49 protein-coding genes and 1 pseudogene are annotated in these 52,592 nt (G+C 62.4%); 30 read left to right on the top strand and 20 right to left on the bottom strand.

Annotated elements, in window-relative coordinates; genetic code table 11:
- A partial coding sequence (locus AC1DYK_RS28485; protein WP_478169354.1) for a response regulator transcription factor occupies positions 1–384 on the top strand: 384 nt, incomplete at its 5' end.
- 60 nt (positions 385–444) lie between these two features.
- Here the strand turns inward: AC1DYK_RS28485 and AC1DYK_RS28480 are convergent.
- Together AC1DYK_RS28480 and AC1DYK_RS28475 are read right to left on the bottom strand one after the other, a co-directional pair.
- Positions 445–1,848 (bottom strand): patatin-like phospholipase family protein, encoded by a 1,404-nt coding sequence (locus AC1DYK_RS28480; RefSeq protein ID WP_478169353.1) that lies wholly within the window; start codon positions 1,846–1,848, stop codon positions 445–447.
- Positions 1,849–1,884: 36 nt separating this feature from the next.
- The gene (locus AC1DYK_RS28475; protein WP_478169352.1) at positions 1,885–2,472 is read right to left on the bottom strand and encodes a hypothetical protein; all 588 of its coding nucleotides are present in this window, start codon (positions 2,470–2,472) and stop codon (positions 1,885–1,887) included.
- Between the two features lie 261 nt (positions 2,473–2,733).
- On the opposite strand from AC1DYK_RS28475, the gene AC1DYK_RS28470 reads away from it, so the two are divergent.
- The 6 genes from AC1DYK_RS28470 to AC1DYK_RS28445 are packed head-to-tail and all read left to right on the top strand — an operon-like array spanning position 2,734 to position 8,662.
- A complete protein-coding gene (locus AC1DYK_RS28470) occupies positions 2,734–4,533 on the top strand; it encodes a di-heme-cytochrome C peroxidase (RefSeq protein WP_478169351.1) in 1,800 nt (599 codons plus the stop codon).
- A gap of 14 nt (positions 4,534–4,547) precedes the next feature.
- A complete protein-coding gene (locus AC1DYK_RS28465) occupies positions 4,548–6,053 on the top strand; it encodes a DUF4331 family protein (protein WP_478169350.1) in 1,506 nt (501 codons plus the stop codon).
- Positions 6,050–7,210 carry a tetratricopeptide repeat protein gene (locus AC1DYK_RS28460; RefSeq protein WP_478169349.1) on the top strand — a complete coding sequence of 387 codons (1,161 nt, stop codon included), beginning with the start codon at positions 6,050–6,052 and terminating at the stop codon, positions 7,208–7,210. Before AC1DYK_RS28465 ends, AC1DYK_RS28460 begins: the two co-directional genes overlap by 4 nt.
- Positions 7,200–7,481, top strand: coding sequence for a hypothetical protein (locus AC1DYK_RS28455; protein WP_478169348.1), 282 nt, complete (start codon positions 7,200–7,202; stop codon positions 7,479–7,481). Before AC1DYK_RS28460 ends, AC1DYK_RS28455 begins: the two co-directional genes overlap by 11 nt.
- Before the next feature lie 54 nt (positions 7,482–7,535).
- Positions 7,536–8,138, top strand: coding sequence for a HupE/UreJ family protein (locus AC1DYK_RS28450; RefSeq protein WP_478169347.1), 603 nt, complete (start codon positions 7,536–7,538; stop codon positions 8,136–8,138).
- Positions 8,139–8,179: 41 nt separating this feature from the next.
- Positions 8,180–8,662, top strand: coding sequence for an SRPBCC family protein (locus AC1DYK_RS28445; RefSeq protein ID WP_478169346.1), 483 nt, complete (start codon positions 8,180–8,182; stop codon positions 8,660–8,662).
- A 180-nt stretch (positions 8,663–8,842) separates the two neighbouring features.
- Here AC1DYK_RS28445 and AC1DYK_RS28440 read toward each other — a convergent pair whose 3' ends face one another.
- The gene (locus tag AC1DYK_RS28440; protein WP_478169345.1) at positions 8,843–9,580 is read right to left on the bottom strand and encodes a transporter; all 738 of its coding nucleotides are present in this window, start codon (positions 9,578–9,580) and stop codon (positions 8,843–8,845) included.
- A 449-nt stretch (positions 9,581–10,029) separates the two neighbouring features.
- On the opposite strand from AC1DYK_RS28440, the gene AC1DYK_RS28435 reads away from it, so the two are divergent.
- Positions 10,030–11,859 (top strand): sensor histidine kinase, encoded by a 1,830-nt coding sequence (locus AC1DYK_RS28435; protein ID WP_478169344.1) that lies wholly within the window; start codon positions 10,030–10,032, stop codon positions 11,857–11,859.
- 112 nt (positions 11,860–11,971) lie between these two features.
- Here AC1DYK_RS28435 and AC1DYK_RS28430 read toward each other — a convergent pair.
- Positions 11,972–12,049, bottom strand: a pseudogene (locus AC1DYK_RS28430) (XRE family transcriptional regulator); the annotation flags it as partial.
- Positions 12,050–12,337: 288 nt separating this feature from the next.
- On the bottom strand, positions 12,338–12,535 hold the full coding sequence (locus tag AC1DYK_RS28425) for a hypothetical protein (protein ID WP_478169343.1): 198 nt from the start codon (positions 12,533–12,535) through the stop codon (positions 12,338–12,340).
- Between the two features lie 206 nt (positions 12,536–12,741).
- On the opposite strand from AC1DYK_RS28425, the gene AC1DYK_RS28420 reads away from it, so the two are divergent.
- The 8 genes from AC1DYK_RS28420 to AC1DYK_RS28385 all read left to right on the top strand — a co-directional run bounded on the left by AC1DYK_RS28420 (position 12,742) and on the right by AC1DYK_RS28385 (position 22,406).
- On the top strand, positions 12,742–12,999 hold the full coding sequence (locus tag AC1DYK_RS28420) for a hypothetical protein (RefSeq protein ID WP_478169342.1): 258 nt from the start codon (positions 12,742–12,744) through the stop codon (positions 12,997–12,999).
- A gap of 117 nt (positions 13,000–13,116) precedes the next feature.
- Positions 13,117–14,055 carry a cupin domain-containing protein gene (locus AC1DYK_RS28415; RefSeq protein WP_478169341.1) on the top strand — a complete coding sequence of 313 codons (939 nt, stop codon included), beginning with the start codon at positions 13,117–13,119 and terminating at the stop codon, positions 14,053–14,055.
- A gap of 57 nt (positions 14,056–14,112) precedes the next feature.
- Positions 14,113–15,234 (top strand): monodechloroaminopyrrolnitrin synthase PrnB family protein, encoded by a 1,122-nt coding sequence (locus AC1DYK_RS28410; RefSeq protein WP_478169340.1) that lies wholly within the window; start codon positions 14,113–14,115, stop codon positions 15,232–15,234.
- Entirely contained in the window at positions 15,231–16,487 is a 1,257-nt protein-coding gene (locus tag AC1DYK_RS28405) for an FAD-dependent monooxygenase (RefSeq protein ID WP_478169339.1), read from the top strand. Before AC1DYK_RS28410 ends, AC1DYK_RS28405 begins: the two co-directional genes overlap by 4 nt.
- Positions 16,484–17,953 carry a 4-hydroxyphenylacetate 3-hydroxylase N-terminal domain-containing protein gene (locus tag AC1DYK_RS28400; protein ID WP_478169338.1) on the top strand — a complete coding sequence of 490 codons (1,470 nt, stop codon included), beginning with the start codon at positions 16,484–16,486 and terminating at the stop codon, positions 17,951–17,953. Before AC1DYK_RS28405 ends, AC1DYK_RS28400 begins: the two co-directional genes overlap by 4 nt.
- Positions 17,950–19,380 (top strand): MFS transporter, encoded by a 1,431-nt coding sequence (locus tag AC1DYK_RS28395; RefSeq protein WP_478169337.1) that lies wholly within the window; start codon positions 17,950–17,952, stop codon positions 19,378–19,380. The genes AC1DYK_RS28400 and AC1DYK_RS28395 overlap by 4 nt, the downstream gene beginning before the upstream one ends.
- Positions 19,381–19,456: 76 nt before the next feature.
- Positions 19,457–21,544 carry an aminodeoxychorismate synthase component I gene (pabB, locus tag AC1DYK_RS28390; RefSeq protein WP_478169336.1) on the top strand — a complete coding sequence of 696 codons (2,088 nt, stop codon included), beginning with the start codon at positions 19,457–19,459 and terminating at the stop codon, positions 21,542–21,544.
- Entirely contained in the window at positions 21,537–22,406 is an 870-nt protein-coding gene (locus tag AC1DYK_RS28385) for a DMT family transporter (protein WP_478169335.1), read from the top strand. Before pabB ends, AC1DYK_RS28385 begins: the two co-directional genes overlap by 8 nt.
- Here AC1DYK_RS28385 and AC1DYK_RS28380 read toward each other — a convergent pair.
- From AC1DYK_RS28380 to AC1DYK_RS28370, 3 genes are read right to left on the bottom strand one after another with little or no spacing between them, the layout of a single operon-like run.
- Positions 22,403–22,999: a hypothetical protein gene (locus tag AC1DYK_RS28380; protein WP_478169334.1), complete on the bottom strand. Its 597-nt coding sequence runs from the start codon at positions 22,997–22,999 to the stop codon at positions 22,403–22,405. The genes AC1DYK_RS28385 and AC1DYK_RS28380 overlap by 4 nt on opposite strands.
- 6 nt (positions 23,000–23,005) lie before the next feature.
- On the bottom strand, positions 23,006–23,320 hold the full coding sequence (locus AC1DYK_RS28375) for a chorismate mutase family protein (protein ID WP_478169333.1): 315 nt from the start codon (positions 23,318–23,320) through the stop codon (positions 23,006–23,008).
- Positions 23,317–24,324 (bottom strand): Bug family tripartite tricarboxylate transporter substrate binding protein, encoded by a 1,008-nt coding sequence (locus AC1DYK_RS28370; RefSeq protein WP_478169332.1) that lies wholly within the window; start codon positions 24,322–24,324, stop codon positions 23,317–23,319. The genes AC1DYK_RS28375 and AC1DYK_RS28370 overlap by 4 nt, the downstream gene beginning before the upstream one ends.
- A gap of 350 nt (positions 24,325–24,674) precedes the next feature.
- On the opposite strand from AC1DYK_RS28370, the gene AC1DYK_RS28365 reads away from it, so the two are divergent.
- Complete coding sequence (locus tag AC1DYK_RS28365; RefSeq protein WP_478169331.1) at positions 24,675–25,037, top strand: helix-turn-helix domain-containing protein; 363 nt, start codon at positions 24,675–24,677, stop codon at positions 25,035–25,037.
- Between the two features lie 47 nt (positions 25,038–25,084).
- Here AC1DYK_RS28365 and AC1DYK_RS28360 read toward each other — a convergent pair whose 3' ends face one another.
- The 4 genes from AC1DYK_RS28360 to AC1DYK_RS28345 all read right to left on the bottom strand — a co-directional run bounded on the left by AC1DYK_RS28360 (position 25,085) and on the right by AC1DYK_RS28345 (position 29,350).
- On the bottom strand, positions 25,085–25,633 hold the full coding sequence (locus tag AC1DYK_RS28360) for a helix-turn-helix domain-containing protein (RefSeq protein ID WP_478169355.1): 549 nt from the start codon (positions 25,631–25,633) through the stop codon (positions 25,085–25,087).
- A gap of 163 nt (positions 25,634–25,796) precedes the next feature.
- A complete protein-coding gene (locus AC1DYK_RS28355) occupies positions 25,797–27,251 on the bottom strand; it encodes an MFS transporter (RefSeq protein WP_478169330.1) in 1,455 nt (484 codons plus the stop codon).
- A gap of 79 nt (positions 27,252–27,330) precedes the next feature.
- The gene (locus AC1DYK_RS28350; protein WP_478169329.1) at positions 27,331–28,215 is read right to left on the bottom strand and encodes a polysaccharide deacetylase family protein; all 885 of its coding nucleotides are present in this window, start codon (positions 28,213–28,215) and stop codon (positions 27,331–27,333) included.
- Positions 28,216–28,363: 148 nt separating this feature from the next.
- Positions 28,364–29,350: a Bug family tripartite tricarboxylate transporter substrate binding protein gene (locus AC1DYK_RS28345; RefSeq protein WP_478169328.1), complete on the bottom strand. Its 987-nt coding sequence runs from the start codon at positions 29,348–29,350 to the stop codon at positions 28,364–28,366.
- 112 nt (positions 29,351–29,462) lie between these two features.
- Here AC1DYK_RS28345 and AC1DYK_RS28340 point away from each other — a divergent pair, with 112 nt between their 5' ends.
- The 4 genes from AC1DYK_RS28340 (at position 29,463) to AC1DYK_RS28325 (ending at position 32,241) form a co-directional block, all read left to right on the top strand.
- Positions 29,463–29,741, top strand: a complete 279-nt coding sequence (locus tag AC1DYK_RS28340) for a helix-turn-helix domain-containing protein (RefSeq protein ID WP_478169327.1) — start codon at positions 29,463–29,465, stop codon at positions 29,739–29,741.
- A 301-nt stretch (positions 29,742–30,042) separates the two neighbouring features.
- On the top strand, positions 30,043–30,777 hold the full coding sequence (locus tag AC1DYK_RS28335) for a LysM peptidoglycan-binding domain-containing protein (protein WP_478169326.1): 735 nt from the start codon (positions 30,043–30,045) through the stop codon (positions 30,775–30,777).
- Positions 30,774–31,208, top strand: a complete 435-nt coding sequence (locus tag AC1DYK_RS28330) for a hypothetical protein (RefSeq protein WP_478169325.1) — start codon at positions 30,774–30,776, stop codon at positions 31,206–31,208. Before AC1DYK_RS28335 ends, AC1DYK_RS28330 begins: the two co-directional genes overlap by 4 nt.
- 157 nt (positions 31,209–31,365) lie before the next feature.
- Positions 31,366–32,241: a restriction endonuclease gene (locus AC1DYK_RS28325; protein ID WP_478169324.1), complete on the top strand. Its 876-nt coding sequence runs from the start codon at positions 31,366–31,368 to the stop codon at positions 32,239–32,241.
- 289 nt (positions 32,242–32,530) lie between these two features.
- Here AC1DYK_RS28325 and AC1DYK_RS28320 read toward each other — a convergent pair whose 3' ends face one another.
- Genes AC1DYK_RS28320 through AC1DYK_RS28310 form a run of 3 tightly spaced genes read right to left on the bottom strand, consistent with a single transcriptional unit; the run spans position 32,531 to position 35,264 of the window.
- Complete coding sequence (locus AC1DYK_RS28320; RefSeq protein ID WP_478169323.1) at positions 32,531–34,372, bottom strand: KGGVGR-motif variant AAA ATPase; 1,842 nt, start codon at positions 34,370–34,372, stop codon at positions 32,531–32,533.
- 1 nt (position 34,373) lies between these two features.
- The gene (locus AC1DYK_RS28315) at positions 34,374–34,922 is read right to left on the bottom strand and encodes a type II TA system antitoxin MqsA family protein (protein WP_478169322.1); all 549 of its coding nucleotides are present in this window, start codon (positions 34,920–34,922) and stop codon (positions 34,374–34,376) included.
- Positions 34,923–34,928: 6 nt separating this feature from the next.
- Complete coding sequence (locus AC1DYK_RS28310; RefSeq protein WP_478169321.1) at positions 34,929–35,264, bottom strand: hypothetical protein; 336 nt, start codon at positions 35,262–35,264, stop codon at positions 34,929–34,931.
- A 345-nt stretch (positions 35,265–35,609) separates the two neighbouring features.
- Here AC1DYK_RS28310 and AC1DYK_RS28305 point away from each other — a divergent pair, with 345 nt between their 5' ends.
- From AC1DYK_RS28305 to AC1DYK_RS28280, 6 genes are all read left to right on the top strand, one after another.
- Positions 35,610–38,069 carry a type I restriction-modification system subunit M gene (locus AC1DYK_RS28305; RefSeq protein WP_478169320.1) on the top strand — a complete coding sequence of 820 codons (2,460 nt, stop codon included), beginning with the start codon at positions 35,610–35,612 and terminating at the stop codon, positions 38,067–38,069.
- A complete protein-coding gene (locus AC1DYK_RS28300) occupies positions 38,062–39,222 on the top strand; it encodes a restriction endonuclease subunit S (RefSeq protein WP_478169319.1) in 1,161 nt (386 codons plus the stop codon). Before AC1DYK_RS28305 ends, AC1DYK_RS28300 begins: the two co-directional genes overlap by 8 nt.
- Before the next feature lie 17 nt (positions 39,223–39,239).
- Positions 39,240–42,533, top strand: a complete 3,294-nt coding sequence (locus tag AC1DYK_RS28295) for a type I restriction endonuclease subunit R (RefSeq protein ID WP_478169318.1) — start codon at positions 39,240–39,242, stop codon at positions 42,531–42,533.
- A complete protein-coding gene (locus AC1DYK_RS28290) occupies positions 42,530–43,225 on the top strand; it encodes a M48 family metallopeptidase (RefSeq protein ID WP_478169317.1) in 696 nt (231 codons plus the stop codon). The genes AC1DYK_RS28295 and AC1DYK_RS28290 overlap by 4 nt, the downstream gene beginning before the upstream one ends.
- Before the next feature lie 8 nt (positions 43,226–43,233).
- On the top strand, positions 43,234–44,226 hold the full coding sequence (locus AC1DYK_RS28285; protein ID WP_478169316.1) for a DUF5655 domain-containing protein: 993 nt from the start codon (positions 43,234–43,236) through the stop codon (positions 44,224–44,226).
- A gap of 372 nt (positions 44,227–44,598) precedes the next feature.
- The gene (locus tag AC1DYK_RS28280) at positions 44,599–45,876 is read left to right on the top strand and encodes a hypothetical protein (protein ID WP_478169315.1); all 1,278 of its coding nucleotides are present in this window, start codon (positions 44,599–44,601) and stop codon (positions 45,874–45,876) included.
- Positions 45,877–45,891: 15 nt separating this feature from the next.
- Here the strand turns inward: AC1DYK_RS28280 and AC1DYK_RS28275 are convergent, their stop codons facing one another.
- From AC1DYK_RS28275 to AC1DYK_RS28265, 3 genes are all read right to left on the bottom strand, one after another.
- The gene (locus AC1DYK_RS28275; protein WP_478169314.1) at positions 45,892–47,097 is read right to left on the bottom strand and encodes a PDDEXK family nuclease; all 1,206 of its coding nucleotides are present in this window, start codon (positions 47,095–47,097) and stop codon (positions 45,892–45,894) included.
- Positions 47,097–48,014, bottom strand: a complete 918-nt coding sequence (locus AC1DYK_RS28270) for a DNA-methyltransferase (RefSeq protein WP_478169313.1) — start codon at positions 48,012–48,014, stop codon at positions 47,097–47,099. The genes AC1DYK_RS28275 and AC1DYK_RS28270 overlap by 1 nt, the downstream gene beginning before the upstream one ends.
- Positions 48,015–48,441: 427 nt before the next feature.
- Positions 48,442–49,320, bottom strand: a complete 879-nt coding sequence (locus tag AC1DYK_RS28265; protein WP_478169312.1) for a class I SAM-dependent methyltransferase — start codon at positions 49,318–49,320, stop codon at positions 48,442–48,444.
- 79 nt (positions 49,321–49,399) lie between these two features.
- Here AC1DYK_RS28265 and AC1DYK_RS28260 point away from each other — a divergent pair, with 79 nt between their 5' ends.
- From AC1DYK_RS28260 to AC1DYK_RS28250, 3 genes are all read left to right on the top strand, one after another.
- On the top strand, positions 49,400–49,837 hold the full coding sequence (locus tag AC1DYK_RS28260) for a helix-turn-helix domain-containing protein (protein WP_478169311.1): 438 nt from the start codon (positions 49,400–49,402) through the stop codon (positions 49,835–49,837).
- 18 nt (positions 49,838–49,855) lie between these two features.
- A complete protein-coding gene (locus tag AC1DYK_RS28255; protein WP_478169310.1) occupies positions 49,856–50,650 on the top strand; it encodes a PH domain-containing protein in 795 nt (264 codons plus the stop codon).
- Between the two features lie 304 nt (positions 50,651–50,954).
- On the top strand, positions 50,955–51,395 hold the full coding sequence (locus AC1DYK_RS28250; RefSeq protein ID WP_478169309.1) for a hypothetical protein: 441 nt from the start codon (positions 50,955–50,957) through the stop codon (positions 51,393–51,395).
- A 238-nt stretch (positions 51,396–51,633) separates the two neighbouring features.
- Here the strand turns inward: AC1DYK_RS28250 and AC1DYK_RS28245 are convergent, their stop codons facing one another.
- Both AC1DYK_RS28245 and AC1DYK_RS28240 read right to left on the bottom strand, forming a co-directional pair.
- Complete coding sequence (locus AC1DYK_RS28245; RefSeq protein ID WP_478169308.1) at positions 51,634–51,903, bottom strand: cytochrome c; 270 nt, start codon at positions 51,901–51,903, stop codon at positions 51,634–51,636.
- Positions 51,904–51,924: 21 nt separating this feature from the next.
- Complete coding sequence (locus tag AC1DYK_RS28240; RefSeq protein WP_478169307.1) at positions 51,925–52,503, bottom strand: dihydrofolate reductase family protein; 579 nt, start codon at positions 52,501–52,503, stop codon at positions 51,925–51,927.
- Between the last annotated feature and the right edge of the window lie 89 nt (positions 52,504–52,592).

Below are 52,592 nucleotides of genomic sequence, written 5' to 3'. Positions count from 1 at the left end.
ATCGTCTTCATCAGCGGCCATGGCGACATCACGATGGCGGTCAAGGCGGTCAAGGACGGGGCCGTCGACTTCGTACAGAAGCCCTACCGCGAGCAGCAGTTGCTGGACGCGATCGACGAGGCCTTGCGCCGTGATGCCGGCATGCGGGCGGCGCCAGCCGCCGATGTGCATCAGGGCCTGGCCAAGCGCATCGCCGCCCTGACCGATCGCGAACGCGAGGTGATGTCGCTGGCGCTCAAGGGCTTGCCGAGCAAGGTCATTGCCAAGGAGCTCGCGATCAGTCACCGCACGGTCGAGCAGCATCGCAGCCGGCTGCTTGAGAAGCTCATGGTCAACTCGATTACCGATCTGCTGCGATTGAATCTCGAACTTTCGACCCAATAGCCACCGACAGTCGGCGGGTCGCGCCCGTCATCGATTCGCCGCCATCGCGTTTGCAGTGCTTCAGGGCGCAGCGGTCGCCGGCCCGGCTGCATCGGCCTGCGCTCGCAGCCCGGTCAGCAGGCGCTGATAGTCCGGGTTGTTGCGCAGCAGCTCCCGGCCGGTGGCAATCAACCGCGCCACCTGCTCCTTGTCAAGAACGAAGCTGGTCGGGATCTCGTTCAGAAAGCGGCGCAGCGGCGGATCGGGCACGTCCTCGAAGCTGAGCTGGATGAAGTACGAGCTCACCGGCCTTTCGGGCGTCGAGAGCTCGCGGGTCCAGCGCTCGAGGCTCTGCTGGGTCTGCCGAAGCGTCGCCACGTTGTAGCGATGCAATTGCACGTTGGTGACCGCGTTCATCGTCTGCCCGAAGGTCGGCGCCCGATTGCTCTCGCCGATGCCCGCCGGTGCATCGGCGGCAGCGTTGACCGAGATGATGGCGATGCGACGCGGCGTGGCGATGCTGAGCGTGCTGACGTATTTTTCGGCGCCGCCGGCCAGTTCGACGGCATCCAGCAGTGCGCGAAGGCCCAGGTTGTCGGTGATCCCGCCGTCGACGAACTGGGCGTACCTGTGCGTCACCTTGTTCTGGTAGGCGAGGTCGTCCTGCACCACCATGCGCAGGTAGACGTTGTCGCTGTTGCTGTTGCGCTTCTTCGCGGCGGCCAGCCAAGGCGGCATGCTGCTCGCGCAGCCACTGTAGTTCTCCGCCACCACCGGCCCGAAAATCACCGGCACGGCGCTCGAGGCCGTGACGGCGCGCGCGAGCGGGAAACTGCTCAAGTCCGAGCACAACAGGTCGAAGTATTCCTGGACAAAGGAGAATCGCCCGCCCGTGCTCAGGTCGGAACTGTTGATCAGGATCAGCGGCGCGCCGCGCCTGGCCAGGTCGCCGAAGGTCGCATCGCCGAACAACGATTGCTGGTAGTAGGCCACCGCCATCTCGGTGCGGCCATCGCTGCTGAACCAGCGCGTGGGGTTCAACAGACCACGCAGCAGGACGCCCTGGACGTCGCTGCGCAGAAACCGCTCCTCGTAGTCGACGAAGATGCGATTGCCGTAGAGGCCGTAGTAGGCCGATGTGAAACTGCCTCCGGACACTGAGCTGATGACGTTGATCGCCTCCAGCAGGCTCTGTTCCTTGCCGTCGATGCGCACGCGGGTGTCGCGCAGTTCCTGCATGACCCCGTAGGACAGGGCAGCGGCGCGCGTGCCGCCGCCCGAGAAGGCGACGGCCAGCGTCAAGTCGCCGGAATGTCGGGCTGGATTCCGGGCGAATTCGCCCAGTGAATAGACAGGGTCCCGGCGACCCTGCGCCAGTGGCGCGTTGTCGACCACGCCGTAGGTCGTGCAAGCGCCGAGGGCCAAGGTCATGACCAGCAGCAGCAGCGAACGCCGGCGCAGGAAGACCGCCGCCGCAGCCGTCATCTCGCTTGCCGATGAAGCTGGCTGTCTGGGATGCAGCTACCCCTTCCTCACCACCGAAGTGGCGATGGCCTGCGTGATGGTCATCTTCATCTGGTCGCCGACCTTGACGCCATTGAGCATGGCCGGGTCCTTCAGCTTCACCTCGGTGAAGTGACCGAACGGACCCCGGACCATCACGGTGCCCTTGGCCTGGTCGATCGCCCAGATGTTCGACACCATCGTCGTCTGCTTCATCGCCGCGCCGCCGGGCAACTGTCCGACCTGGGCGCGGTCGACGGCCGTCGTCGACGTGGCCATGCGGATGCCGTTGCCCGTCTGGAAGTCGAGCGCCACCGACTGAATGTAGGTCGCATCGACCATGTCGCCGACCTTCACCTGCGCCAGGTTCTTGACCCGCGGGTCGACCATCACTGCGAACTCATTGCCCTCCGGACCCTTGAGGGTCACGATGCGGTTCTTCTGGTCAATCGCCGTCACCTGCGCGGAGATCGAAATCTCTTTCAACATGTCCCGGACATCCAGCACCTTGGGGGTGGTCGAAGGCGTGCTCGGCTGCGCCAAGGCCGGCGCACCGAATGCCAGCGCCGAAGCCAGAGCGAGAACTGTGTAGTGGGCTGCTTTCATTTTTCAGGTTTTCCTTTCATGTCCGGGTAGCACGGACCGCTCGCGGGACCCATGCCAGATCAGACGACCTGATATCGCAGCGATCGCTCGCACCCCGCCCTGTGGATTTTCACGATTGCGACAAGGCGCGCCATCCGGACGGCCACGCAGAAACACGTACGTGGCTTAGGTGGGCACCGGGATAGGCCACCAGGTTTGCATGACGTAAAAACGGTCGACCCATCGAACCACACGATGACTTCTTCGTTCCCAGGAACTTCCATGCAGCTTGCCATTCGGCCCCGCGGGGCCAGGACCTTCGCCCTCTCATCCATCGCCGTCCTGCTGCTCGGCGTGGCACTCATGGAGCAGTCCGCAGCGCAGCCTACAGAGAGTGCGCCGGGGCCCGTGGTCTTCCTCGACCAGGGCTGGACGCCCGCCGAACGGGCCTGGTACTACCAGGTCTCTCAGGGCTCGGCCGTGATGTCCTACGACCTGTTCCTGAACCTCGAGGTGGCCGGCGGCCGGGAACTGTTCCGCTCCGACGCCAACAGCGACCGCTTCGGCCTGATCACCCAGCCTGCCGATCCGCAGAACAATCCCGATGCGCTGCCGATCGGGCTGAGCAAGACGATCGTCAAGAGGAAGGGCAGCAACGTGGAGGATGTGCAGGTCGGACTGACCTGCGCCGCCTGCCACAACGCGCAGCTGAACTACCAGGGCAAGCGCATCCGCATCGACGGCGGCGTTGCCAACGCTTTCGACATGATGGGCTACGTCAACGCGCTCGATGACGCAGTGCAGGCTACGTTGGCGGACAAGCAGAAATTCGATCGCCTGGCGACCCGGCTTGGCGCCATGAGTGCGGAGGCCAAGGCAGAGCTTGGCAAGCGCTTCGAGCGCGAGGCCGGCCCCATCCATTATTTTCGGTCGCGCACGATCGCGACCCCGACCATCTGGGGGCCATCGCGGATCGACGCGATCAGCGCCATCGTCAACCGGCTCGTGTCCACGGAGACCGAGATTCCGCAGAACCTGTCAACGCCCCTCGCGCCGACCAAGCCACCCTTCCTGTGGAATAGCCCGCAAGGCACGTGGACCCAGTGGCGGGCAGTGCAGAAGGATCCGATCGAGCGCAATCTCGTTGAAGCCATGGGCGTCTTCATGCCGATGAACCTGCATTCGAAGACGCCGGAGGAAGGGCTCTTCGATTCGAATGCGCTATTGCTCAATCTGCAACAGATCGAGAATCAGTTGACGCGGCTCGCACCGCCCAAGTGGCCCGAAGAGGTTTTCGGCCGCATCGACCGCCAGAAGGCCGCGGCCGGCAAGGCTCTGTTCTCGACCCATTGCGCGAGTTGCCACAACGCCTGGCCCTACACGTGGACTGCACCGAACAAATTCGGCAAGCGCTTCCTGGAAGTGGGCGTGGTCCCGCAGAAGTATGTCGGCACCGACCCGGGCCAGTTCGACAATACGCGTCCCTACTCCTTCACCGGCGCCATTGCCCCCTATCTGCCGGGACCCTTCAAGGACAAGGCCATGATTCCGACCGGCGCCCAGTACGCGCTCACCGTGAAGTTGGTGCTGGACAAGGCCTTGTCGCAGTTGAAGCTCAACGAAGAGCAGACCGCCAATCTGCATGGCTATCGCGACCTTCCTGTCGCTCGCCAGACCGAGGACGCGTACAAGGCCGCGCCGCGCGACGGCGTCTGGGCCACGCCGCCGTTCCTGCACAACGGCTCAGTGCCCAATCTCTACGAAATGCTGGTCCCGGCCAAGGAGCGGACCAAGAAGTTCTATGTCGGTCGCGAGTTCGACCCCGTCAAGGTGGGCCTGGACACCAGCGGCAAGAGCGGCAGCTTCCTGCTCGACACCGAGCTGCGAGGCAACTCCAATGCCGGGCACTCGTTCGAGAACGGGCCACGCGGCAATGGCACCATCGGACCGCTGCTGACGGAGTCGCAGCGCTGGGCGCTGGTCGAATACCTGAAGTCGATTCCCGAGGAACCGGGCCGGGTCACGCCCTTCGGCGGCCCGCCGAATGCGGTCACGGGGACCAGCAAGTGGTCTCGCCACTGAACGGAGGCTGAGGCATGTCCGACCACGTCGATGGCCCGCGCCAGATCGGTGACCCCTCGGCCGACCTGACCGATCTTTTTGCCTTCACCAGCCCGGCGGACCCGAACCGCACCGTGCTGGCGGCGAACGTGTTTCCGTCCGCCGGCACGCTGGCAATGTTTTCGAACGCGATCGACCACGCCATCGTGGTGCGCCGCCTGACGATCGCCGGCATGGGTGAGCAGACCAAGTTCAGATCGAGCGATCCGGAGCTTCGTTTCACTTTTCGCTTCGATGTGCTGGAGCGCGCCGCGGAAGGCAAGAGGCCGGTGCAGCGCGGCACTTGCACGCTGCCCGGCGGCCAAACGATCCGCTTCGTCGTCGACGACGAGAAGGGAGCGACCTCGGCCGACGGCACCTACCGCGTGTTCGCGGGGCTGCGCTCCGACCCCTTCTACCTGGCCTGGATCGTGGCCGAAATGAAGAAGTTTCCCAACTTGCTTCAACACGACAACGTGCTGAGCTTCCTGATCGAGTTCGACACGGCGCGCGTGCTCGATCCGGCGAAGGGTTCCCTCTTCGGCGTCGTCGCCGAGACCCTCCCGATACCGAAGCCCGGCGGCTTCATCGGCCACGAGCCGCCGCGCATCGACTGGGTCGGCCGCCCCGAGCAGACCAACATGCGGCTGAACAACAACGGGATGGCCGGCACCGACGACCTGCGCGACCTGTGGAACCAGCAGACGCCCTTCGCGATCTCGGAGGAGTTCATGCCCCTGTTCCGCAAGCGCATGGTCGACAGCCTGAAGAACTGGGACCTGCGCGACGGCAAGGCCGACTGGACGCCGGCGGCGCTGGCCGCCAACGCCAACATGTTCCTCGACGATTTCATGGTCATCGATGTCGCGAAACCGACCTCGGACACCAGCCACCTGGAGATCGAGAAAAGCACGCTCGCGGGCCGTCCGCACCAGACCGGCGGCGGCCGAACGGTGAATTCCGACGTCATCGACATCCTGCTCACGTGGATGGTGAACCACGACAGGGAGTTCCTGCAGGGCGGCTCGACCGGTGCGACCAAGCCGGGCACGTCGAGCTTTCCCTATCTGGCCTCCCCGAACGCGGAACTCCAGAACGTGGCCTTCTCCGTGGATCTCGCCGCACCGCCTGACCAGGTCTGGGCCCTCATCGGCGGCTTCGGCGGGCACTGGCATCCGCTGATCGCGAGCATCCGGTTGACCGGCACCGGGGTCGGTCAACTGCGCACGATCGAGACCATCGACGGCAAGCAGATCATCGAACGGCTCGACGCGGTCGACAACGCGCAGCGAAGCTACCGCTACACCTCGATCGCCGGCATCCCGGCCACGGACTACACCGGCATGCTGGACGTCAAGCCCAAGGGTAGCGGCAGCTCGGTCGAATGGCGCGTGCAGTACATGCCCGGCGGCCAGCCCGACCTCATCGTGAAGACCATCAGTTCGACGCTCCTGAAGGCCGGCCTCGAAAGCCTGAAGCCGCGCTTCGGGGTCCCCAAATGATCGCCGAACCCGATCTCGAGACCGGTCCTGTGCAGGCCACCGACGGCGCCATCGCCGCCATCAACCTGAGAAGCACGCTCGCGCAATCATGGAACCGCTTCTGGCAGGCGCCGCTGCGGTCGGGCATCGCCGAGGGCCTCATCGAGCAGGAACATCTCAACGCGCAGTTCCTGGGTGATCTGGAAGCCTACGACCGGCTGGAGCAACTGGCGGGTCACCTGCTGCGGCGGGATCCGGACTCCGCCCGCACGGCGCTCATCGAGGCCCAGGTCGCAGCATCGACCCATCGCTTCGCCCATGCGAGGGAATGCCTCGCACGAGCCACGCAGCGAGGCTGTCCCGCGCTCGACGCGGAGCGGCTCGCGATGAGCATCGACCAGGCCTGCGGCACATCGCTGGAAGCGCTGCTGCAACAGAGGCTGCGCCTCGCCGAGCGCCCGGGACGACTGGAGGACTGGGTGCCGCTGGGCTCCCTGCTGGCCGACCTGGGCGAATTCGACGCCGCGGAGCGCGCCTACTGCCGCGCGCTGGGCGCCTACCGCGATGTCTCGCCATTTGCGGTCGCATGGGTCTGCTTCCAGTTGGGTGTGCTGTGGGGTGAACGCGCGCCACAGGCCCAGACGGAGCGCGCGGCCCGTTGGTACGCCAAAGCAATCGACTACCTGCCCGGCTACGTCAAGGCACGCGTGCACCTTTCCGAGATCCACCTGGCCGAAAACCGCGGCGCTCAGGCTCGCGCGTTGCTGGTTCCGGCGCTCGAGAGCGGCGACCCGGAAGTCAGCTGGCGTCTTTCCGACGTGGCGCTCGCGCTGGGCCGGCCGGCCGAAGCGCAGGCGCTGACGGAGGCCGCGCGCAGCGGCTTCGAGCGCCTGCTGGCCAGGCATCCGCTCGCCTTCGCGGACCACGCGGCGGAGTTCTATGCCGGCAGCGGCGACGATGCGCGCCGGGCGTTCGAACTGACCCGCGTCGACCTCGCGAACCGTCCGACGCTGCGGGCCTTCGAGTCGGCCCATGAGGCGGCGATCCGGGCCGGCGAGGCACTGGAAGCCGCGGACATCCTGGCTGCGGCCCGCCAGCGCTGGGGAGCGACGCCCGCCTTCAGGCAGTCGCCGCTGGCCGCCCCGCCGCTACACCCGGAGACCGGCCATGCCGATTGACCGCAGGACCTTCGTGCTCGGCMGCGGCGCCGCKGCCGTCGGGGGCGCGCTCGCATCTCTGGGTGCGGTCGCTGCCGTCGATCGGATGGCCGGGCGGCTGCCGGCCGCTGCGGCAACTCCGATGCGCGACGTCGCCGCCGGTCCTTCGTTCGAGCTGCGGATCCTGGGATGGGATGCCAGCGGCGACCGCATGGCCCTGGCGTCGCCGCCGGCCGGCGACGCCGCCGGCTGGATCGCGATCGATTCGCAATGGCGGGGCGCGTGGCGCTGAGCCAAACCGACAAACCCGCTGCCTCGACGTACCCGTTCACTCCAGGGACCTGACATGAAACTTGTTCGCCATCCGACCCGGACCGCTCTCCTGCTCTTCGCCGCCCTGCCCCTCTCGGCACTCGCCCACACCGGCGTCGACCATGGTCTTCACCATGGCTTCATGGCGGGATTCCTGCATCCACTGACGGGCGCGGATCACCTGGTCGCGATGGTGGCGGTCGGGCTCTGGAGCGCCCTCGCGGCACGCCGCTGGCCGGATCTGCTGGCGGCCCCTGCGGCCTTTGCGCTGATGCTGCTTGCCGGAGCGCTCCTCGGCATGGCCGGCGTGCGCCTTCCCGCCGTGGAGTCGTCGATCGCGGTCTCGCTGCTGGTACTCGGCCTGCTGGTGATGACGCAACACCGGCTGCCCGCGCCGATGGCGGGCTTGCTGGTGGGCTTGTTCGCGCTCTTCCACGGCCACGCACACGGCCAGGAACTGGCGGGCGAGTCCGAAGCGACACTGGCTCTCGCGGGCATGCTGGCGGCATCGCTCCTGCTGCATACCTCGGGCATCGCCTTGGGCGCCACGCTGCGCCGTGCGCAGCCCTGGTGGCCCCGGCTGGCCGGCCTCTTCGTCGTCGCCTTCGGTGCCACGATGCTCGGCGCCTGGGCCTGACCTCTCGCACGCTGCCCCCCGAACACTGACAAAGGATCGCCATGCACTTTCAATGTCGCCCGGTCGATGCGACGTTCTTCGACACGGCGCCCATGCAATTCAAGCACGTCGTCGATCTCGAAGCACCGGCATCCAAGGTCTTCGCCATCTTCGAAGACGGCGAGTCCTGGCCTCATTGGTTCCATGCCATCCACAAAGTGGTCTGGACCAGCGACAAGCCATATGGCGTCGGCACCACCCGCACTGTCTCGCTGGCCGCCGCCACGCTCGACGAACACTTCTTCATCTGGGAGAAGGATCGCCGCATGGCGTTTTACGTGACCGGTTCCTCCATGCCGCTCACCCACGCGATGGCGGAGGACTACCAGCTCGAAGAGACCGAGCCCGGCAAGACCCGGTTCACCTACCGCGTTGCGATGGACCCGCATCTCACGATCAGCATGGGCGGGCCACTGTCGAAGATGTATTTCGAATCGATGTTCGAGAGCGCCTGCAAGAACTTGAAGACCTATGTCCAGCCGTGAGCGGGGGAACCCCGAAACGCACCATGCCTGGACTTCTCGACGGTCGCGGTGCCAGGGTTCAGGCCGACGGCGATGATCGCCGCCTCCGATCGCCAACCCTTGGCCGCCAGCAGCTTCGCGCGATCTTTTCGCCCCATGCCCGGGTGCGGAGCCGGACGTCGGCCGCCACAACCTGCGTGACTATTTCGGGAACATGAACTGCGCCTGCACCCGTATCTGCCAGTTGGCGGCGTTGTCCGGCTTGACCACGTTGTAGTACGCGGAGAGCTGCGTGTTCACCGGCAGCTTGCCCAGGTGGAAGATCTTGCCGACGCCGCCGCCGAGGGGCACCGTCCATCGCTGGCTGCTGTCGGCCTTCCAGTCGGCCGTGATGATCGGGGCGGTGGTGAGATAGAAGCCGCCGCTGAAGTTGTAGTTGATGAAGGGCTGGAGCAGGAAGTTGTTGTATGAGCCGCCCTGCCCGCTGCTACTCACCGACCAGATGTTGTTGAACAGCGCGCCGTAAACCCACGGGTTGCCGTGGTCGAGATGCAGCACCACGGCCGACGGACCCAGGCCCCAATTCTTGTTGCCCAGCTCCGAACTGCTGTTGGTGGGCATCTGCACCACCGGGCCGGCGCCCCAGATCCATTTGCCGGGGTTGGCCGGCGAGAGAAAGGCGGTCATCACCACATCACCGACGCCGCTGGTGCTGTCGATGCCCGGGCCCAGCGAAGGCATCGAGATGACCGGCAGGATCGTGCGCGTGATGATGTTCCAGTCCTTGTTGACCGAGATCGGGATCACCGGCTGGATGTTGAGGATGTTCTGCGTCCCCTTCTCCGGCCCGTAATTCAGGTTCGTGTTGTTCTGGAACGGAACGCTGATCAGGTTGCCGACCGGATTCTGGGCCAGCTTCGCGAGCTCTTCCGCGCTCATCTCAGCCTGTGCCTGCAGAGTCGCGCACGCCACGACGGTCACGGCGACGCGTGATACCCACGCTGAAGAGCTGAACGACATCGAGGGCACCCTTAGTTTCGAGCAGGCCATTATCGACACCCGCTCTCGAGGTCGCCATCCCGGCGCCCACTCATGGGCACGTACGTGCCCCCACCCCACCCCATCAGCCTCGACGCTCCCGGACATACGCCGGGGTCTGGCCGGACCACTTCCGAAACGCCTCATCGGGGACGGCCGCCAGATGCCACGCTGCTGCGCCGAACGCATTCGGGTGGCTGCCACAATCGACGGTCGGCAAAATCCTGAGATGCGAGTTGCGGCATGTGGCCGTGAAGCCGGAGCACGCCTCTGCCCAAACCTGATGGCGCCGCATCGGTGGCTACACAAGCCCGGCGCCTGGACGACGGGATACTCTCTTCATACGCACCATGGAACATGAACCCGACCCGCACGCCGAGCTGACGGCGGACCGGCTGCGCTTCGAGCGCCTGTTGTCGGAACTGTCGGCGAGCTTCATCAACCTGGAGCCGCAGTACATCGACCGCGCCATCCAGGACAGCCTCCAGCACATCGTCGGAACGCTGGCGATCGATCGCTGCACCCTTCACCGCCTCGACCCCTTGACCGGATGGATCGAGATGACGCATTCGTTCGCGGTCGAGGGCGTCGAGCCGGCCCCGAAAGCGTTGCCGTCGCTCTTCCTGTTTCCCTGGATCATGTCGAGGTCGCTGCGAAACCTGCCAACGGTGATCGAGCGGCTCGACGACCTGCCACCCGAGGCGGACAGCGACAAGGAAGGTTTGATCGGCGTCGGGCTCAAGTCTCACGTGACGATACCGATCGTCGTCGCCGGGCATCTGCACGGCTCGCTGAGCTTCAGTTGCGTGCGGGCCGAACGCTCATGGCCCGACAGCCTGCTGGCACAGTTGAGGCTGCTGACCCAGGTATTCGGCAGCGCGTTGGCCCGCAAACAGGCCCAGGAGCCGCTTGACATCGCGATCGGATTTGAACGTTTGGCATGCAGCATCCTGGCTTCCCTGGTGCTGGTCCAGCCAGGCATGGAAGGCAGCGCCATCGGATCCAGCCTGCAGCAGTTCGGTGAGTTCGTGGGGGCAGAGCAGGTCGCCCTCTGGGAGCATGTCGGCGTCGAAGCGCACTTCAGCGCCACCCGGCGCTGGGTTGCGCAGGGGTTCGATGCTCCGGCCCCCGCGGAAATGTCCGGCCTGCTGCCTTGGGTCAGTGCCCAGGTGGCGGCCGGCCAGGTCGTTCGCTTGCCGCGCCTTGCCGATCTGCCGCCCGTGGCATCGCAGGACCGGCTTGCGCTGGAGGCCGGAGGCGTTCGTTCGTTGATGGTCGTGCCGATCTCGGTGGCCGGGCGGATCGAGGGCGCGCTGTCGATCGCCAGCGTGACACGCGAGCACCCGTGGCCCGAAGCGCTGACGCCCGGCATCTCCCTGCTGGCCGGCGTCTTCGCCAGCCTGCACGCGCACGAGACCGCCGAGCGGCGCAAGCTGGCGGCGGAGGTCGAGGCAGCGCATTGGCGTGAGCGGCTGGCCCATCTGGTTCGCGTCCATACGGCTGGCGAGATGTCGGTCGCCTTGGCCCACGAGATCACCCAGCCGCTGGGCGCAATCGAAAACTATGCGATGGCAGCGCGCCGACGCGCCGAAACGGCGATGCCCGACTTGCCGAGGGTGGTCGAACTCCTGGACAAGGTCATCGGCCAGGCGACCCGGGCCGGCGATGTCGTGACACGCATGCGAGGGATGGCGCAGCGCCATGACCTGGACCCGAAGCCGATCGACATCATGCGGGCAGTCGACGAATGCATCGGCATGGTCAAAATGGACTGCGGCCTGCGCGACATCCACATTCGCTCGGCCTCAAAGGGACGGCTGCCGGTCGTGACGGTCGACGAGATCCACCTGCAGCAGGTCATCCTCAACCTGCTGCGCAACGCGATGGAAGCGATCGACCTCGCCGGCCCGGGAGCGCGAAGGGACATCGCCGTTGGAGTGACGGTCAACGACCATGAGGAGATCGAAGTGGCGGTGCACGACAGCGGTGCCGGCATCCCCGAGGGCGACCTGGAGCGCATCTTCGAATCCTTCTATTCCACCAAGTCCAGCGGCCTGGGCGTCGGCCTGGCGATCTGTCGCAAGCTCATCGAGGCCCACGGCGGCAAGCTCTGGGCCTCGCGCAATCTCGAAGGCGGCGCCCTGTTCCGCTTCACCCTTCCCGTCGCCGCACCTGATTGACGCCTGATCGCCCGTTCGCGAGCTGTTTAGCCAAAGCGGTACCCGGGATTGTTTCAGTGACGCCGCACGAGATCTCATCATGCCTAGCCACGCAAAGTAAAGACGACGGAGAGGAGAGATACGACACCGGCAGCGTGCCGATGTCCTCGATGCCGTGCAGTGCGGTGGCATCGAAGAGCAGCGAATCACTTATCCCGCAGAGACCGCGAGAGCGGCCTTGGCGCGCGTGCCCTTGGCCAGGATGTCGGATGCGCGCGGTCCGGATGAAGGGCTTGGGATCGATGGTGTGAGGGGCGACGTACAGGTCGATGGCCAGTGCCAGTTCTGCCGCGCTGGTGAAGCTGTCACGCCGGATGCGCCTGTCGCTGATGTCGCGGAAGAAGCGCTCGGCCGAATCAGGCCGCAGGCCGCACGTGGGAGCCTGCCGACCAGGGCGCGGCCTCGCGCGCCTCCCTGGCCGGTGCCGTGCCGGCCGTTCCTACTGAGCGGCGGACGCGGCGGAGGCGACCGCAATCTTGCCCCCGGTCACCCAGGCGAACGCCTCGGCACTCGCGGTGACGGACGTAGCCGCCTCGACGAAGCGCAGCTCGCCCTTTGCGGTCTCACCGGTAACGATTCCCGCCGCGGACGCCAGGATCACCGCGGCGGCCAAGATGAAATTCCATGTCGTGTTCATAGCAGCCTCTGTAGACGAGAGTTTGAGGCCAACGAACCGGGCGTAAACGGCGGAAAAGGAACTGCAGTGTTCGTTCCGCAGAAACAATGGCACGGTCGCGCCCGCCCACCACAACACACACCGCCCCCACCTACCTGATCTGAGAGTTGTGACAAATCGCTTCCAGGCGAACCATGGCCCCTCCCCCAAACCGAAAGGAGCCAGGCATGCGGACCCTCTTGATCGAGCTTTGGTCCGTTCTGCTGGGGTATCTGGGCTGGGGCGAAGCACCCGATGCCGTGTCGTTCCTGGGTATGGAGCTGTACAAGCGCGTGGCTTCCGTCGACATCACGCACGTGCCCTACAAGGGTGGCGCGCCCGCGCTTCAAGACCGACGGTGCGTTAGGGGCTCGGCGGGAGCCCGCGCCGAGACCATGCCTCGGGGCGCAGGCCCGGTGAAGGCGCGGAGACTATTCGACCGATGAAAGGCGAAACCTCTCACCCGCGTCGCGGACCAAGCTCCACGAATTCCCCTCTAGTGTGTGCCACGGGTCGCTACCGCTACCGCGACCGGGGCCAGGAACCAGAGGAGATTTACGCAAATGACCGAGGAGCTTTTCTCGATGATCGTCGACCCGCTACGCCTGGAGGGCGCTTTCGTCAGCGCATGGCGAATCGGGGGCGACTGGTCCTTCGCGGGACCGCGCGAATCCTGTGCGCTCTTCCACTATGTCGAAGAGGGACCGATGGCGATCGACATCGGACACCCGAACGCCATTCCTCTGAACCAGGGCGATCTGGCCATCTTCCCGCATGGCGGCGCCCATCGAATCGGCAACTCTACATCGGCGGTTTCCGTACCGCTCGAACAGATACTTCCGAGCCGGAGCAAAGGAAGATTTGTCAGAGTAGAAATGCCAGGGGCAGATGGATCTGCGTTGTTTCTGTGTGCCGGCCTGCATTGCGACGATCATTCCTCGACCCCTCTGTACAAACTGCTTCCAGAAATCATCGTGGTCCGGAAGCATCAGATCGAGCATGAGCCGCTCCTTCAAAGCACGATCCAAGGACTGCTGCGCGAAGTGGAGCGCTTCCAAGAGGGGAGCAGCTTTGCCCTCCTGCGCGGCCTGGAGCTGATCTACGTGCTCGGCCTTCGGGTTGCGCTCGATGTCGGAACGGCAACGACGTCCGTGGGCCGCGCCCTGCGAGACCCTCGTATCGCGAATGCATTGCTGTACATGCACACGGAATACAAGGAGCGCTCGACGATCGCACGCATCGCGTCCTCCGCCGGCATGTCGAGGTCGGCCTTCAGCCTAGCGTTCCGTCAGGCGACCGGATGCGCCCCCGCTCGGTATCTCTCAAAGGTGAGAGTCTCGAACGCACAAACGCTCCTGAGAACGACGCGGCTCAGCAGAGAGGAAATTGCGCACCGGGTCGGATATGAAAGCACGGTGGGGTTGTATCTCGCCCTTCGTTCAACCCGATCGTCACACGGCCTTCACCTGGACGATCCCTATCAAGTTCAAGACACTGGTTAATTGAGCATTTCAGGGGAGGTCTTTAGCCTTGGCTCCAGTTTCTCTCTGGAGTTCACCGTGGCGCAGATCCTGGAGTTCAATCCAAGTTCCTTCTACGAGACAGCCGCGATCCAAGCATTGGATCCCCTCTTGCTCGACGGCTCCGTTGCCAGTATCCAGCAAGCCAACGCGCACGGCGACAAGCGCTTCCTGACGCAGTTGCTTGTCAAGCTTTCCAGTTCGCTCGCCAACCTGGAAATCGGTTCGGAGGCGATGGCATTGGCAGCCATGAGGGACGTCGGCATCTTGCTTGGCTCGTTGAAAAGACACGGTCTCGAACCGATCTCGGCGGTGCCTCAGATCGAGCCGCTACTGGCGCAACTCGGCGAGTTCTGCGCAATGGTCCCGCGAGACACGGTCCTTCACTACACCTCGTGGAACCCGGACGGCCCTCGCCGCCGAGCCTACACCGACGACCCGCAGGAACGATTGCTGCAGGCCGCGGTCGTCAAGGTATTTCCAAGCCTGAGCGCATCGCTCTGTGTCAGCGAGTGGCTCCGAGACATCGGTCCCCAGGACGCGCGCTGCGCCCCGCTTGTCGACAGTCTGCACGACCTGGCCACCGTCATGGTGGAATCGATCGACGGCGTGGTGCGGGATGTGTCCCCTGTCTTCTTCGCGCGGACATTGCGCCCGTACTACGAAGACATCAGCATCGGTGGTCGCGCCTATCTGGGACCAGCTGCCGCGCAGGTCCCGCTCTGGCTGATAGACCTCTGCATCTGGGCCTCGGACCGGTCCAGCGAAAGCTACCGGCGGTTCCTGGACGCGTCGGTTCCCTACTGCCTCCCATCCTGGCGCTCGTATTATGAGCAACTGGGAACGACAGAGTCCCTGGTCTCAAGGCTTCGCCATTGCCTGGAGAACCCCACAACCGCACAGGACCACAATGTCTTGCGCAGCGCCGACAGCATCGCTCGCCTCTTGAGGATGCTCAAGACTTTCAGGGGCCGTCACCTTGGCCTCGCTCGCAAGGCCTATGCGCCTGAAGTCCGGCTGTACGAAGAAGGAAGCGGCGGTGCCCCCATCGCGCTTCTCAAGGAGATCCTCGACCTGACCTTGCAGATCGAGCGGTTCGTCCTCGGCAAACCATCAAACGCCCACCCGCCAGTGAATGGCGAAGAAGAGGCCTCGCAATGAACGACCGCATCCTCATCGTCGGAGGAGGGATCGCCGGGCTCACACTCGCGTTGGCGCTCAACGCGCGGGGCTTCAGGTCCGTCAGGATTCTCGAACGCTCAAACTCGCTGGAGCAGGCGGGGTCGGGCATCAACATACTGCCCCTGGCAAGCCGAGAGTTGGCGGATCTTGGACTGCTCGAGGCGCTGGAACCCCTCAGCGTCCAGCTGAACCAACTCAACTACACGACGTGGGATGGGCACCTCATCTGGAGCGAGCCGAAAGGTAGAAGTGCGGGCTTCGCATGGCCCCAGCTGTCCATCTCTCGGTCTCGACTTCACGCCACGCTGCTGCGCACCGCCATAGAGCGCTGTGGTCAGTCGTCGCTCGTGGGCGGGACTTCCGTTGCCGCCGTCAGGCGACTGCCGCAGGATCTGCTGGCCATAGACACGAACAACCGGGAGTTCGCGGCCGATCTCATCGTCGGAGCCGACGGAATCCGATCCGCGGTGCGACAAGTCTTGTTTCCCGACCTCGCCCCGCTACGCATCGCACCGTCGACGGTCTATCGAGGATCGTTCTGGGGCGACGGATTTCTCGACAACAAGTCGATGTACATCGCCGGCGACGGCTTCTGCAAGTTCGTCGTTTATCCGATGGCAGTCGATGCGAGCGCAAACCGGACGCTCGTCAACTGGGCCGCGGCACTGCCAGACCCCTCGCCCCCGCATCATCCGCTTGGGAACTGGAACGTCCGCGTACCGGCCCACGAACTAGCCGGCCATTTCACGAACTGGTCGCTGGACGGAATACGCCCCGAGCAGGTCATTCGCGACAGCGGGGCCGTATATGCCTACCCGATGGTCGACATCGACCCCCTTCCGGCATGGTCAAACGGCGAGGACACCGTGCTGATCGGAGACGCGGCACACGGCATGCATCCCATCGGCTCCAACGGGGCCACGCAGTCGATCGTGGATGCAGTGGCCCTGGCCCAAGCCCTGGCAACTCTCGGCAGCAGATCGGCCGCGATCGCCGAGTTTGAAAGAGACCGAATGACAGCGGTTCAAGCGATCCAGCGAGCCAATCGCGAGCAGGGGCCGGAAATCGTTGTCGATATCGCGGCGCAGCGGCGTAGCCGGCGCACGTCGCCGCTCGAGGTCGCCTTCCCGTACGAAGAGCGCCTCGCCATCGCGGCGGCGTACGCACAACTCACGAGCGTGACTCAGTCGATCGTCAACCGTGATTCTCAATACAAATGGAGCGGTGCATGATCAGGACCGGAAAGCAATACCTCGATGAAATCTCCGATGACCGGGTTGTCTGGCTGGGATCGGAAAAGATCAGTTCCGTAGCGAGCGCACCTGCCTTTCTCCAAGGCGCCAAGGCCTTTGCCGCTCTCTATGACCAAGCAAGCGCCGCGGCCCATCGGCACCTCTTCTATGCCATGCCTGGTGATGGCGGCGAGGCGGACGAACCGGAATCCCGAGCCTTCGTCCCAAGCAAAGACAGCCAGGATCTGGCGCTGAAGCACAGACTCCATGCCAGCTGGTCGGAAACGAGTTTTGGCTTTCTGGGCCGCACTCCCGACTACATCGCGGCCGCGATGTCCGGCTTCGTCACCACGCCAGACGCCTTTCGCAGCGACGCCTTCGACGGTCGATCGAACCTGCAATCGCTCCATCAGAGGGCCAAAACCAAGAACCTGTTTGTTGCCTTCACGCTGACGAACATCAAGAGGGACCGATCGAAGCCGCTATCCGAACAGAACAGAATCGAGCCTGACATCGGAATCCAATCGGTTCGAGAGACCGACGCCGGAATCTTCGTATCCGGAGTCAAGGCGATTGGCACCGCGGCAATCTATTCGGACGAGATCATCGTTGGCAGCATCGAGCCACTGCATCCGAGCGACGTCGCATACGCACTCACCTTCTGCATCCCGCCTGCGACACCGGGGGTCAGCCTCATATCACGAGCGTCGTATTCATCGTCGGCCGATGCCGAAGACGCGCCGCTGTCCTCGGCGCTGGACGAGAACGACGCCATCCTCGTCATGAAGGACGCCTTCGTTCCTTGGGAGCGGGTCCTCACCTACCGCGATACGCGAAGCACGTTCGGCATCTGGTGGAACACCCCGGCGTATGCGTGCATGGGCCATCAGGCGTCGATTCGCTTCTACAAGAAGCTGGAATTCCTGGCCGGTCTGGCGTATCTAGTCCTGCGATCCAGCGGCTCGTTGGCCATTCCTGAAGTGCGCGGAAGCTTGGGTCGACTGGTTGGATACGCACAGCTCGCCAAATCGATCGCCATGGGGGCCGAGCTGGAGCATGAAGGCGATCCCGAGGGAACGGGCCACATCGCTCCGAACCGACGGGCAACCTACGCGCAGAGATTGTTCGCGTCCGAGGTCTACCCAAAGTTCATCCACGAGCTCCGCATGTTCTGCGGTGGCAGCCTGATCTACCTCCCGGCCCATCTATCGGACTTCTACGCGCCCGAGATCGGGGAAACACTGAAATCCTACTTCGGCACGGCCGAGGTCGAGCCAATCGACCGTGCGCGCCTGCTGAAGCTGGCTTGGGATGTCACCTCCACGGAGTTCGGCTGCCGACATGCGCACTACGAGCAGTTCTACCAAGGTGCACCACACGTCTATCTATCGCAGCTGACGGAACAGAGCCGACTCGATGAACTTGGACAAATCGCAACCAACGCTTTGAGCAAAAACCAGACATGACAACGAACACCGCACAAAACTTCAAGGGCTTGATGCTTCTCCTGGCAACCACGCAACTTCTGTTGATCGTGGATGCCTCGATCATCAACGTCATCGTCCCGACCATCGCCGGAGAGCTTCGCTTTTCCGAGACCGGCCAATCCTGGATTGCCAACGCCTACCTGACGGTATTCGGTGGCGCCCTGCTGGCATCCGGAAGGATGGCGGACATTCTCGGCCGGACGCGGATCTTCCAGGCCGGCCTGTTCGTGCTCGCCATCGGTTCGGCCGTTTCCGCGATGGCCTCGACGCCCGAACTCTTGATTGCGGGACGCGCGATCCAGGGCCTCGGATCCGCGTTCTCCGCCGCCGCCAGCCTGGCCTTGATCCTCGCCACTTTCGAGGGCGAACAGCGATACAAGGCGCTTGGGTTGATGGCAGCAATGGGGGGCCTCGGTGGAGCGTTGGGCACCTTCCTGGGAGGCGCACTGACCGCGTGGTTCGGCTGGCGGTCGACCTTCTGGATCAGCGTGCTGATTCCAGCGCTGCTCCTGCTCTATTCGTTCCTGGTGTTCTCGAAGTTCGACAAGGGCGCCAATCAGGGGCGAGCCGACGGACTGGGCGGGCTGCTTCTGATCGGCGGCCAGACGCTGCTCGCGTGGGGCATCGTGCAGTTCGGCGAGCCCTCCAGCAACATTCGCGCGCTCTGGTTCGCGGTGATCGCCGGGATGGCCTTGCTTGGTGGATTCCTGTTCCGACAAAAAGCCATTCCCCACGGCTTGATTCCGCCGGCGACCTGGAGGAATAGCGGCCTGATGGAGGCGCTGCTGTACTCCGGCATCGGGCAATTAGTGATCTTCCCCATGTTCTTCATCGGCAATCTCTATCTGCAGTCAATTCTGAACTTCAGTCCGCTCGCATCGGGTTCCGCCTTCCTCCCGCTTTGCGGCATCGTGATCTTGACGGCAACGAATGCCGGGCGATGGCTGCGTTACGGAGCTCGTGAATCCCTGATGGCAGGCTTCGCGCTCGTGACAGTCGGATTGACGTGGCTATCCATGGCGGGGATGAACAGCGTGTACTGGCTCGACATCCTCGGACCTACGTTGCTGGTTGGCGCCGGCCTTCCGGCCATCGCCATCACCACGAACATACTTGGCGCGCAAAGCGCAAAGATCGGCGAAGAGGGACTGACCTCGGGGCTGCTCAATACCTTCCAGCAATTCGGCGCAGTCATTGGCTTGGCCGCCATGATCTCCACGGCGAACTCCTACGCCGCCCATCTGGCCGGCAGCGGACAGACACCGGCCGCCACCGAACTGATGAACGGCTACAAGATGTCGTTCCTGCTGGGTGGGGTTGTCGCAGCCCTTGCGACAGCGTGCCTGCTGATCAGCATGATCCTGCGACGCGGCGGGGCGGGCCGCGAGCCGATGACCAAAGGTTGATTCACCCTCGTAGACCAGCTGTCCGATGGCATCTGGTCTCCGCTCACGCCCACTCAACTTACGAGCAGGAACCGCCATGCGCAGCCTCTTGATCGACAACTACGACTCGTTCACCTACAACCTCTACCAATACCTGGCCGCGGCCAACGGCCGACCTCCCCAGGTCGTTCGCAACGACGAACTGACCTGGCCAGAGATCGAGGCCCTGGAGTTCGACAACATCGTCGTCTCGCCTGGACCCGGCCGACCGCAGCGTCGGGCCGATCTCGGCGTCGTCGGTGATGTGCTGCTCCGCGCGAAGGTGCCGGTTCTCGGCGTCTGCCTGGGCCATCAGGCTATCGCTCATTTCTGCGGAGCCAAGGTCGACCTGGCGGTTCGTCCGATGCATGGCCGGCTCGACAGTGTGTCCCACACCGAGCTGGACCTGTTCAGGGGCATTCCAAATCCTTTCGAGGCGGTTCGATACCACTCACTGGCAGTGACGGAACTCCCGACCGAACTGCAGGCGCTCGCCTGGACCGCCGACGGCACCTTGATGGGGCTGAGGCACATCGCAAAGCCATGGTGGGGCGTGCAGTTTCACCCGGAATCGATCAGCACGGAATATGGTGCAAGACTCTTGCGGAACTTCCGCGAGCTCACCGAGGAATGGCAGGACGGCCGCCGCCATCGCGATGCAATCAAGGGCCCGCTCGGCTGGCCATCAACCCAGCAGGCAAGCTCCCGACTGCTTGTTCACGCGCAATGCCTGGACCATTTCCCTTCGCCCAGCGCTGCCTTCACCCAGTTGTTCGCCGACAGCGAGGCTGCCTTCTGGCTCGACAGCAGTTTGGCCGACGCGCAGCGCGCACGCTTCTCGTACATGGGGGATTCGTCGGGCCCACTGGGACAGCTCGTGACCTACCGGTCGCGGTCAAGACGCATCGAGATCCGCCAAGGCCCCAATATCCAGACGCGAACCCAGAGCATTCTCGATTTCCTTGCCGAGCAGCTACGGGAGAAACCTCAAACGGGCCCGCCATTGCCGTTCGACTTCACCGGTGGCTATGTGGGCTACTTCGGCTACGAGTTGAAGGGCGAGCTCGAAGGCGAGTACGCAAACGAAGCGAGCACGCCGGACGCCATGTGGATCAAGGCCGACCGCTTCGTCGCCTTCGACCACGCCGAGCAGCAAACCTGGATCGTCTGCATCGACCAAGCCGCGCTGTCAGAAGAGAACCGCGCCTGGATGCAACAGATCGCCCGCCAGCTTGCCTCCCCGATGCCCGAGACGCAGCAATCCGCCAGCGCCGACGGACCATCGCGGGAGGCCATGCAATGGCAGATCCCGCTTGCCGACTACCGCGAGCGAATCGTCGAGTGCCAGCGCGAGATCGTGCAGGGCGAGACCTACGAGGTCTGCCTCACCAACCAACTCGTCGGTGCGGGCCACATCGACAGCCTCGGCGTATATCTCGCGCTCCGCGCCCGGAACCCTGCTCCCTACGCGGCCTATTTCAAGACACCCGATCTGGCCGTGCTCTGCGCGTCTCCCGAACTGTTCCTGAAGATCACCCCCGAGGGTCTGGTCGACTCGAAGCCGATCAAGGGCACTGCCCCCAGGGGCGCGACAGTCGCCGAAGACATCGAGATTGCCAGCCATCTCGTGAACGACGAGAAGTCGCGGTCCGAGAACCTGATGATCGTGGACCTGCTGCGCAACGACCTCAACCGGGTCTGCGAGGTAGGCAGCGTCTACGTCCCGACCTTGTTCGAGGTCGAGACCTACGCCACGGTGCATCAACTGGTCAGCACCATCCGCGGGCACCTGCGCGACGGCCTGTCCGCGATCGACTGCGTTCGCAAGGCGTTTCCTGGCGGCTCGATGACGGGGGCACCCAAGGTGAGGACGATGAAGATCCTGGACAGGCTCGAGCCCTCGGCCCGCGGTATCTACTCGGGGAGCATCGGCTACCTCTCGCTGAACGGCGCCGCCACGCTCAATATCGTGATCCGCACCATCGTGAGCGCTGGGGGACAGGTCTCGATCGGCTCCGGCGGAGCCATCGTGGCGATGTCCGACCCCGACGAAGAGGTGAGCGAGATCGTCCTCAAGGCGAGGGCGCAACGTGCGGCTCTCAATGTCGGCGCTCCGCCCACGGCGGCGGACGCAGGCGATGCATAGCCTCTCCCCCGACCAGCGGGGCATCGCCTTGATGGTCTGCGCGATGGCGCTCTACGTCCTGAACGACGCGCTCGTGAAGCTCACGACACGTCACTTCGGCCCGGGCCAGATCCTGGCCGTGCGTGGGCTCTTCGCCACCGTCGTGGTCGCCGCCCTTGCGTACCGTGCAGGCCAGTTGCGCGACTGGCGGTCGTTGTGCCGGCCCATCGTCGGCGTTCGGTCGGCGCTGGAAATCGCAACCGCCGCCAGTTCGGTTGCCGCCCTGTCACTCGCACCGCTCGCCACCGTCACGGCGATCATGATGGCGGCGCCATTGATCATCGTGATGGCCACTGCAGCGCTGGGTTGGGAGCCACCGCGCGGCCGGCGCATCGCAGCGGCACTGCTCGGCTTCGCGGGCGTGATGCTTGTCATCAAACCATCCGCCAGCCTCGACGGCTTCGACTGGGGCGTCGCATTTGCACTGTTGTGCGCGGCTTCGCTGGCGGCCAGGGACCTGGTGACGCGCGCTATCCCGCCCGCCGTGCCCTCCGTGCTGATTGCCCTGGTCACCACCATGGCCGTCAGCGTCGCGGGCGTGGCTCTCGGCACTTTCGAGACCTGGCAGGCACTGGACCGGGCCGAGACCGCCATCCTCGCCTTCGCAGCCATCTGCGCAGCGCTGGGAAACTACGCGCTGATCGCTGCTTGCAGGGGCGTCGAACTGTCGGTGGTCACACCCTTCCGCTACACCATCATCCTGTGGGCCATCCTCCTCGGCTACCTGGGCTGGGGCGAAGCACCCGATGTCCCGTCGATGCTCGGTATCGCGTTGATCAGCGCCACAGGGCTGTACTCGCTGTACACCAGCCGGCGCCGCTAGCGCCCTGCCCCACCGTACAAGCCCGAAGCCGGGCTCTCCATCCAGACGATGGTCCGCCCCTCGTCCACCGGCCTGGTCCCGAACACGATCCACGCGTCGCACACCGAGCCGATGTCTTCCACCACCTCGAAGGCATCCGGATGCGCATCGGCCAGAGACGAGAAGGCGATCCCTGCCGAGTACCGGCCTTCGAGCAGCCCTTTGCCCACCTCCGCGACCGTCGGCTCATGAACGACTGTGAGCCATGGCGAGAGATCCGCGTAGGACTCCGTTGCGGGCTGCACCCCCACGCTCTGCGGACGCCCCTTCGCCGAGCGCGCGCGCAACAGCGCCATCGGCTGGCTGGGTGATATGAACGCATCCACCACGAACACATCCTTCCGGTAGCCGCCGGTGACGGCAGGCGCATCCGGATGCACCGCGCACTGCAGCATGAAATCTGCCCTGCCCGCCTTCAGCGCCCGGGCTCCGTGATGAAAGTCATGGATCAATTCGACCCGCGCCGCGTCGGCGATGCCGTGCGCAGCCAGGTAGCGTTGCAACACGAAGTGATGGTTGCTGCCTTCGGGCCCGAGCGTCAGGAATGTGAGCATCGCGATTTATAGCGCGTTCGGTGGTGCCGGCGGCATGGCGATGATCTCGTCTTCGAGCCGACAGGTCTCCTCGATGATCAGCTCGTACACCGCGCGCAGGAACTCGGCGCTCATGTCATGCGCGAAAGCGAACTCTTCGGCCCGGCGCTGCACGATGCCGATGCGGTGCGGCTGCATCATCGGCACCGCGTGCAGCTTCTTGTGGTGGCCGATGCGGCAGCAGCAGTCGAGCCGCTCTCGCATCGCGTCGAGCAGCCGCCCGTCGATGCCGTCGAGCTCTGCGCGCAAGGTTTCGAGCGTCGTTGTGTCGTTGTGCGTCATTCGAGCCTCAGACCTTGTTCGGCAATGATCCGGCTCAGCATCGCGGTGTCCGCCTTGACGCGAACCGCCAGTTCATCGCCCGAGCTGCCCACCGCCTGGTAACCCTGCTGGAACAGCTTCTGTCGCACTTCCGGCGAGCGCGCGATCTCCGCAATCAATGCCGACAGCCTGTCGACGATCGGCTTGGGCAGGCTGACAGGCGCGGCGGCTGCGGTCCAGATTTCCAGCGCGAAACCCTCCACGCCACTTTCCGCGAGCGTCGGATAGCTCGGCACCAGTGGGCTTCGAGCGGCAGACGTGACGCCGATGGCCTTCAGCTTGCCCGCACGTATCTGCACCTCCGCAAGCCCTGGCGGCAGCAGGGCCAGCTGGAGCTGCCCGGCGATCATTCCGCCGATCACTTGCGGATTGCCCTGGTACGGCACATGCACCGGGTCGATCCCCGCCCGCGCCTTCAGGATCTCCATGCCCAGATGGCTGATCGTGCCGATGCCCGGCGTGCCGTAGCTCCAGCGAGCCCCCGCGCTGCGCGCTGCCGCAAGGAAATTGCGGCCATCGGTACCGGGCGCATCCATCGGCGCCGCGAGCATCAGCGGCGCCGTGCAGATCAGGCTGATCGGCGCCAGGTCTTTCTGCGGGTCGTACGGCGTCCCTGGATTGAGCAGTTTCGCGATCGTCATGTTGCCGTTGATCAGCATGCCGATGGTGTGCTGGTCAGTGGCCTTGGCGACGATGCCGGCCGCAATGTTGCCGCTGGCACCTGGGTGGTTCTCGACCAACACCGGCTGGCCCAGCGCCTTCGACAATGGCTCGGCGATCGTGCGCGCAACGAGATCCGGCGACGAGCCGCCGCCGAAGCCGACGACGATCCGGAGCGGCTTGCTGGGCCAACCATCGAGGCCAGGCTTGGGAGCGCTCTGTGCACCGACGGCCGCAGCGAACGAGAGCGCGCCCAGCACGCACAGCGCGCGACGCAAAAGAACAGGAAAGTTCGAGGAACTCATGGATGAATCTCGCTTGAAAAGGGAACCCGATCGTTTCCGCCAAACGACTTTCAATCAACACTGTCACCCGCTGACAGTTCTCGCCGGTACGCCGAAGCCGCGATCATCGGATGTGTGGAAGCTCTCGCGATTCACAGCCGTCAATCTCGATATGTCCGCTGGCGGCGACTTGGATCAGTTCGTCTCATCGGTGGCGGCCGAATTGCGACGTATCCGAAAGACGGGGAGAAAGATCGAGCGATCAGAAGCGAAACCTCTCACGCGCGTTGTGGACCACGCTGCAAGCACTCGAACCTAAAGTGTGTGTGCCACCGGCTCCATCCAATTCACCCTTGTTGAGGAACTCGCACATGAACGACTTTGCCAAAATCTCCCCTACGCTTTCGGACGAACGAGTGACACCCTTGCAGGCCGCGTTCGGCGCTGCCGTGCGACGTCGTCGGTACGAAAAGGCGATATCGCTTCAGGCGCTGGCGATCAAGGCGGACTTGCATTGGAACTACCTCGGATCGGTCGAGCGAGGGGAGCGCAATATCTCGCTGGCCAACATCTGGCGCATTGCGTCCGGCCTCGAAGTGACCATCACAGAATTGCTCGGCGAACTCGAGCTATCCAGTGCGAAAGCTGAACCGACGAAGAAGTCGAAGAAAGCAAAGAGAGCGAAGAAGGCGCCAATCTTGCTGTTGATCCACAACCCAACAGCGATCGACTAGCAACGTTACGCAGGGTTCGCCATCGAACCCTGCGACAGCCTTGCTCTCTACCTGCGAAAGGTAAACACCACCGACAGATACGACACCGCCTCCGTCCCCAGGTCCTCGATCCCATGCAGCGCCGTCGCATCAAACAGCAGCGAATCCCCCACCCTGAGCTTCACCACCTTGCACCCGTAGCGGTAGCTGACGCTGCCCGACAGCAGGTACACGAACTTCAGCCCCGGATGCTGGAAGGTCACATAGGGTTCGGCACCCGGCAGCAGCGTGACCAGGTACGGCTCGGCGAACAGGTTGCCCGATAGCAGATGCCCGAGCAGCTCGTAGCGGTAACCGGCGACCGTACCGACGCGATCCACCACGATGCCCTTGCCCGCCGGCACATGGCAGAAGTCGGAACGCGTCGGCTGGTCCGAGAAGAATCGCGAGATTGGCACGTCGAGTCCGGACGCGATGCGAGCCAGCATAGCGACCGAGGGCGAGACCAGCCCACGCTCGATGCGCGACAGCAGCGAGTGCGAGACGCCCGAGCGCCGTGCCAACTCGCCGCCCGAGGCGCCGCTGGCGATGCGCAGCGCACGGACCTGGGCCCCGATCTGGGACGCGGACTCGCTGCGGACGGGCTTCGCCGGCACCGTGCGAACCACCGCCAGCCCCGCGGGGAGCTTGAACGGCTTGGCGGTCGGAAACGGCGAAGCGACTTGTCTGGTTTTCATGGCTGGCCCTCCTTCTGTATAGCGCCCGCAGCAAAGGCCGCGCTCATCTCAAAGTCCGCGGGTCCACATGCGGCACCAGCCACATCAACCCGCCCGACAGCAGGCACGGCAGCGCGCCCCAGACCATCGCCGCCTGCACCCAGTCCGCTCCCAGCGACAGCGTGTGCGTGATGCCGAAGCCCGCCACGATCGCGCCCAGCTGCCCCAGCGCGCCGATGAACGACCCGGCCGTCGCGCGGATGCGGCTGGCAAAGCTCTCGCCGATGAGAAACAGCACCGCCGCATACGGCCCCATCAGGAAGAACAGCCCCAGCGAGTACAGCGGCACGATGCGCCAGAAGTCGCCCTGCGGCGCCAGCAACATCGCGTAGAAGGCCAGGCCGCCCACCATCCAGCCCAGCGCCACCGTGTTGCGCCGCCCGATGCGGTCGCCCAGCCAGCCGTGGAACACGTAGCCCAGGAAGCCCGCCAGGTTGGAGACGATCAGCACCTGCAGCGCGTTCGAAAAATCCACCCCCTTGCCCGGCGTGCCGCCCGAGCCGCCCAGCACCGAGGTGCCGAGCACGGTGAAGATCACGATCGCGAACCAGTTCAGCATGAAGGCCAGCCCCAGCGACAGCAGTGGCCGCAGCGCCGCGCCGCGGAACATTTCGCCCAGACCCGTGCCCCTGCCCTCGTCAGGCGCAATCCCGTGCGCGGCGGCCAGCTGGCGTGCGTCCGCCGAGCGCCCCGCCGTGTGCAGGTCGGCGATGCGCCGCGCCGTGAGGAACTGCGGCGTCTCGACCAGCCGGCGCCCCAGGATCACGATCACCACCGCGGGAAACATCGCGAACAGGAACGACAGCGACCAGCCCCCGCCCGCCCCGAACCAGCGCTCGCCCAGCGGATAGAGGATGGTGACCAGCACGGCCGTGAGCACCGCGCCGATCGGCCAGCCGCCCTGCACCAGCGCGTAGATGAAGCCTCGCCGCCGGGTGGCGGCCGGGTCGGTGTGGACCACGGCGAACAGCTCGCTCAGGTAGGTGGCGTTGATGGTCTGCTCGGCGTAGCCCAGCCCCGCCAGCGAGCGCACCAGCACCAGCAGCACGAAGCCCAGCCCGGCCGAGGCGCCGGCCACCCAGCCCGCGACGGCCGTCAGCCCCGAGCAGATCGCCGCGCCGCAGACCGCGATGACGATGCCCTTGCGCCGCCCGAGCCGGTCGACGATCGGCCCGATGCCGAAGGCCACCAGCCCGGTGCCCAGCGTGACCCAGGTGTTGAGGCGAGCCTGCTCGGCGGCCGTCCACTGGAAGTGCTCGCCCAGCCGCGGCAGCAAGGTACCGAAGAGGATGAAGTCGTAGACCGCCAGGGCCCAGGCGAAGAAGCAGACCCAGGTGGCGTAGGTCACCTGCCTGGCGGTGACTTCGGGCGGCGCCCAGACCGGGTGGATGCCGGTCGCGGCGTCGTCATCGTTGGCGGCAGCGCCGCCCGGTAGTGTTGTGAATGTGGTGGCGTCCATGTGCGTGCATTGCCCGTGCCTGGATCGAAATTGCTGCTGCTGTGGCTGCTGCTGCGATGCGTAGCAAACAAGCAAGCACTCAGCCGCGCGGCTGGCGACGCAGGAAGTCGTCGGCGACCTGGTCGTAGGTCGCGAAGCGCACGCCCGGGAAGGCCTGGAAGTGCCGGATCAGCCGCTCGAGCATCAGCAGCACCTGCGGGTGGCCCGAGACGTCGGGGTGCAGCGTGATCGGGAACACCGCGTAGTCCATCTCGCGATACACCCAGTCGAACTGGTCGCGCCACATCTGCTCGACGTCGCGCGGGTTCACGAAGCCGTGGCTGTTGGGCGACTTCTTGATGAACATCATCGGCGGCAGGTCGTCCAGGTACCAGCTGGCCGGGATCTCGACCAGCCCGGTTTCGGTGCCGCGCTCCAGCGGCTTCATCCAGACCTCGGGATGCTGGGTGTAGTCGATGAGCGTCCAGCTGTCGTCCATGCGCACGTAGTAGGGATGGAAGTCGTTGTGCATCAGGCTGTGGTCGTACTTGATGCCCTTCTTGACCAGCAGCTCGTGGGTGGCCGGGCTGAACTCCCACCACGGCGCCACGTACCCCGTGGGCCGCTGCCCCGAGAGCCGGGTGATGAGCTCGATGCTCTTGTCGAGCACCGCCTCTTCCTGCGCGGGCGTCATCTCGATCGGGTTTTCGTGGCTGTAGCCGTGCAGGCCGATCTCGTGGCCGGCATCGGCCACCGCCTGCATCTGCGCGGGAAAGGTCTCGATCGAATGGCCCGGCGTGAACCACGATGCCTTGATGTCGTGGTACTCGAAGAGCTGCAGCAGCCGCGGCACGCCGACCTCGCCCGCGAACATGCCGCGCGAGATGTCGTCGGGGGAATCCTCCCCGCCGTACGAGCCCAGCCAGCCGGATACCGCGTCGACGTCGACGCCGAAGGACACGTAGATTTCTTTGGACTTGGTCATTTCATCTTCTCCCTGGGTTGCAAGAAAACGGAGCGAGGCTCCATGGACAAAGTGATGGCAAGCAGACGTCGATAGCGCCTGTTGGGTCGCTTGAGTCGCAGATGCGGTTGTGGAGGCCGATGCCTGTTGTTCTTGGAAAGTCCTCCGGTCAATCCACCTGCGCGCCGGAGACGCGCACCGCCTCGGCCCAGCGGAGGTCTTCCGCAGCCATGAAGCGGCGAGCCGCGTCACCGGTGAGGACCATGCGCTCCAGGCCCAGCTTGAGAAACTGTTCCTGCATGTCGGGCGCGGTCAGCGTGCTTTCGATCGCCGCGGTCAGCCGCTCGATCACTGTCGCTGGCACTCCGGCCGGCGCATAGAGGCCGTACCACGGGCTCAACGACAGACCGGGATAGCCCAGCTCCGCGAAGGTTGGCACCTCAGGCGCACCGGGAAAACGGGCGTTGGTGCTGACCCCGAGCGCGCGCAGCTTGCCCACCCGGATGTACGGCAGCGAGGTCTGCAACACGTCGACCATGATCGGCACTTGACCGGCCAGCAGGTCGGTGACGGCTTGGGCGCTGCCCTTGTAGGCCACGTGCGTGGCGGCCACACCGGCCTCCTTCTTGAGCATCTCCATGGTCAGGTGGGAGGTCGTGCCGCTGCCGTGAGAGGCATAGGGGTAGGGGTCGCTGGAGTCGCGCTTGAGCAGAGCGACCAAGCCCCGGAGGTCGGGCGCGGTGAGAGACGGGTTGACCACCAGCACATGCGGCACCCGCGCCAGCATCGCCACCGACACGAAGTCGCGCTGAGGAACGTAGGGGAGCTTCTTGTAGAGGTGAGGCGCCGTCGCCATCGAACCCGTGCTGCCGAGGAACAAGGTGTAGCCATCAGGCGCCCCCTGCGCCGCCGAGGAGGCTGCCAGCGTGCCGGCCATGCCGGGCCGGTTGTCGACGAGGACCGGTTGCCCCAGCGCAGCGGCGAGCTTGGTGGCGACCAGACGCGCGGTGGCGTCGGCGTTGCCGCCGGCCGTGAAGCCGACGACGAGGCGGATGGGCCTTTCGGGGTACGTCGACCGGGCGGTCGTCTCAGCGAGGAACGTCAACAACGAGGTGGCGACGGTGGCGAAGACGAGGAATCTCAGCGTGCGGTTCATGGTGTCTCCAAAGAATCGTTGTGCCCAGCGAGCACGCAGCAGAAAATGGTAACCATATCCCGTGTTGTCTTATCCCGTGGATCTTTATGCGAGATGAAATGACGATCCCTCCATGGAGAAAAAGGGAGTTCCTCGCAAGGAAAAAGTGCCAGAACTGGTTCGTTTTGGAGCCGCTGTTCGCCGTCTCCGGGACGGCCAGGGCTATTCGCAGGAGTCATTCGCCGACGCCTGCGTGATCGACCGTAGCTACATGGGCGGCATCGAGCGCGGCGAACACAATGTGGCTTTGATCAACATCCTGAAGATCATTGCGGGGCTGGGGATCGAGCCTTCCGAGTTCTTCAAGGAGCTCGATCAACCGAAGCGCAAGAGAGCATCAGGAGGCACCTGATGGCGGCCAGCCCCGGTGGAGTGCATCGTGATGACCGGCAGACATCATCGAGCTACTGATAGGTTGTGCAGCAGGCTGCTTCACTGTTGCTTCAGACCCCGACTTGACCCCTTGATCTAAAAGTGCAAGGACAGGGGGGCTTTCTCCAAAGGACGTGTCCCCTGCTCGGTCCCGTGCAACACAGCACGACGGAAGAATCCGAAAACCCCTGAGATTGGTCCAAGACGGCGACGCACCGCACTTCGCGCGCGCCCGCTGCCGTAGCCTCGCGAACCGTGTTCGATCATCAACGGAAACGAGAATGGCAACGGCACCAAGTAGGACCGGCGACGAGGGCTTCCAGAAGTGGAAGGACGGCATCGACCGAGCGAACGGCGATTGGGATTACTACGACGCCGAGATCAGGCGGGTGGTCAGTGAATACAACATGCACTTGCGCATCGCGCCGCACTTTCACCTTCTCGATTGGCGGTTGGTGAAGGCGATGCTGTGGACCGAATCAGGACCGCATCGTGACGAATGGAAAACCAAGCCCCTGCAAATCGGCGTGCCGAGAGACCCTGGATTGGACGCGCTGCTGTATGGCGAGGAAGGAAGCGAGCTGATCGTGCCTCCCTGCTATGTCCTTTGGGCTGACGGCGTCAGGACGAATCCGAAACAGAACATCGTTGCCGCCGTAGGCTACATGCTCATGCGCATGGCTGACTATGGCTTCGCCACCGTGCTCGACCGGGACAGCGGCGTGTTCAATGTGACAGTAGGCCGCGGCGACAGCCTCAGCACGCTCGCGAGAAAGCACCGCAGCACCCTCGACACGATGCAGAAGCTCAACCCCGGCGCCCACATGGTCAGGGAAGGTCAGGTGCTGAAGTGCCAGAAGGCATCGATTCAGAAAGTCATCGTCGGCTTCAGGCCCTTCACCCTCACAACGATAGCGAGACGCTACAACGGCAATGGCCAACCGACGGGCGATCCTCTGTATTCCGCGAAGCTCGAATATTCAATGAATGCGATCAAGAGGAGGAATCCGCGATGAGACGGGCGATCGGTTCAGCAATGGCGGCGTTCGCCCTGGCTTCCTCTATGGCGCATGCCGACCCGCCTTGCGACGGTCACTATAAAAGCTGGGGCCGAGTGTGCTACGGCGGTGCTCATGTGACCGCGCAAACCATCGAGTGGTATTCCACATTCAGCTCTTGCGGGCCGAGTACCTACGAAGTCATCCACAGCGAGCTGGGCGGCGACAAGCCACGGGTCGCCTATCGATTCAAGAAGCGCAGCAAGCAATGCAGCTTCGAGGTCATGGAGATAGTCGCCCAAAGGGAGGGCTACTGGGGCATCAGGGGCTACACGAGCGTCGAAGATTATCGAGAACGCCGCGATGATCCTGCGGCGTATACAGCATGCCCGGTGGACCCCATGCCCTCAGAGCGCTGCAACCTGCCGTTCGCGCGCAAGAAGAAATAGCGGCGCCCGACGGCAGCAAGCAGCCAGGCGACACATGCTTGACGGGCGGAAGGGCGCCGCGACCGTGACGGACTTCACGCGAAGCTCTTATGACCTTCTCTTTCGCTTGGGCAATTTGTCGGCAGCGAAGATGATGACCGCCCTTAGGAGAACAACTGTGGCCAGAAGGAAAACGAGTCCCGCCGAAGAAATGATCGACTTGGTGTCCTTGATGCCATGGTGGGCCGGCGTCGGTCTGGCCGTGATTGCCTATGTCGTGTTGCACCGGCTGGCTACGCCTGTCGCAGCTACAGCGATCCAGCCTGGCCAGATCGCCGACGTTGTGGTCCGAACGATGGGGGCGTCGCTGGCGAGCATTGGCCAGTATCTGGTCCCTCTGCTCTGTCTTGCGGGCGCGGGCGTATCCGCATGGCGGCGCCGCCAACGCCGGGCGCAGGTCTCCAACGTTTCTCAGGCCAAGGGAGCCGATGCTCTCGACGGCATGTCATGGCAGGAGTTCGAGATATTGGTGGGCGAGGCCTTTCGGCTCCAGGGCTATCGCGTTGCCGAGACGGGCGGTGGTGGTGCCGATGGTGGCGTGGACCTGGTGCTCTCAAAAGGCGGAGAGAAGTTCCTCGTTCAGTGCAAGCAATGGAAGGCGTACAAGGTCGGTGTCGATGTTGTACGGGAGTTGTACGGCGTGATGGCCGCCAAAGGTGCGACTGGCGGGTTCGTTGTGACCTCGGGGAGTTTCAGCAGCGATGCGAAGGAATTTGCTGATGGGCGTAACGTGAAGCTTGTGGATGGGCATCGGCTGTTCGGTCTCATCAAACAGGCTCGGGAGTCGCTATCTCCGCGAGCTCAAGGTTCGACAACAGAAAGTCGAACAGCGACCACGCCAGCTTCATCAAGTGAAACGACAACGTCTGCAATTTGCCCAACGTGCGGCTCGGAAATGGTCAAGCGCACGGCCAAGAAGGGGGCGAATGCGGGCAGCCAATTCTGGGGTTGTTCGACGTACCCGACGTGCAAGGGAATTCGGCCGCTCGGTTGAATCGTTGGAAAGGGAAGAGCTGTTCCAACCGCCCCCGCTCAACGATCTTGACGTTTTCTAGGAATTGAAGACCCCGGCTGTTGGCGTTCCGTCCGTCAGCAACTGTGATTTAAAGCAAGTGGCGGATTCGAACTACCGATACGCGTGCGCGCTTCCTAGCCTCATTAGATTGATTAGTTTTTATGAACTATCAGCAACCCAGTGCGTCACTCAGGTGTACCGGCTCCATCGCGTTTAATGGGCAGACTGCTGCGCCGCGACCGCCTACCCTTGCCTCAGCCCCGCGGCTTCAATGAAGTCGCCTGTCTAGGCCGTTCAAAGACTGATCCAAAAAAGCAGGACGCAAATCTGCTTTTTCAGTGATAGCAACCTCTAACGTGCGTAGATGATCAATAAATCGACCCGATGATACCCGCGAGTAAGTCCAAGCCGAAAACTGCTGCCTTGGGCGTGCCACCATGAGCTGCTTCGCCTGGGTGGTGTATCTTAATGCAGCAGCCGTGTCCCCAAGCAAGGCATAAGTAATCCCTAAACATTGCATGTAGTTAGGCGACAATTCCTTCTTGGCACTACTCATGTCGATTTCGGCAACTTTTTCAAACCATTTAGCAGTCGGTACGCCATGAAGACCCCACAACGCCATTCCCATATTGAAATAGTCAGAGATACTAGCTTCGCCATCCACTAACACTGAGAGTAAGGAGACTGCCGTCTTAAAGTCCGCGGTTCCGACCAACGCTAACGCCAGCTGGTGCTTAATAAATTCGTTGTCTGGCGCTTCGTCTTCTAACAATGAGTTTAGAAGGCGCACTTGCACTCGCAGTTGCTCGATCCCTGTATCAAAGCCCAAAGCGGCAAACACCTTGTCCCTCCTATCGAGTGAGGCAAACGCCACTGAGCTTGGGACATGATCGTACAGCTCCGGAACAAGTTGCCCTATGTAGGACATTGCTTCCAAAAATGAAGAAAGCTCCGCCCCTCTGGCGTTTAGCATCTCCCTCAAATCTTCGATAGCCTCCTCTTTTCGCTGGAGCCGATGGTGAAGTCGAGCACGCACCGCGAGTCCAACTGCATCGTTAATTCGTTGCTCATCTGAGAGCAACGCTACTGCATCCTCAAGTCTTCCAATGGACTCGAATATCAGAGCTACACGATAAGTGATCTCGTCGTCGGACGGAAAGTTTTGAAGCACTTGCTCCGCACGTGCAATAGCGTCAGTAAGCGGTTCCGCGGAGCCATTTCCTGTAAGCGCTTTTTGTGTTTGCTTGAGAAACAACAATGCAGCGGAGCGTTCCAAAAGATTTTCACGAACAATTGAATCGCGCAACTTCGCATATTCAAGTGCCAAACGACTTTTCGGTCTATTTATAGAAAAAACATCTTGATCCAAAAGCGATAGGCTATTGTAATGATGAATGGTCGCCGCGAGCGACTTGTAGCCTAGTTCGCCCTTAAACTGCTCAAGCCTTCTCCCGATGATCTCCTCTTCGTCATCAAGGTCGGGAACATTGGATGCGACGAAATGCAGTTTGATAGCATTTCGTGTATTTTTTCGCTTCTCATTCTGAACCAAGATCGATTTGCAAACTCGACCCAAGCCCTGCAGATTTTGTTCGTTTGGGAAGAACAAAAAACTCACCGCATCAGGAAGTTGCCTCGTGCAAATCCCTTCCACGTCGCTGTGGCCGGTTCGAGAATCAATGAAAACATAATCCGGCTGGACTTGGCGTTGCCATTGCAACTTCAGATCTTCAAAAAGAAGATATCCCTCCTCATGCTCATAGAGATGGCGCCAATCAATGTTGTTCAACCTAGCAGAATACTCTGCATCATGTTTGCCCGCAGGCATTATCCAGAGCTCGCCGCCGGAAGGGAAGATTTTGGAACGGCACAGGTAGTCCGCAACGCTGGGGGCCTCCATCGTTTCGCGATAGTTGGTCACATATTCCACCAGCCCCATGGTTTCTTTATTGGCGCAATCCCAGTCAAAAGACATCAAGCCAGGCGCTTCCAGGTCGAAATCGACCATTAGCACGCGCTTGCCCTCAGCTGCCAGTTGTGCCGCTACATTGACAAGAGCCATTGTGCGGCCGACGCCGCCTTTAAAGGAATAAAATGTGACGGTATACATACTAGGCCGTGCATTCATATAGTTCAAAAGTCTCCGCTTCTAGACTCGCGATCATCTTCGAGTTGTCAGACAGCGCTCGGAATTTAAACTTCAAGGGAGTACCGCGATCTGTCGGTTTGACTGTCTCCCGGCGTTTAAGGCGATCTACGTTGTCGGAGAATTTGAGCAGATATAGCAAGCTGTCATTTGCTGGATTCTGAAATAGAGCACCGCGCTCCCATCGCACCAATGAGGCGCGTCCGAGACGTGTCAAATCCGCAAACTCCTGTTGCGTCATGCCGTAATGCTCACGGATTGCGACAATCTGTCGAGGCGCAAGAATATGCAGATGATTGCAAACTGCCTCATGCCGAAGCACCTCTGCTTCATCGTCGGTGTATTCGAAACTACAGTTCGCGCAATTTCTCTGAGGAACCCGTGCTTGAATGGTTGCTGCAGTAGCACCTTCTCCGTATTCAAACGTTTCGATAATCCAATTCGTTAGCACTTGACTGGCGCCGCAGACTGGGCATGAATGATCAGGGGCCTGAACAGTGTTGTGCGTATTCATAATTTCTTAGTTGAAATCGCTATAGTGAAAACTACGCCCAATGGCTTTATTGGCATGGCCAATTTGCACCTTGACGTAAAGCTGCGCCCGATGAGTGCTGATTGGGATCAGCATAGTCAGCGCCGGGGCGCCGGCTGGCGTAGAGAGCGTGATCGCCTCGTAGAGATGACCTGAAGCAAGCTTCTCGGCGATCAGCTCCCAAGCGCCCGCATCCGAGAAGTAGTAACCCGGCATCTCGGGCAACTCAACGCGGTGCGGGGTCCATTCGTGGGGCCGGGCGATGATTCGGCCAGTTGGACGCCGACAGTTGGCTATTAGCTGCCTTAGTGTTTCGGGATTCATGCGCAAGCGATTGTTGATCTTTGCCTCATATGATACACAGCCGACATAGTCAAGTCAAGAAAAGAATCATATGATTCATCGACACTGCCTCGCGGAAGGCTGACTGTTCGAAATGACCAATTGCGGATGGCCCGTCAGGGGCGTCCGTAACCTAGGGCTGACCATCTTTCGGACGCAGCTCGTACACCAAGAATGCAGTAGCGCAGAAGTTCAACACCAGCAGACGAACTTGCAACCGCGCGACAAGGCACTGCATAGCGGCGGAGCGGGGTGACTATCATGCACAGCCGCCCCTGTGGCGTTCACGCCGCGTAGGCACAACCGTTTCGCCGTTTCTGCTAGCAAATGCCCCTAACTCTCCCCCAACTCGAACGCCACCTCTTCAAAGCAGCGGACATCTTGCGCGGCAAGATGGACGCCTCCGAGTTCAAGGAATACATCTTCGGCATGCTGTTCCTCAAACGCTGCTCTGACGTGTTCGACCAGCGCCGTGAAGAAGTCGTACAGCGCGAACTTGCCGCATGCCAGACCGAAGCCGAAGCCCGCGAGAGCGCGGAGCTCAAGCGCTGGTACGGCCAGTCCTTTTACGTGCCCCCGAAGTCGCGTTGGCAATACTTGGTCAACGAAGCGCACAACGACGTGGGCGGCTTCCTCAACCGCGCGCTTGGTGGCTTGGAGAGCAATAACTCCAGCCTGGCCGAGGTGCTGGAACACATCGACTTCTCGCGCAAAGTGGGCCAGAGCAAGATCCCCGACATCAAGCTGCGCCAGCTCATCAGCCACTTCAGCATCCACCGGCTGCGCAACGAGGACTTCGAGTTTCCCGATCTGCTGGGCGCCGCTTACGAGTACCTGATCGGCGAGTTTGCGGACTCGGCCGGCAAGAAGGGCGGCGAGTTCTACACGCCGCGATCGGTGGTTCGGATGATGGTTCGGTTGGTCAAGCCCCAGCAGCAGCACAGCATCTACGACCCTTGCGTGGGGTCCGGCGGCATGCTGATCTTGGCCAAGGAATACATCGACGAGCACGGCCAAGACGGCAACCGCGCCGAGCTCTACGGCCAGGAAGCCAACGGCACCGTCTGGTCCATAGCCAGGATGAACATGCTGCTGCACGGCATCAGCAGCGCCGACCTGCGCAACGACGACACTCTCGCCGAGCCGCAGCACGTCGAAGGCGGCGAACTCATGCGTTTCGACCGCGTGCTTGCCAATCCGCCGTTCTCCATCAACTGGGGCACCGCCGACACCGACCGTGCTGGCCAAACCGTCTGGGCGCCCAAGTTCCGCGCCGAGCGCTTCCGCTATGGCGAAGTGCCGCTCGGGTCCAAGAAGGCCGACCTGATGTTCCTGCAGCACATGGTGTCCGTGCTCAAGGATGGCGGCCAGCTCGCCACTGTGATGCCACATGGTGTGCTGTTCCGCGGCGGCGAAGAACGCGGCATCCGCGCCGCCATGATCGAGGCCGACCTGCTGGAGGCCGTCATCGGCCTGCCCGCAAATCTGTTTTACGGCACCGGCATCCCCGCCTGCGTGCTGGTCATGCGCCAACGCCAGGGCAACCACAGCGGCAAGCCGACCGAGCGGCAAGGCAAGGTGCTCTTCATCAACGCCGACCGCGAGTACTTCGAGGGCCGGGCGCAGAACCACCTGCTGCCCGAGCACATCGAGAAGATCGTCAACACCTTCGAGAACTTTGCCGAAGTGCCTGGCTTCTCGGCCATCGTCAGCAACGCCGCGCTGCGCGAGAACGACTGCAACCTCAACATCCGTCGCTACGCGGACAACGCCCCGCCGCCGGAGCCGAACGACGTGCGTGCGCACCTGGTAGGCGGCGTACCGAAGGCTGAGGTGCGGGGAAAGGCGGCGCTCTTCAATGCGCACGGCGTGGACCCACTGGCGCTGTTCGTAGAGCGCGATGCCCGCTACTTCGAGTTCAGTCCTGAACTAACGACGAGGCAGGCCGTCAAGGTTGCGGTCGAAACCAATCCCAGCCTCGTGGCTCGCGAGCAGGCTGTGCGCGACGCGTTCGACGCCTGGTGGCAGGCACACAGCCCGCGCATCACAGCGTTGGCGGGGGCGTCGAGCTGCGTCGGCTTGCGCAACGATCTGCTGCACAGCTTCAGCGCCGCGATGGAGCCCGCGGGCGTGCTCGGGCGTTTTCAGGTGCGCGGCATCGTGGCCGGGTTCTGGGAAGACGCTAAATACGAGTTCATGACCCTGATGGCGCGCGGCGCCAAGGGCGTCGTGGACGCCTGGCGCACCAGCATCCTTACCGCAATGGACGACGATCACAGCAAGGACAACCCGTTGGATCACAAACTGGTCAAGTTCCTGATGGGTGATTTCGTCGAAGCGCTGGCAGATCTGGAAACGCGGAAGGCCGCATTGGATAGCCGGATTAAGGTGGGGACGCCAGAAAAGAACGCGGGTGAGGATGGCGAAGAAACCGAGCCCGGCAGTGACGAAGCGGCAGTGGACGAAGCACAGCTCAAGGAGTGGAAGCGGCAAGTCACAGCGCTGAAGAAGGAAATCAAGGCCAAGGAAAAGGGATTCGCGCAGCGGCTAGCTGCGGCGGTCGATACGCTGGACAACACCACCGCGGCCGTGCTGCTTTTGGGCGTCCTACGAAGTGACATGCAGTTTATCTTGGAACGCTATATCAGCGCGCAACGACTTCAGGTCGTGGCAGTGTTCGAGAATTGGTGGGACAAGTACCGCGTGACGTTGGCCGACATAGAGCGCGATCGAAATTCCGCGGCTGAGATACTGGGTGGCTTCCTGCGAGATCTTCGCTATGACTGAACTCGGCCATCTGCTCTCATTGGAGTACGGCGCTGCACTGCCGGCGGAGCGCCGGGCGGGCTATGGATTTCCGGTGTTCGGATCCAACGGAGAAGTTGGCCGACACGACCGCCCGCTCGTCGAAGGCCCGGGAATTATTGTTGGCCGCAAAGGCAGCGTCGGGAAAATCTGCTGGTCCGATCAATCATTCTGGCCGATTGACACCACGTATTGGGTGAAATGCGCGACGAATGACCGGCGTTGGCTTTTCTGGCTACTTTCACGGCTCCCACTCAGCGAACTCGATTCGTCTACTGGGGTCCCTGGTCTAAATCGAAATGATGTTTACGAGTTGAACGTCTTCGAGCCCCCGAGCGCGGAGAAGGCCCGGCTCGCAACCATCCTCGACTCTCTCGACACCACCATTCGCCAGACCGAGGCGATCATCGAAAAGCTCCAACAGGTCAAGCAAGGCCTTCGGCACGACCTGCTGACCCGTGGCATCGAAGCCAACGGTGAATTGCGTCCACCGCAGAACGAAGCGCCGCATCTCTACAAGAAATCGGTGTTGGGGTGGATTCCGCGGGAGTGGGATATTTTGCAGCTTCGTGATGTTGGAGAGGCGATCACGGGCGCGACTCCGCCATCAACGGATCCCTTGGCATGGGGCGCCGGCTGGCCGTTCATCACCCCGTCTGACGTTCTGGAGAACCAGCCCATAGGCAGCGCGGAGCGCAACGTATCCAAGCGTGGGGTGGGCTACGTCCGAATTCTGCCGCCCGGGGTCACAGTTGTCGTTTGCATCGGTTCGACGATTGGCAAAGTCGGCATCACCAGCGTTGAGGCTTGCTCTAATCAGCAGATCAACTCGCTTGTGCCTAGGGACAACATGGCGCCCGAATTCGTCCATCTGGCAGTGCTGATGCACATCGGCCAATTGCGAGCGATGGCGGGCCTTCAGGCAGTGCCGATCGTCAACAAGACTTCTTTCGAGTCGATGTGGATCCCAGTTCCTCCGCACAGCGAGCAACTTGAGATCGCGGCCCGTGTGGACTCCACGGCGGGGCGAATACGCCAAGAGGCGAAGTTGGCCATCAAACTCAACAAAACAAGGTCCGGCCTCATGGACGACCTCCTCACCGGCCGCGTCCGCGCACTGACGTTGCTCGCCTAAAAAATGAAGGACCAAGCATGGGTTGGGAACTCGACACCGTAGAAAAACCCTTCGTCGAGCAACTGCTCGCCCTTGGATGGCGCCATACCGAAGGCGATCTCGACCATCCCGCCGCGACCGGCCGTACCAGCTTCACCGAGGTCATCCAGGAGGCCACGCTGCGCTGCAAGCTGCGCGAGTTGAACCTGCGCGAAGTCGATGCCCAGACGGTCCCCTGGCTTGACGACGAACGCCTCTCCCAAGCGCTCGGCGCCATCACACGCATCGGCGCGCACCGGCTGATGGAGGCCAATCGGGCCGCCACTGAGCTGCTGCTGGGCGGCATCGCGGTCGAAGGCCTGCCGGGCTGGGACGGCGGCCGCGGTCAGACCATTCACTTCATCGACTGGGCGCGCCCCGAGCGGAACGACTTTACGGTCATCAACCAGTTCCGGGTCGACTGCCCGCCCGGCTTCAATCGCGGCAAGGCCTTCATCGTGCCCGATCTGGTGCTGCTGGTGAACGGCATCCCGCTGGTGGTGGTCGAATGCAAGAGCCCGTCTTGCCCGGAGCCGCTCGCCGAGGCAATCGACCAACTGCGGCGCTACACCAACCAACGCAAAGCGAGCTTCGAAGTCGAAGACAACGAAGGCAACGAGCCGCTGTTTCATACCAATCAACTGCTGATTGCCACGAGCTTCGACGAGGCTCGCGTCGGCAGTGTGGGTGCAGGCTTGCGCCACTACGCAGCCTGGAAGACGGTCGTGCCGCGCACCGAGGCCGAGGTCGCCGCCTCGCTCGGCAAGACCGAACTCTCCGAGCAGGAGCGGTTGATCGCTGGCCTGTTGACGCCTGCCAACCTACTCGATGTGGTGCGGCACTGCACCCTGTTCATGAACGCCGACGGCCAGACGGTCAAGGCGGTATGCCGCTACCAGCAGTACCGGGCCGTCCACCTCGCCGTCGAACGCCTGCGCACCGGAAAGACCCGCTTGCAAGACGGCGAGCACGACCGGCGTGGCGGCATCGTCTGGCACACCCAAGGCTCGGGCAAGAGCCTGACCATGGTGTTCCTGATCCGCAAGCTTCGCACCGACCCGGCCTTGCGCCGCTTCAAGGTGGTGGTGGTGACCGACCGGACCGACCTCGAAGACCAGCTCTCGGGGACCGCCGCGTTGACCGGTGAGACCGTGGAGCTGGCAACCTCGGGCGCGGCCTTGCGCGCGCTGCTCCGCCGAAAAGGGCCGGGGCTGGTGTTCGGCATGATCCAGAAGCAGCGCGGCGGAGACGCCGCAGGAGAGCCCGCCTTGACGGCCGCTGACCTGCCGCAGCGTGTGGAGGCGCGCGAGCCCCCCGGCGCATTCGACGTGCTGAACGACGACGACAGCATCCTGGTACTGGTCGACGAGGCTCACCGCAGTCAGGCCGGCGACCTTCAGGCGGCCTTGCAAGTCGGGCTGCCGAACTGCGCACGCATCGGGTTCACGGGGACGCCGATCCTGATGGGGGACAAGAAACGCACCCACGAGATCTTCGGCGAGTTCATCGACCGCTACACGATCCGGGAAGCCGAGGCCGATGGCGCCATCGTCCCGATCCTCTACGAAGGCCGCACCGCGCACGGCGCGGTGAAAGACGGCGCCAGCTTGGATGAGCTGTTCGAAGACCTGTTCCGTGAGTACACCCCTGAAGAGCTGGAAGCCATTCGCGAGAAGTACGCAACCAAGGGGCAGATCTTCGAGGCGCCCGCGCTCGTCGCCGACAAAGCGCGCGACATGCTGCGCCACTATGTGACCAATATCCTGCCCAACGGCTTCAAGGCCCAGGTGGTCGCCTACAGCCGGCTCGCAGTGGTGAGATATCTCGATGCCTTCATGCTGGCTCGCGAAGAGCTGCTGGCGCAGGCCGAGGCCTTGAGCCCCGAAGACAAGGGGCTGGACGAGGAAGCCCTGTGCCGACGACCGCCCGCGATCCAGGCACAGGTGCGGGCCTGGCGCTACCGCGATCTGCTCAAGACTCTGGAGTTCGCGCCCATCATCTCCGGCAGCAACAACGACGACCCGGCGTGGAAGCAGTGGACCGACAGTGCAGGCCAGGAGCAGCGGATCAAGCGCTTCAAGCGGCCATTGCTGCACGCCGATTCGACCAAGACCGACCCGCTGGCTTTTCTGATCGTGAAGTCAATGCTGCTGACCGGTTTCGACGCCCCGGTCGAGGGGGTGATGTACCTGGATCGGCCGATCCGCGAGGCAGAGTTGCTGCAGACCATTGCGCGGGTGAACCGTACCGGCTTCGGCAAGAAGTTCGGCATCGTCGTGGACTACTTCGGGCTGGCACACCATTTGAAGCAGGCGCTGGCGGTCTATGCCGACGAGGACGTCGATGGTGCCTTGCAAAGCCTCAAGGACGAGATCCCGGTGCTGCGGGACCGCCATCTACGAGTGGTCGACTTGTTCCGCCGCCGAGGCGTAGAAAATCTCTCCGATCACGAGACCTGCGTCGAGTTGCTCAGCGACGAGCGACTGCGCGCCGAATTCGCGGTCAAGCTCAAGCAGTTCCTCGACACGCTTGACGTGGTGCTGCCGCGACCCGAGGGCCTGCCCTTCGCCCCGGACGCCAAGCTTCTAGCCTTCATCTATGCCCGAGCCCGCAACCGTTACCGCGATACGCCCGTACTCGGCAAGGACGTGGGCGCCAAGGTGCGCAAGCTCATCGATGAGCATGTTGTATCGATGGGCGTCGATCCCAAGATTCCGCCGGTATCGCTGACCGACGCCGACTTCGGCAACAAGGTCGCACGCGAGCCGAGCGACCGCGCCAAAGCCTCCGAAATGGAGCATGCCATCCGCGCCCACATCCGCGAGAACGCCGATCAGGACCCCGTGGCGTACCGCAAGCTCAGCGAGCGGTTGCGCGACCTGTTGACTCAGCTCGGCGAACATTGGGATGAATTGATTGCTGCGCTGCAGGGGCTCGTCGACGATATCCGGGCCGGGCATGTCGGAGACGACGATAGGCTGCCTGATATTCCCGAGCAGTACGGTCCGTTCCTGCGACTGGTGGTAGACGCAGCCGCGGGGGATCAGGCCATCACGCCTGCTGAACAGACAAAGCTGGTGGACTTGACCGTTGAAGTTGTCGACACCGTCGTAGCGGAACTCACGCCCAACTTCTGGAAGCCCAACCGCCAGCCGGCGCAGGATGCACTTGGAAGCCGCGTCTTCGAGCTGCTGATGCGCTCCCGCCTGTTGCCGACGCCACAGATCGAGGCGCTGGTCGACAAGCTGATGGAGCTGGCGCGAGCCAATCACAGTCGCCTCAGCAACCTATGAGCAATTTGGTCGTGAACGATCTTCGGTTCGAGGTGCGCCGCAGCAGCGCGCGGCGCTCTCTGGAGATCACCGTGGATCGCACCGGGGATCTGATCCTTGCTGCGCCGCCCCTGGTCGAGGACGCCAAACTGCGCAACTTCGTGCTGCGCAAGCGTATGTGGATCTACAAGCAGCTGGCCCGGGTGGATGCTCTTGGACACGAGGCGCCACGCAAGATCTTCACTGATGGCGAGGGATTCCCGTATCTCGGGCGCAGCTACCGCCTGCGCTTGGTGAAGGAGGCCGATGCGGCGGTCAAGCTTGTGGGCGGCCGCTTCGTCATGCCCGCAGCGCTGGCGCGCGACGGCCGCGAGCACTTGATCCGCTGGTATCGAGAGCGCGCTCAACCCTGGCTCTCCAGCAAAGTTGAGGACTACGCGGCGCGCATGGAAGTCGCGCCAGCGGGCGTCAGGGTGCAAGACTTGGGCTACCGCTGGGGGTCATGCGGCAAAGGCGACTGGCTCTATTTCCACTGGAAGACCATCCTGCTGCCGGCGCGCATCGCGGAGTATGTGGTGGTGCACGAGATGGCGCATTTGCTTGAGCCGCATCACACGCAGGAATTCTGGCGGCGCGTTGAGCGCGCCATGCCGGACTACGAGCAGCGCAAAGCTTGGTTGGCGGCACGCGGCATCGAAGTCGAAGGGATCTAGAGAAACACATGAGCGACATCAAACTCTTTCGCCTCGAATCCGGTCGGGCTATAGAACTGCTGGGTGACGCTTCTGACTTGGAGAAGCCGCTTCAGACACTGATCGAGAACAACCTCGATGTGTTGCTCGGCATCCGATTTCTGGCCACCGAATACGTCACCGGCAAAACGCACGGCGGCCGCATCGATTCACTGGGACTGGACGAGAACCACTGCCCGGTCATCCTCGAATACAAGCGCTCGGTGGGCGAGAACGTCATCAACCAAGGGCTGTTCTACCTGGACTGGCTGATGGACCATCAGGCGGAGTTCAAGCTGCTAGTGATGGACAAGCTTGGCAAAGAGGCGGCCGATCAGATTGACTGGAGCGCCCCACGGCTCATCTGCATTGCCGCCGACTTCACGAAGTACGACGGGCATGCAGTGCAGCAAATCAATCGCAACATCGAACTGATCCGCTACCGTCGGTTTGGTGAAGAGTTGCTGCTCCTTGAGCAAGCAAGCTCAGCCAGCGCAAGCAGAACGTCGGGGCGGTCAGCCTCGGGGCACAACGATTCAAAACGGGCCAAGGATGGCCAGGTCGCGCAACCAGGCAGCGGACCGATGCGAAACGGTGGAACCGACAAGACCGTCGCTGAGCACTTGGCAACAATGTCCGAGCCGCTGGCTGTCCTTCTTGCCTCGCTGGAGGACTACCTCTTATCGCTGGGCGACGATGTTCAACGCAAAGAACTGAAGCTCTATGTCGCTTTCAAGCGGCTTAAGAACTTTGCGACCGTCGTCCCGCAGAACAGTCGGCTACTGTTGTATTTGCACCTGGACGTCGATCAAGTTCCACCACCACCAGGCATCGGGCGCGACGTACGTCAGGTGGGGCATTGGGGAACTGGGGACATGGAACTCTCGCTTATGAAGCCCAGCGACCTCGATGCGGTGAAGCCGTTGATTCAGATGGCGTACGACGGACGTGGCGGGGGCACCGCCATCATCCTGCCTCCATGAACAGCTCCCTCGCCTAAGCTGAGATCCAACCTTTCCCCTCACACACCTTACATGGAGAGGGAGCGACGCAGCTTGCCTGCCGGCATCGTGTGGTGTGGCTGGGCCGAAGACAGTCTGTACGCAATGGGTAAGAAACGCCGGAGAGATGCTTGAGAGCATCCGGCCCGCGCCGCTGAGTTGTTGATCCGTAAGGCCGCCAGCGGGCCAGCGGGTTACGACAACCACTGAAAATACCACAGTGCGCAGGAGTAGCTGCCGCTGACTGCCGCATCGAGCGCATCGTGCGGATCGCGCGGATCGAGCGAATCGGTGGGGCGCCGAACTTGGGTTAGGCTCAGAAACAATCTGTCATGAGGCCTGTACGAGGAAACAATGCGCGTCACTGAGATTTTCACCCCAAGCGACTACCCAACCTACACCTACGTGCCGCGCGATGAACATCGCCTGGAGACCCGCCTAAGGGAAGCCTTGGATACTCCGGGCGAGATTGTTTCCGTTTCAGGCCCATCCAAGTCCGGCAAAACAGTGTTGATCGAGAAAGTCGCAGGCAGAGACAACCTCATCACAGTCACCGGAACGGGTATCAAGGACGCCTCAGAACTTTGGGATAGGGCGCTTGACTGGATGGGTACGCCAACACAGACCGCTTCGACCGGAACGACGACCGTCTCGACGACCGCCAGTGGCACTGTGAAGGGCCGCGTCGGTATTCCATGGCTCGGATCAGTCGGTGCCGAGGGGAGCGTTGGCGGATCGGCGGGGACGGCATCAGGCACGACCGAAACGCGAGGACGCTCAGGTCTACCTCAAGTCGTCCGCGAGATTGGTGGCAGCACCTACGTGCTGTTTATTGATGATTTCCACTACATGGCTCCGGAGGTGCAGGTCGAGGTTGCGAAGCAGATCAAAGAGGCGGCGCGGCAAGGGGTGAAGATTTGCACGGCTTCAGTACCTCACCGCTCGGACGATGTAGTGCGGAGCAATCCCGAACTGCGCGGGCGGGTTAGGGCGGTCGATACGCGCGCATGGGAAATGAGCGATCTCTTGCGGATCGGTGCTCTTGGATTCCCTGCGGCGGGTATACGTGTGCCAGATGCCACGATGCGCCGGATGGCGGTGGAGGCATCGCAATCGCCGCAACTGATGCAGGCCATTTGCCTCCAAGTGTGCTTTACGATCAAGCTTCTTGAAGTTAAAGCGCCGGTGGTGAATCGGGAAATTTCACCGGATGAACTTCGGCAGGCGTTCGAGGAAACCTCGACGCGAACGGACTTCGGATCGCTTCTACGCAGCATGCATGCCGGCCCTAAGGTTCGGGGCACGGAACGCAAGGAGTTTGACCTCATCGATGGTTCCAAAGGGGATGTCTACCGCGCCCTTTTGCTTGCATTGAAGCAAGACCCCCCGTCGCTTTCGCTCCACTGGAATGACCTATCTCGCCGGGTTGCGCGAACGTGCAGGCCGGATGCTCCCCAAGCAGCCAGCCTCTCCACAGCATGCAGTCAAGTGGCGAAGATGGCGAAAGACCTCTATCCAACCCAACGGGTGCTTGATTGGGAAGGCGAGCCAACGAGCTTGTTGAGCATCGAAGACCCTTACTTCTTGTTCTACCTGCGGTGGTCGGACAAGATGCAGAGCCTCGCAAAGTAACCTGACGACGCCCAGCTACTGAGTGGTGGCTTTCTTCGCTGTTGCCTTCTTGGCCGCGTTCTTGCGAGGGGGGCGTGGCTGTAGGTCGGGCCACCACTTCGCCAGCCGAATTCGTATGCGCGACAGCACGGAATCATTGTTGGTGATCGCGTGAAGAATGTGGTTGGGCACTTCGGTCAGGGCGTGGTGCGCAAGTCGCTCCGGTGAGACACGGACAAAGTACTCGATCTTGACGGGCGAGATCGCCGACGCCTTGGTTGCATCCAGGTCAAACACGCAAATGAAAGCGTTCAATGGCGGCTCCTTGATCCCATCGTCAACCAACTTGAACCGTCTGATGTTGCCCTTTTCGACATCAAGTTCCGGAGCGCCAAGAAATGGCTGCCAGCTGTCCCAGACGGAGCGAGGCAAAGCGAGCAGTGTGCCTGCGGCAGCCGGCCCCTCTCCCGAGAGTTTGAACTTCAGCATCACTTGATAAAAGGTCCGCTTGAACACGTTCGCAATGTTCGGCCCTTCCACGCTCTCACTGGCCCAGTGCAGGTTCTCTTGCAGGGTCTTCGCGAACCCCGCCCGGTGCAACCGAAGGCCGTCACGTAGGTTGGTCACCGCGTTTTTGTAGGTGCCATGAAAGTCCATCGTTTGGATTTCAAGGATGCCGTAGCGGGCCACCAGAAAACCTCCTTCAGGATTGACCTTGATCTCGACCAGTGTCACGTCGAAGGCGATTTCAGGTGAGCGGTTGGTTCCGATGATGGAGATTTCGCCGCCGAGTTTGTCCTGAAAAAACAGGTAGCCGGCTCCGTCTCGGATGACATCTTCCTTGAAGGAGTCAAGCTCCCCCTCGTCCGTCAAAAGGGAAACTGGCTTGGGCAAGACCTCATGCGGGAGGCCAAAGATGATCTGGCACCCTTGCTTCACGATGTCTGAATCCATGACGCGATAGGGACACACCAGCCAGTCCTGCCGAGAGCCGTTGCTGTTGCTGCTGATGGTGCAAACACCGCGCGAGTTGTCTGCCTTGACGCACGCCGTCTGAGTCTTGAGCGTAGTGGTCAAGAAAGGACAGGCGTTTGCGCTGTCCCCCGTGACGGCGGCGACATCGAGCCGAACCTCCGGATAGATTCGCTGCCCGAACCACTCGCTAACGAAATTCCCTTTGAGTACCGCCTCTGGGCCTGTTTCCCCTGCCTTCGGTTTTGCCTTTGCTCTTGCCTTGGCCATCAATTTGCCTCCGGTCTCGTCTTGGCCTGTAGCTTCTTTCGAGCCACATTGGCAAACTTGTTCTGAGCATCGAAGCCAATCCCGTGCCTACCAAGCTGCCTCGCGACTTCGAGCGAGCGTCCCGTGCCGCAGAACGGGTCAAGCACGACGCCACCAAGCGGTGATGAGGTGCGAATCCGGGGCTCGATGAGCGCATGTGGGAACGTCGCTGAGTGGCCTTCCTCTCCGGCAGCCACATTCAGGACCACGACATCATTGGTCCGCGCCTCGGCGAACTCGGGTGCGTAGTAGTAGGTCGCTCGTCCAAGGGTCGGCTTCTTGACAAAGTGAAAGAAGTGCTCATGCGACAGCTTGAGGCGATCCCCCGAGGGGCGGGGTGTGGAGTTCGGCTTGTGCCAGATCAAGTCATTGCGAAGTATCCAGCCGCGCTCCTGCATGGCGATGGCGAACCGCGCCGGGATGAGGAGTAGCTGCTTCTCTTGGCGAACGCCCCCCAGCGGCGTCTTCCGTCTATTGCGATGCTCGCTCGCGAGACCCTGCCGCCCGTTGTCGCGAATGCTGCTCCATCGTGCGAAGTAGGTGTCACCGATGTTGATCCACATGCTCCCTGTCAGCTTCAGGCAGTCCGCGCCCCGTGTCAGGATGTCCGCGAGATGTTCGACGTACCACTCTGGGTAGGGCTCCAGCCCCAAGATGCCGCCATTCGAGCGGTACCACTCATAGCCCGGGGTCGTGGGGCCGATCTCCTTGACCGTGGGGATGTCGTTGAACAGAGCCCAGTTGTGGTCGAGGCCGTAGTCGCGATGGCCCCAGTAGGGCGGGCTCGTGATTACCAGATCAACGGAAGCGGTCGGCAGTTGCCCGAACAGGTCATAAGCATCGCCGTGCAGCACAAGGTCGGTCAGTCGGTCTTCCATTGGAGGGGTGTCTTGGGGCTCGTAGCTCATCGTTGGAGCCGGGGATGTTCGGGCGTTTTTTTCCATCTCCCTCGATGGTACAGAAGGCCGTCGGGTGCCCGCGAGGGAATACGTTGGCGCTCGCACAGAGGTGAACGTGAAAAATTACTACAAATCCCTGAGCCCCTTCGAGAGAATTCCGAAGCGCCAATACCCCCGTAGGGGCACCCTCCCCCCACCCCCTGAGGCCTTCGCACGTGCACCCCCGGGGCTACCCCTCCACGAACCCCGGCCACTCTCCTACGGCCCCGCATGAGGCGCACCGGGCAAACAGAGACGAGTTGATGCAGCATGTGGCGGGCAGGCGGTCGTTGAGCGGCACGGCATCGCCTGTTGACGAAGTGGTTCGTGTAGAAGTGGTGCAGCGCCTTGTAGCCCACGCCGCCAGTCAGGGTTGGCGTGCCGGCGCAGACACCGCCCGAGCTCTGACCATCCAGCAGGCCGCCGTAAACCGGACCTCATCTCCATGCACATAGGGCTCAAACGCGGCACGGACCGTTTCGACGATCCGCGTGCGAGTCCGCTCGTCCGCGTCTTGAAGGATCAGGCCGACGGGACCAAGCCGGGTCAGGTAGCCGACCAACTCTTTCTCGGGCAGGGTGCAGGCCACATCGATCGGCCGGATATCGATCTCGGCCCAGCCGCCCTCCTCCAGGATGGTGCACACCCGGTGCCGGTCGGCGAAGGCGAACTGCCCCGGCGCGCCCGGCCGGCGGGCGGGGAGGTCCGGCAGCAGCGGTGCCGCGCTGCGCTCGGCCGTCGTCATGAACGGATTTTCCGCGGCACTCCGCCAGGCGATGAAGCGCAGTTCGGCGCCATCCCTTGCGGCACGCCGCAGGTTCGCAAAGGCTCTGGCAGGGTCGTCGAAGAACATGACGCCGAGGCGCGAAATGATCATGTCGAAGCTGGCAGGCTCGAACGCCTGGGTCTGCGCGTCGGCGCGGATGAAGCTGGCCGGCGTGTCTATTTCCCGTTCGGCGCGGGCCCGGGCGGCGGCGATCATCGGCTCCGAAATGTCGATGCCGATGCAGTGGCCCTTGGCGCCGAGCTGCCGCGCCACGGCGAGCGTCGTGCTGCCTGTACCGCAGCCGACGTCGAGCACCCGCTGCCCGGACCCGGCGCGGACCGCTTCGACGAGCCGGTCTTCGAGCGGCTTGAACATCTGGTCGAGCACCTGCTGTGCGTCGACCCAGGCGCGTCCGGCGCGGCCGTTCCAAAGCGCGGTCTGCGCGTTGTCGGTCTGGTTCTGGTGGTGCGTGACATCCATGGTCGTTTTCCTTCTTTTGCTTGCCCTCAAGAGGCGGAAGCTAGACTGTGCAACTTCAAGTCAACTTGAGGTCAAGAGGGTGAGACATCTGGACATCGCCGAGGTGGCGCAGCAATCCGGCGTTCCCGCATCGACGCTGCGGTTCTATGACGAAAAGGGGCTGATCGCCTCCACCGGCAGGCGCGGGCTGCGCCGCCTGTTCGATCCCGGCGTGGTGGAACGGCTGGCGCTGATCGCGCTGGGGCGCGCCGCCGGCTTCTCGCTCGACGAGATCGCGCGCATGTTCGCGCCCGAGGGGCAGCCGCGCATCGACCGCCAGATGCTCGCGGCCAAGGCGGACGAACTCGACAGGACGATCCGCAAGCTGAGCGCCATGCGCGACGGCCTGCGGCACGCCGCCGCCTGCCCGGCGCCTAGCCATATGGAATGCCCTACCTTTCGGCGCATCGTGCGGGCTGCGGGGGCTGGGGGGGTGGGGGTGGGGAGGAAGAGGGTTGCGAAGGCGCCCGGGGAATAGTTCCAGGCGTGTTGTCCAGTGAAGCCGCTTGTCGACGTCATTGGCACAATGGCGAACTCGGCATCCGCCAAGCTTGGCTCCCGCGCCCATGGCAAGGGCTTCAGCCGCAGCAACCTGATTCGCTTCCGCCAGTTCTACCTGGCCTATGCCGACCTGGCGACGAAAGGTGCGACGCTGTTGAGTATCAATAGCTTACGCGCGCAGTTTTCAAAGTTGCACCGCCCCTTTTTTTCAAAGTTGTGCGGCCGTCTCGATGGCCAGATTCGGCGAGCAAGGTCGAGTTCCAGGCCCATGGACTGCCCGCGGCGCCGCCCTCGTTGGTCACGGCCGAGGTTCGGAAAGAGCCGGACTCCACTACATTACCGACACGCTGCGCTTGCGCGGCCTTCGACGATCGCAATGGTCAGCAAGCTGACGGAATTTTTAGGAGCAACCTTGGGCTTACTTGATGGAATGCTTGGCAACGCAGCCAAGATCGATCCGGCAAAAATTCAGCGTGAGTTCAGCCAGATCCTGGCTGCTGGGGAGGTCGTCGAGCACGCCTATCAGCTGGTCCGAGACTACTTCGTATTCACCGACAAGCGTTTCGTACTGGTCGACAAGCAAGGCATCACCGGAAGCAAGACCGAATACCACTCGATTCCCTACAAGAGCATCACGCACTTCAGCATCGAGACGGCCGGCACCTTCGATCTCGATGCCGAACTCAAGATCTGGATCTCTGGAACAGCCGCTCCGATCCAGAAGCAGTTCAACAAGAAGCTCAGCATCTACGAGGTGCAAAGCGTGCTCGCCAGCTACGTGCTCAGATAGTCGCGAGGAAGGCCCTCCCCGGTCAACTCGCTGATGTCGACGAGGCCCTCACGCGGTTATGTGCCGGACGGCGGCCGACTCGGGCGCATGGCGATTTCGCATTCGACGACCGCTTCCGAGCAGGTTTGCCGTCCGCTGTAGGTCGGCTTGGGGCCCGTTGCGGTCATAGACTTCGCCGAGATGAACGACGCATAGCCGACGTTCGCGGTTCGAAGGGTGGAGATCGGACCGAGCTGAATAGAATGATCGAGAAAGCCGCGATGCCAAGCGCGGGGTGCGACTGACGCCATAGAGAGCTAAGACAATGCCGAAAATCCAAACAGAGAGAATCCAGATGGTCGCGGCGTTTATCAGGATAACTCACTTTCCTAGAGTTTTAACTATAGGACTTATCCTATTTGCTCTCTCGGCCGTCGATGCAGCTGCTCAGGGGCAATCATCCAGGCTTGTTGGACCGGCGATGATCGTTCACTTCGAATATTATTCAAGTGCGATAGGCCAAATCCGCGCCCTTGAACGTACGCTTGCGCGTGCACTCAAGCATGCACACGCGGGGGAGCTCGGCGAAGCAGAGCTTCACGCCGATGGTAACGACGGGTACTTATATATGTATGGCTCAGATCCCGAACGTCTTCGTGAAGTCGCTACTCCAATTTTAAAATCATCTGAGCTGATGAACTCGGCAGAAATATCAACTCGCTCGATAGCCAGCAAAAAAATCAAAGATGCTGGCAATCAGCGGTGACAATAGACACTCTTTTTGCATCCAAAAATTCGTTTGGTCCTTCATTTTGCCTAGCGTATGGCCTGAAGGAAAGTGCGCTAGCCCACGTTTTACGCGGCAATGATGATTCCGGTCACCGTCGTCGATCAGGTGCCCGAATTTCGGTTAATCGCCATCCGATCGGCATCAAGACCTACGAGTCGCGCCCAACCGTCTCTTGCAGAAACCCGAACGAGATCTTCAAAAACGCCGCTTCTGATCATTTGGCTTTTGAAATTACGCCACTCAGGTACTCATTTAGATCCCGGAAGTCTTTAATTGTCCATGCACGCGGAGGCAGCGTTACACCGTTTTCACGCAAGGTTTTTGGAATTAGATCTCCGTTTGGACGAAGTATAATTGACGATACGATGACACCCGGATAATCGAATAGGCGCTTCTTGAATACGGATGTCGTAAGGTCTGGCGTTGGCGGATCGCTTTTATGAGCCAATGGCCCTGTGCCTTTGACATCTATTCCGTGGCACATAATGCATCTTKCCGCATCCTGTCACACCGCGCCGACACCGGCCGCACTTCCTTTTTTCACGTCATAGCGCAGCTCCGCCATGCCAGCACCCATCTGATGAACGGATACCAGGCGTAGGCTTGGGCTCAGCACTCTTCGAGGGAACAGTGGCTTACCCTTGCCAAGGGTAGCCGAGCCAATCTGGACGATGAGTTCATCCAATAGACCGGCATCGTGAAATTGACCGGCAAGGTCACCACCTCCAACAATCCAAATATTCATGTCACCAGCAACTGCCTGCATCTCCGAGTGGACAGTTCGCACATCGCCATTGACGAATCGAATGGTTGCGCCAGCAATTGTTGGAAGATTGCGGCTGGAAAACACCCATGTTGGCTGAGCGTATGGCCACGGTGACCCGGTCTCAGCAGCAACCGTTTCTGCATTGCGCACCATCCATTCATAGGTCGCAGAGCCCATAGCCAAAGCGCCAACTTTTGATATGAACTCTGGGTAGCTGGACTCACTCAAGCTCCCGAGAGGGAAAAGCCACTCCAGCGAGTCGTCCTCGGTCGCCAGAAATCCATCAAGGCTTGTAGATGTGTAGTACTGGGTTTTCATGGTTCGGGAAGTCCTATTGATTTTTAAGCGTCTGGCAGGCGCTTCCGGGCGAAAACTGGATGTCCGTGGCGTAGTTCCGCTCTTGGCCG

Source organism: Variovorax sp. P2_H12, from assembly GCF_056403395.1.
The sequence above is the reverse complement of the archived record's forward strand: the minus strand, read 5'-3'. Positions and strand labels throughout refer to the sequence as shown.

Excerpts from the sequence above, each read along its gene's own strand:
- AC1DYK_RS28480 (WP_478169353.1), bottom strand. The coding sequence starts at position 1,848 with ATGACGGCTGCGGCGGCGGTCTTCCTGCGCCGGCGTTCGCTGCTGCTG.
- AC1DYK_RS28475 (WP_478169352.1), bottom strand. The coding sequence starts at position 2,472 with ATGAAAGCAGCCCACTACACAGTTCTCGCTCTGGCTTCGGCGCTGGCA.
- AC1DYK_RS28470 (WP_478169351.1), top strand. The coding sequence starts at position 2,734 with ATGCAGCTTGCCATTCGGCCCCGCGGGGCCAGGACCTTCGCCCTCTCA.
- AC1DYK_RS28465 (WP_478169350.1), top strand. The coding sequence starts at position 4,548 with ATGTCCGACCACGTCGATGGCCCGCGCCAGATCGGTGACCCCTCGGCC.
- AC1DYK_RS28460 (WP_478169349.1), top strand. The coding sequence starts at position 6,050 with ATGATCGCCGAACCCGATCTCGAGACCGGTCCTGTGCAGGCCACCGAC.
- AC1DYK_RS28450 (WP_478169347.1), top strand. The coding sequence starts at position 7,536 with ATGAAACTTGTTCGCCATCCGACCCGGACCGCTCTCCTGCTCTTCGCC.
- AC1DYK_RS28445 (WP_478169346.1), top strand. The coding sequence starts at position 8,180 with ATGCACTTTCAATGTCGCCCGGTCGATGCGACGTTCTTCGACACGGCG.
- AC1DYK_RS28440 (WP_478169345.1), bottom strand. The coding sequence starts at position 9,580 with ATGAGCGCGGAAGAGCTCGCGAAGCTGGCCCAGAATCCGGTCGGCAAC.
- AC1DYK_RS28435 (WP_478169344.1), top strand. The coding sequence starts at position 10,030 with ATGGAACATGAACCCGACCCGCACGCCGAGCTGACGGCGGACCGGCTG.
- AC1DYK_RS28425 (WP_478169343.1), bottom strand. The coding sequence starts at position 12,535 with ATGAACACGACATGGAATTTCATCTTGGCCGCCGCGGTGATCCTGGCG.
- AC1DYK_RS28420 (WP_478169342.1), top strand. The coding sequence starts at position 12,742 with ATGCGGACCCTCTTGATCGAGCTTTGGTCCGTTCTGCTGGGGTATCTG.
- AC1DYK_RS28415 (WP_478169341.1), top strand. The coding sequence starts at position 13,117 with ATGACCGAGGAGCTTTTCTCGATGATCGTCGACCCGCTACGCCTGGAG.
- AC1DYK_RS28405 (WP_478169339.1), top strand. The coding sequence starts at position 15,231 with ATGAACGACCGCATCCTCATCGTCGGAGGAGGGATCGCCGGGCTCACA.
- AC1DYK_RS28400 (WP_478169338.1), top strand. The coding sequence starts at position 16,484 with ATGATCAGGACCGGAAAGCAATACCTCGATGAAATCTCCGATGACCGG.
- AC1DYK_RS28395 (WP_478169337.1), top strand. The coding sequence starts at position 17,950 with ATGACAACGAACACCGCACAAAACTTCAAGGGCTTGATGCTTCTCCTG.
- pabB (WP_478169336.1), top strand. The coding sequence starts at position 19,457 with ATGCGCAGCCTCTTGATCGACAACTACGACTCGTTCACCTACAACCTC.
- AC1DYK_RS28385 (WP_478169335.1), top strand. The coding sequence starts at position 21,537 with ATGCATAGCCTCTCCCCCGACCAGCGGGGCATCGCCTTGATGGTCTGC.
- AC1DYK_RS28380 (WP_478169334.1), bottom strand. The coding sequence starts at position 22,999 with ATGCTCACATTCCTGACGCTCGGGCCCGAAGGCAGCAACCATCACTTC.
- AC1DYK_RS28375 (WP_478169333.1), bottom strand. The coding sequence starts at position 23,320 with ATGACGCACAACGACACAACGACGCTCGAAACCTTGCGCGCAGAGCTC.
- AC1DYK_RS28370 (WP_478169332.1), bottom strand. The coding sequence starts at position 24,324 with ATGAGTTCCTCGAACTTTCCTGTTCTTTTGCGTCGCGCGCTGTGCGTG.
- AC1DYK_RS28365 (WP_478169331.1), top strand. The coding sequence starts at position 24,675 with ATGAACGACTTTGCCAAAATCTCCCCTACGCTTTCGGACGAACGAGTG.
- AC1DYK_RS28355 (WP_478169330.1), bottom strand. The coding sequence starts at position 27,251 with ATGGACGCCACCACATTCACAACACTACCGGGCGGCGCTGCCGCCAAC.
- AC1DYK_RS28350 (WP_478169329.1), bottom strand. The coding sequence starts at position 28,215 with ATGACCAAGTCCAAAGAAATCTACGTGTCCTTCGGCGTCGACGTCGAC.
- AC1DYK_RS28345 (WP_478169328.1), bottom strand. The coding sequence starts at position 29,350 with ATGAACCGCACGCTGAGATTCCTCGTCTTCGCCACCGTCGCCACCTCG.
- AC1DYK_RS28340 (WP_478169327.1), top strand. The coding sequence starts at position 29,463 with ATGGAGAAAAAGGGAGTTCCTCGCAAGGAAAAAGTGCCAGAACTGGTT.
- AC1DYK_RS28335 (WP_478169326.1), top strand. The coding sequence starts at position 30,043 with ATGGCAACGGCACCAAGTAGGACCGGCGACGAGGGCTTCCAGAAGTGG.
- AC1DYK_RS28330 (WP_478169325.1), top strand. The coding sequence starts at position 30,774 with ATGAGACGGGCGATCGGTTCAGCAATGGCGGCGTTCGCCCTGGCTTCC.
- AC1DYK_RS28320 (WP_478169323.1), bottom strand. The coding sequence starts at position 34,372 with ATGTATACCGTCACATTTTATTCCTTTAAAGGCGGCGTCGGCCGCACA.
- AC1DYK_RS28315 (WP_478169322.1), bottom strand. The coding sequence starts at position 34,922 with ATGAATACGCACAACACTGTTCAGGCCCCTGATCATTCATGCCCAGTC.
- AC1DYK_RS28310 (WP_478169321.1), bottom strand. The coding sequence starts at position 35,264 with ATGAATCCCGAAACACTAAGGCAGCTAATAGCCAACTGTCGGCGTCCA.
- AC1DYK_RS28305 (WP_478169320.1), top strand. The coding sequence starts at position 35,610 with ATGCCCCTAACTCTCCCCCAACTCGAACGCCACCTCTTCAAAGCAGCG.
- AC1DYK_RS28300 (WP_478169319.1), top strand. The coding sequence starts at position 38,062 with ATGACTGAACTCGGCCATCTGCTCTCATTGGAGTACGGCGCTGCACTG.
- AC1DYK_RS28295 (WP_478169318.1), top strand. The coding sequence starts at position 39,240 with ATGGGTTGGGAACTCGACACCGTAGAAAAACCCTTCGTCGAGCAACTG.
- AC1DYK_RS28290 (WP_478169317.1), top strand. The coding sequence starts at position 42,530 with ATGAGCAATTTGGTCGTGAACGATCTTCGGTTCGAGGTGCGCCGCAGC.
- AC1DYK_RS28285 (WP_478169316.1), top strand. The coding sequence starts at position 43,234 with ATGAGCGACATCAAACTCTTTCGCCTCGAATCCGGTCGGGCTATAGAA.
- AC1DYK_RS28280 (WP_478169315.1), top strand. The coding sequence starts at position 44,599 with ATGCGCGTCACTGAGATTTTCACCCCAAGCGACTACCCAACCTACACC.
- AC1DYK_RS28275 (WP_478169314.1), bottom strand. The coding sequence starts at position 47,097 with ATGGCCAAGGCAAGAGCAAAGGCAAAACCGAAGGCAGGGGAAACAGGC.
- AC1DYK_RS28270 (WP_478169313.1), bottom strand. The coding sequence starts at position 48,014 with ATGGAAGACCGACTGACCGACCTTGTGCTGCACGGCGATGCTTATGAC.
- AC1DYK_RS28265 (WP_478169312.1), bottom strand. The coding sequence starts at position 49,320 with ATGGATGTCACGCACCACCAGAACCAGACCGACAACGCGCAGACCGCG.
- AC1DYK_RS28250 (WP_478169309.1), top strand. The coding sequence starts at position 50,955 with ATGCCGAAAATCCAAACAGAGAGAATCCAGATGGTCGCGGCGTTTATC.
- AC1DYK_RS28245 (WP_478169308.1), bottom strand. The coding sequence starts at position 51,903 with ATGTGCCACGGAATAGATGTCAAAGGCACAGGGCCATTGGCTCATAAA.
- AC1DYK_RS28240 (WP_478169307.1), bottom strand. The coding sequence starts at position 52,503 with ATGAAAACCCAGTACTACACATCTACAAGCCTTGATGGATTTCTGGCG.